Genomic DNA, 54,701 nt, shown 5'->3' with positions numbered 1-54,701 from the left:
CGCAACCCGTCTGGTGCCGTTGGGACAGACGGACAGTCAGCGCCTTGTGCATGAGATGACGCCGCTTTGCGCGCAGGTGGCTTCGGCTGCTCAAACTGCGGATTTGGATGAACTGAGCGCCACCAGTTTTCTGGCGGATATCGCTTCGATGAAACATGAAACACAATATTCAAGGATGTTCCGAACATGAACAACATGAACGGCCCGTTGCGCGTCGGTATCGGTGGTCCCGTTGGTGCGGGCAAGACCACGCTGACCGCCGCCCTGTCCGAGGCGCTGCGCGACAAGCTGTCGGTCGGGGTGATCACCAACGACATTTACACACAGGAAGACGCCGAAGCTCTGACGCGAATGCAGATCCTGCCACAAGACCGGATCATTGGCGTCGAAACCGGCGGCTGCCCGCATACGGCGATCCGCGAGGACGCCTCGATCAATCTTGCCGCAGTGGCCGAGATGCAGGCGCGCCATCCGGATGTCGATGTTGTTCTGATCGAAAGCGGGGGCGACAATCTTTCTGCGACGTTCAGCCCGGAACTGGCGGATGTCACCCTCTATGTGATCGATGTGGCCGCAGGAGAGGAAATCCCCCGCAAGGGGGGACCTGCGATCACCAAGTCCGATTTGCTGATCATCAACAAGACCGACCTTGCCCCGCATGTAGGTGCCTCGCTAGAGGTGATGCACGAGGATGCGACCAGAATGCGCAAGGGGCGCCCGTTCCTGTTTGCGTCACTGCGGCAGCGACAAGGTGTGTCCGATATCGTCCGTACTCTGGCCGGAATCGGCGGGCTTGAAGGACTTTGAAACCGTTGGCAGAAGCGTTGTTGCAGCGCGTATCAACCGCGCATCAGGGCGTGCGCGGGATCATAGGGTGATGGTGGAATGACTTCAGCCCGCACCAGATCTCCGCACAGGTCCAGCTGCATCGAGCTGCCCACAGCCGCCAGATCGGGGTTCACAAAAGCATAGGCCAGATTGAGGCGGGTGCGATGCCCCCAGTCGCCTGATGTGATGGTGCCGACGACGGTGTCGCCCAGCACCAGCGATGCGCCGCCATGGGCCGGGGCATGCGTAGCGTCGATCTTGAGCGAGACCAGCTTGCTCGTGGGGCCCTTGGCGTGGCGTTTCAGCAGTGCCTCCTTGCCGACGAAATCACTCTTGTCCAGCTTGACGAAGCGGTTCAACCCGGTTTCGAACGGGTCGAACTCGGTCAACAGATCGGCCTTCCAGTGCAGAAAGCCTTTCTCCATCCGCATTGAGTCCACTGCGCGCGCGCCGAACAGTTTCATTCCGTGGATGTCGCCCGCCCTGCGGAGCGCCAGATAGGCGGCATAGAGCGAGGCGTTGGGCACGTGAATCTCATAGGCCAATTCCCCCGAAAAGCTGACACCCATGACGGTGGCGGGGGCAAAACCGATGAAACATTCGCGGACCGACAGCCAGGGGAACGCCTCGTTCGACCAATCGTCGCGCGAACAGGCGGACAGCACGTCGCGCGACTTGGGACCAGCCAGAACCAGGATGGTCTGGTCGTTGGTCAGACTGCGGATCTGAACATCTTCGTCGTCGCGCAGATGCTGGCTCAGCCAGTCCATATCGTGGTATTCACTGGCCGCCGCCGAGCCATACCAGACCCGATCCGGGCCGCGATCGCTGGCGGGCAGGTTGGCCACGGTGGCTTCACCTTTGATCATGCCGTGATCATTCAACAGATAGCCCAGCCCCACGCGACCCGCGCGTTTGGTGACCGGGCCACAGAACATGCGATCCAGAAAGGTTTGGCGATCCGTGCCGGTGATTTCAAACCGATTGAAACCGTTGACTTCGCACAGGCCGACATTTTCCTGCAGGTTCCTGATCTCACTTGCGACGACATCAAAAGCTTCGTCAAAATTGAAGCCAAGCGTCGGTTGAAAGTCAGACGTCGGCTTGATGTAGTCGACTCTCTCCCACCCGTTCACGACGGTGAACTCGGCGCCTTCTGCGGCCAGAACCGGTGTCAGAGGCGTGGTCTTGGCAGGGCGGCCTGCAGGGCGGTGTTCATGGGGGAAGTGAAAGCGGAATTCGTTCTGGTAGTCCTCGATGGCTTTAAGCGAGGTCAGCTCTACATTTGTGTGCCCCGTAAAGCGGCGCGGGTCTAGGCACCACGTATCATAACACGCCTCGCCGTGTACGATCTGCTGCGCCAGCAGCCAGCCGTGGCCGCCGCCTTCGCCCAGTCCGGCGCGCAGGCCGATGATGCAGAAAGCATTGCGCTTGCCTGGGATCGGGCCGACCAGCGGTGCACCGTCTATTGTATAGGTGATCGGGCCATTCACGATGGAACGGATACCCGTCTCGCGCAAGGCGGGCATCCGCTCGAACGCGCCTTCCAGCACATCCATGACTCGGTCCAGATCGTCCGGGCAAAGCGCGTTGACAAAATTCGGATCGATCCCGTCCATGCCCCAGGGTTTGCAATCCTGCTCGTAGAAGCCCACCAGCAATCCGCCCTTTTCCTGTCGGCTGTAATAGTCCGAGATCGGGCATCGCAGCAGGGGCATTCGGTGCCCGGCTTCGGCGATGCCCGGGATATCCTCGGTCAGGAAGTACTGGTGTTCCATGGAAGCGACAGGATGGTGTACCCCCATCATCGCGCCCACTTCGTTGACGCGGTATCCGCCGGCGTTGACCACAATATCGCAGTCAATGTCGCCGTGTTCGGTATGCACGGTCCAGGTGTCGTCCCTGTGCTGGGTCAATGCGGTCACCGGAGTGTTGCGATAGACCTCGGCCCCCGCCTTGCGCGCATGATAGGCCAGGGCCTGACACAGTTGCGCCGGGTCGATATCGCCATCCAGCGGATCCCAAAGCCCGCCAAGCAGGTTCGTGGTTGAAATCAACGGGTGACGGCGGGCGCATTCCTGGGCATCGATCACCTCGAACTCGACCCCCATGCCTCGCGCCATCGAGGCAAAGTGGTGGTAGCCCTGCATCTGTTCTTGGGTATTGGCAAGCCGGATACCGCCATCTGCATGGTGATAGTTGATCGGGTATTCTGGGTTTTCGGACAGGTCTTTGTACAGGTTGATCGAATGCGTCTTCAGCCCGACCATAGTCTGGTTCATGCCAAAATTGGTCACTTGTGCGGCGGAATGCCATGTCGTGCCGCTGGTCAGTTCATTGCGTTCGACTAGAACGACGTCGCTCCAACTTTCCTGGGTCAGATGATACAGCGTCGAACATCCGGCAATACCGCCCCCAATGACGACAACCTTGGTACGGGATTTCATGTGACGCGCGCCTCCGACAGTCATTTGGACGGGATAGACCCCCAGATTGATGCAATTCGCAACATTGACGGTAGTTGTTCAAATAACTTCGAACTCTAAATTCGATTTTCTTGGTTTATACGCGGGATCGTTGAACTTGGGGCGGTGAAGGTTCTTCAATCCCGTTCGAACGACGACCGAAGGAGCGATGATGGTGGGGCAGCGTGGAAAGCGAGGGGGTCGCCGCGAACGATTGGCGCAACGCGCTGCCAAGCCCGCAATTGATCCCTGTCCGCCGGGTCAGATTGGCGGCGTCTACAAACCGCTCAGTGACGCGGACCTTCGCAGGATCTACGACACTGCGTTGGACCTGCTCGAAAAGCTGGGCGTGGGCGAGGTGCCGGAACGCCTGCAGGCGGATTTGGTGTCAATTGGTGCGATAGACAATGGCAAGGGGCGCATCCTGTTTCCCCCTGCCTTGGTGGAAGAGGCGATCGATCAGGCGGCCAAGACGTTTACGCTGTATGGGCGCGACCCTGCCAGGTCAATCGAGGTGGGTGGAAACAGGGTCTATTTTGGTACGGGCGGGGCGGCGGTGCAGACGCTGGACATGGGCAGCGGCATCTACCGGCCCTCGACCTTGAAAGACCTGCACGATTTCACGCGGCTTCAGGACACGCTGGCCAATGTCAGTTGGTTCACGCGGTGTTGTGTCGCAACGGATGTGCCGGACAATTTCGATCTGGACGTCAATACCGCTTTCGCGCTGCTCAAGAACACAACCAAGCCCACAGCCACCTCGTTCACTCTGGCCGAATACGTGGCCCCGATTGTCGAGATGCTGGACATCGCCGCAGGAGGTCCGGGCGCATTTGCCAAACGGCCCTTCATGAAGGCGCATATCAGCCCGATGATTTCCCCCATGCGTTACGGTGAGGACGCGGTGGATGTGGTCTATGAGTGCATCCGGTACAATATCCCCATCTCCTGCATCACCGCTGCGCAGGCCGGGGCAACTGCGCCCGCGACGCTGGCCGGATTCCTGGCGCAGTCTCTTGCGGAAACGCTGGCCAGTCTGTTGATGGTCCACGCGATCCAACCCGGATTCCCCATGGTCTTTTCCAACTGGCCGCTGGTCATCGATCTGCGAACCGGCGCGTTTTCAGGGGGCAGTGGCGAGACAGCCGTGCTGAACGCTGCATCGGCGCAGTTGTCGAACTGGCTGGGTCTGCCTTCGGGCGTGGCCTGCTCAATGACCGACGCCAAGGCGATAGATGCGCAATACGGCATGGAGAAGGGCATTACCTCGATGGCGGCCGCACTGGCCGGGGGGAACCTGATCTATGAAAGTTCGGGGATGACGGCCTCGTTGCTGGGCGCAAGCTTTGAAGCCTTCGTGTTGGATGATGAAATGCACTCAAACACCTATCGCGCGTTGCGGGGGATCGAGGTGACGGATGAAAATCTCGGCTTCGAGGCCATCTGTGACGCGGTTCTGGGTGAGGGTCACTTTCTGGGGGGACAGCATACCTATGCCGCGATGGAGCGGGACTATTTCTACCCGTCGCTGGCTGATCGGGATGAGCCGCGCACATGGGCCGAAAACGGGGCTCAGGACGCGTGGTCTCGGGCGAAAGACCGCGCCCGCACGATATTGCAAGAGCACAATCCATCCTATCTGACGCCTGAACAAGAGCGTGCGATACGCAGCCGGTTCAATATCCTGCACCCTTCAGGTGATTAGTCGGAAACTGTCGGCCAGCCAGGGATAGATGCGTATCTGCTGCGAGAGTGCGTGCTCATCAACCAACATACGCATCTTCCGGTCCACCAGTTCCAGAACAGAGCGCGAGCAATCCGGCGTCGCAACAAGGGCGAGACTGCGCGAGAAACTTTTGCCAGGGAACGGATGCATTTTCAGCTTGGACTGGAACCGTTTCGCGCGTGAGAACAGCAGCGGCGTTGTGATGGTCCACCCGGCCCCGGCTGCCACCATCGCCATCAGTGTCTGATTGTTGCTGCATTCGAAGTTGGACGGGGGCGTCAAACCCAGACGCCGCATCTGTGATTCGATCTGTCTGGCGATGATCAGATTGCCGGAAAACCGCAGAAACGGCAGGTCGCTGCGCCCTTCGACAATGTCGGACAACGGATGCGCGCAGTCCTGCGGCAGAACAACCACAAACGGGTCGCGCAACAAGGGCCGGTCCTGCAGATCGCGCATCCGTTCGCTTGGGGTGGTCGTGATCCCCAAGTCCAGATGCCGGCTGCGCAACAGGTCGATGATCGTGTGGCTAGATTCCGTCTGATAAATGAAATTGCAGCTCGGCATGTACGCCGACAGAAAAACGGCCAGTTCAGGAACAATGTCGCTGTCAAAGTCCTCGATTGTCCCGACGCGCAACAGGCTGGCCTCGGCGATACTCCCGGCCGAGGCCTCTGCCTTGGCCTTGCGAATGGCAAAAAGCGCGTCGTCGATGTTTCGCAGAAAAACCTGCCCTTTGGGTGTCAGCACCATGGGCCGGCGTGCATGATTGAAAAGCTCGACCCCAAGATGATCCTCGAGATTGCGCAGGTGATGTGAGACGGTGCTGATCGTCAGACCCGTTTCCTTGGCAGCCGCCTGAAGCGAGCCTTGGTGTGCACAGATCTGGAACAGCTCCAACCATCTGAGGCTCAGGTCTTTCGCAGTGGATTGGCGGGGCATGGAGCGGTTTCCGTCAATTGGAATTAATGATCAGATTAGTGTGACGTCTTCGGAAATTTAGTACACCTTTTTCGAAGTCATGCATTCTTCAGTCACGCGAGTTTCGCGTCCTGCTGAAGACACAATGGTCGGGTCCAGCAAAAGGAGCTGCAAAACGGACTTGCTTTGGCAGAAGGCACAAAGTGGTGGACGGGTGCGGGTTCCCGAGGGTTAATTTTGACGGATGAAGAAACTCACTCTGAAAGCGAAATGAGGGCCGACATAGTTGTAGCAACAAAGCCCCCCAATAGGGGGCGGCCTATTTCATTTCGGGTCATAGCTTCTGAGAAGAGATTGTCGGGATATCAATCGTAGGCGGCGTCTACAATGAACTCCACTTTCAACTCGGGACGTGCCAGTTTGGCCTCACCGCAGGCGCGTGCAGGGGCATGGCCCGTTGGAACCCAAGCGTTCCAAACCTCGTTCAACCCGGCAAAATCCTTCATATCAGCCAACCAGATTGTCACGCGCAGCATTTTTTCACGCGATGAACCGGCCTGTTCGAGCAATGTATCAATTTTCTCGAGACATATCCGGACTTGTTCCTGAATCGTCTCACCTTCGGCAACCTGCCCGGTCAGATAGACCACGCCGTTATGTTTTACGATTTTCGAGGACCGTTCACCGGTGTCGATGCGTTCAATCATGGGTATACTCTCGTTTTGCATGTTGGAATTGATTGTTCTTGGCCACAAGTTTACGGGCTTGGCAAACGAAATCCGATTGAGGGGGGTTCAGAGAATTTGCCGCCGCGGAGGATCGCAATGGTACTAAGGCGGGCCCCGCGAAAGCCACCACACCGTCGACATCGGCGTCGAGGCGCAGGTTCTCACAGTTTTTAGTGCTCTAGCTGAGAAATAGTCGCTGCACCAATTGCGTATTCTGGAATCGAGAGCACAACGCAATCTACCCCTTGCCAAACCCCACCAACCCCACTAAGACGCGCGAATTCTCAGTGAGAATATCAAGGCGGGGTGATTCCCGCCTTTTGGGTTCGAAGAGGGTTGGCGATGCGCGCTTGTCCTCCTCTCAACCTCAACGCCTGATAAAAGGCTGTTATTATGCAAAGCCAAAATATCCGTATTCGGCTGAAGGCATTTGACTATCGCGTTCTGGATGCCAGCACGCAAGAGATCGTCAACACTGCCAAGCGGACCGGCGCGAACGTGCGTGGCCCGATCCCGCTGCCGAACAAGATTGAGAAGTTCACGGTTCTCCGTGGCCCTCACGTTGACAAGAAATCCCGCGACCAGTTCGAGATCCGCACCCACAAGCGTCTCTTGGACATCGTTGATCCGACCCCCCAGACCGTTGACGCGCTGATGAAGCTCGACCTCGCTGCTGGTGTGGACGTCGAGATCAAGCTGCAGTCGTAAGATCGGAGGGTATAGATTATGCGCTCTGGTATTATCGCAAAAAAAGTTGGCATGACCCGCCTGTTCATGGAAGACGGCAAGCAGATCCCTGTGACCGTTCTCCACCTGGACAACCTGCAGGTCGTTGCACAGCGCACCGCTGACAAAGACGGCTACACCGCCGTTCAGCTGGGCGCCGGTGCTGCCAAGGCAAAACGCACCTCGAAGGCCATGCGCGGTCACTATGCCGCTGCCAAGGTTGAGCCCAAGCGTAAGCTGGCCGAGTTCCGCGTCTCCGAAGATGGCCTGATCGATGTGGGCGCCGAGATTTCGGCAGAACACTTCCTGGAAGGTCAGAAGGTTGACGTTTCGGGCACCTCGATCGGTAAAGGCTTTGCCGGTGCGATGAAGCGTTGGAACTTTGGTGGTCTTCGCGCCTCGCACGGTGTTTCGATCAGCCACCGTTCGCACGGTTCGACCGGTCAGTGTCAGGACCCGGGCAAGGTTTTCAAAGGCAAAAAGATGGCCGGTCACATGGGTGCTGCCCGTGTCACCACCCAGAACCTGGAAGTCGTCAAAACCGACGCCGACCGGAACCTGGTCTTCATCAAAGGCGCCGTTCCCGGACCGAAATCGGGCTGGGTCACCGTCAAGGACGCCGTGAAGAAGAAAGCACCGGAAGGCCTGCCTTTCCCGGCTGCTGTGAAATCGGCTGTGTCTGAAGCAACCGAAGCACCTGCGGAAGAAGCGCCCGCGGAAGGTGGTGAAGCATGAAACTTGATGTAATCAAACTGGACGGCGGCAAAGCCGGCAACATCGAGCTGGATGCAGACCTGTTCGGCCTCGAGCCGCGCGCGGACATCCTGCACCGTGTGGTCCGTTGGCAGCGCAACAACGCGCAGGCCGGCACCCACAAGGTCAAGACCCGCTCGGAAACCAGCTACTCGACCAAGAAGATCTACCGCCAGAAGGGCACCGGTGGCGCACGCCATGGTGACCGCAACGCGCCGATCTTCCGTGGTGGTGGTATCTACAAAGGCCCCGTCGTGCGCTCGCACGGCCACGACCTGCCGAAGAAGTTCCGCAAGCTTGGCCTGCGCCACGCTTTGTCGGCCAAAGCCAAGGCAGGTGAACTGGTTGTGATCGAGAACGCCGAAGCCGAAGGCAAGACTGCCGCTCTGGCCAAACAGGTTGCAAACCTGGGCTGGAAACGCGCTCTGGTCATCGACGGCGCGACCGTGAACGAAGGGTTCCTGAAAGCGTCCAAGAACATCGAAGGTCTGGATATCCTGCCGTCGATGGGCGCAAACGTCTATGACATCCTCAAACGTGACACTCTGGTGCTCACCAAAGCGGCTGTCGAAGCACTGGAGGCTCGTCTGAAATGAGCGCGAAGGCAGAACACTACGACGTGATCCGCAAACCGGTCATCACCGAAAAATCGACCATGGCATCTGAGAATGGCGCGGTTGTCTTTGAAGTGGCGATCGACAGCAACAAGCCGCAGATCAAAGAGGCCGTTGAGGCGCTGTTTGGTGTGAAGGTCAAAGCGGTGAACACCACCGTGACCAAAGGCAAGGTCAAGCGGTTCCGCGGCCAGCTGGGCCGTCGGAAAGACGTCAAAAAAGCATATGTGACCCTGGAAGAGGGGAACACCATCGACGTGTCCACCGGTCTCTGATCGGACCCGTCTTTGAAGAGAGATTAAGGCCCCCGCGAAAGCGGGGGTTTTTTGTTTTAGGGATCAAATTCAGGGATGCCGCGCTTGTTTTGAACGTTGGGCGTTTTGTTCGCTATAAGTGAACTTGTTTCTAGCACACTCGCAACAAGCGATTTTGTTGAGAGCAATTAAGGAAGTTGTAGATGCAAACTTGCTTGTTGCGAATGTGCGTACTACAAATTGCTTTATGACAAATGGACAGACGATTTCTATCAACAACACAACATATGACTGTTCTGGAGCAGCTACATACCACTATGGCGGCTTCCCACCGTCTAACATCGACCTTTCCCGAGTTTTTGGACCTCTCGCAGACGCCCTTCAACAACTCACCCGGTACGATGAAAAATTACAGCATATTCCCAATCCCGCGTTGTTATTGGCGCCACTAAGGCGCCGAGACGCTGTTGTCTCTTCAAGAATGGAAGGTACAATTTCGACCCTTGAAGAGGTGCTGAGGTTGGAAGCGAGTGAAAGCGCAAACCGGACCGAAGGAACGGCTCGAAATGACACAATCGAAGTGTCGTTATATGCGCGCGCGCTAACACAGGCAGAGATACAACTTTCTTCGGGGTACGGCCTCTCAGAGCATCTAATCAAGAACGCTCATCAGACACTGTTGAGTTTTGGGCGTGGCGCGGAAAAAGGACCGGGTCAATATAAGTCTCAACAGAACTATATTGGAGATCGAACGCACAGGCGTGTTGATTTTATCCCGATATCGCCGGATCAACTTAAGCAAGGCATGCAGGACTTAGTGAAATTTATCACTGATAACGAACAACACGTACTCCTAAAAACAGCAATAGCTCATGCGGAATTTGAAGCTCTGCATCCATTTGAAGACGGCAACGGTCGCGTAGGACGAATGCTGATCCCGTTGATGCTATGGGATCAGGGTATGCTCAGCGCACCGCATTTTTTTGTTAGCGACTATTTTGAGCGAAATAAAGGTGAGTACATTGATCGTATGCGAGCCGTCTCGCTTGATGGAGATTGGGATAGTTGGTGCGTATTCTTTCTTGAGGGATTAAGCGCTCAAGCTACAAAAAATATCGAAGTGGTTTCTCAAATCTTAGCTCATTATGACGAAATGAAGGAACGATTTAGAGAAGTACTCAGATCGCAGTACTTCGGCGCGGCTGTCGACTACATCTTTGCGAACCCTGTGTTCTGGAACAGCCATTTTGTTGAAAATGCACAAGCGCCGTCTTCCACCCTTCGGAATTTCACGCCGAGATTGGTTAATGATGGCCTTTTGCAGGTATTGGTGCCGCCGTCTGGGAGAGCTCCTGGGCTGTACGCACTTCCTTCCTTGCTCGGAATCATTGAGGCAGGTTGAATCTTGCTATTGACCTAAGGTGGTGAGCGGGCTACACGCTCCCAATCTTGCGGCCTCGGATTCGTTCCGGGGCCTCTGATATTTGTAACCGGGGACCTTCGGGGCCCTATACCCTTGGCACCTACGGGGGCCTATCACATAGCGGGGCAATGCCTCGCACTTGCTAAACGGAAGACAGAAAGCATGGCACTCAAGTCGTACAAGCCGACGACGCCGGGCCAGCGCGGGCTGGTGCTGATCGACCGTTCGGAGCTTTGGAAAGGACGTCCGGTCAAGTCTCTCACTGAGGGTTTGACCAAATCGGGCGGCCGGAACAACACCGGACGGATCACTTCACGCCGCCGCGGCGGTGGCGCAAAGCGTCTCTACCGGATCGTTGACTTCAAGCGGAATAAATTTGATGTCGCGGCAACCGTCGAGCGGATCGAATATGACCCGAACCGGACCGCATTCATCGCACTGGTAAAATACGAAGACGGCGAGCAGGCCTATATCCTGGCTCCGCAGCGTCTGGCTGTTGGTGACAAGGTTGTGGCTTCGGCCAAGGCCGACATCAAGCCGGGCAACGCAATGCCGTTCTCGGGTATGCCCATTGGTACCATCGTCCACAACATCGAGATGAAGCCTGGTAAAGGCGGTCAGATCGCACGTGCGGCCGGTACTTACGCGCAATTCGTGGGCCGCGATGGCGGCTACGCTCAGATCCGTCTGAGCTCGGGCGAGCTGCGTATGGTTCGTCAGGAATGCATGGCCACCGTTGGTGCCGTGTCCAACCCCGACAACTCCAACCAGAACCTCGGTAAAGCCGGCCGTATGCGCCACAAAGGCGTACGTCCGTCGGTTCGTGGTGTCGCAATGAACCCGATCGATCACCCGCACGGTGGTGGTGAAGGTCGTACCTCGGGTGGCCGTACACCGGTTACGCCTTGGGGTAAGGACACCAAGGGTAAGCGTACTCGCAACAAAAACAAAGCGTCCCAGAAGCTGATCATCCGCTCGCGGCACGCCAAGAAGAAGGGACGTTAATCCATGTCTCGCTCTGTTTGGAAGGGTCCTTTCGTCGATGCTTACGTGCTGAAAAAAGCCGAAGCAGCGCGCGAGTCGGGCCGCAACGAAGTCATCAAAATCTGGTCGCGTCGTTCCACCATTCTGCCCCAGTTCGTGGGTCTGACCTTTGGTGTGTACAACGGCCAGAAGCATATCCCCGTCAACGTCTCGGAAGACATGATCGGTCAGAAGTTCGGTGAGTATTCGCCGACTCGGACCTATTACGGTCACGCCGCTGACAAAAAAGCGAAGCGGAAGTAAGTCATGGGCAAGGAAAAGAACCCCCGCCGCGTGGCTGAAAACGAAGCAATGGCGAAAACCCGCATGCTCCGTACCAGCCCGCAGAAACTGAACCTGGTTGCGCAGATGATCCGCGGCAAGAAAGTTGAGAAGGCTCTGACCGACCTGACTTTCAGCAACAAGCGTGTCGCGCAGGACGTCAAAAAGTGCCTGCAGTCCGCAATCGCCAACGCCGAGAACAACCACAATCTGGACGTCGACGAGCTGATCGTTGCCGAAGCATGGGTTGGCAAGAACCTGGTCATGAAACGCGGTCGCCCTCGGGCCCGTGGCCGTTTCGGCAAGATCATGAAGCCGTTCTCGGAGATCACCATCAAGGTGCGTCAAGTTGAGGAGCAAGCCTAATGGGTCATAAAGTAAATCCGATCGGCATGCGCCTGCAGGTGAACCGCACCTGGGACAGCCGCTGGTACGCCGACACCAAGGACTACGGTGATCTTCTGCTGGAAGATCTGAAGATCCGTGAGTTCATCAACAAAGAGTGCAAGCAAGCCGGCATCGCCCGTGTGATTATCGAACGTCCGCACAAGAAGTGCCGCGTGACGATCCACACAGCACGTCCGGGTGTCATCATCGGCAAGAAAGGCGCGGACATTGAAGTTCTGCGCAAGAAAATCGCCCTGATGACAGACAGCGAACTGCACCTGAACATCGTCGAAGTGCGTAAGCCCGAGCTTGACGCACAGCTGGTTGCCGAGTCCATCGCTCAGCAGCTGGAGCGCCGGGTTTCGTTCCGTCGCGCGATGAAACGTTCGGTTCAGAACGCCATGCGCATGGGTGCCCTGGGTATCCGGGTGAACGTCGCTGGCCGTCTGGGCGGCGCCGAGATCGCACGGACCGAGTGGTACCGCGAAGGCCGCGTGCCTCTGCATACCCTGCGTGCCGACATCGATTACGCACATGCCGAAGCGATGACCCCCTACGGGATCATCGGGATCAAGGTCTGGATCTTCAAAGGTGAGATCATGGAGCACGATCCGCAGGCACGTGACCGTAAAGCACAGGAACTCCAGGACGGCCCTGCACCTCGTGGTGCTGGTGGCGGTCGTCGCTAAGGAGGGAAAGATATGCTTCAACCAAAGCGTACTAAATTCCGCAAGATGCACAAAGGCCGGATCAAGGGTGAAGCCAAGGGCGGCTCTGATCTGAACTTTGGCACCTATGGACTGAAAGCTCTTGAGCCTGAGCGTGTAACTGCACGCCAGATCGAAGCTGCACGTCGTGCCATGACGCGTCATATGAAGCGTCAGGGTCGCGTCTGGATCCGCATCTTCCCCGACACTCCGGTCACGGCTAAGCCGATCGAAGTTCGTATGGGTAAAGGTAAAGGTTCGGTCGACCGTTGGGCTTGCAAGGTCAAGCCTGGTCGCGTGATGTTCGAGATCGACGGCGTTAATGACGACATCGCCCGCGAGGCCCTGCGCCTGGCTGCGATGAAGCTGCCGATCAAGACCCGCGTTGTGGTCCGCGAAGACTGGTAAGCGATCCGGGGCAACCCCGTTCGTGACAAGATTAACCCCCGTCGGGAAACCGGCGGGGGTTTTTTGATGCCCAAACCTGTCTGCTTGGGTGTGCCGTGTCAAAATTCTATACCGGCTTTGCAAAAAATGCACATCCAAAGGGTGGCAATAGACTGCAGTAAGTGAAATGTAGCCGCAGCCAATGCCGGGTCCGTTCCGTTCAACCGTAGGTAACCGTCCGGCTCAAGCGACCCCGCGAACATACCGAGGATACCCATGGGTCTTACCTGTCGGGACGTGATGGTCCCACCCGAATATCAAAAGACGATCGATCCAAACGATACGGTTGCCAAAGCCTTTGACATCATCCGCGACAGTCGGGTTCGGTTTCTGCCTGTTGTGGAAGGGGATGGCACGTTTAAAGGCGTGTTCACCGCTCCGACGCTGATCAAGATGATCCTGCCAAAGGCCGCGCTGATCGGTATGGGTTCCGAGGCGGTCCGGGTGCCGATCAATAACCTCAGTTTCATGGATCTGACCAAGGAAGATTTCCGACAGCAGATCGAGCGGTTAAACGAAGAGCGCGTCGGCGATCACCTGTCCAACCCGGCCAACATTCCTATTGCCGCGCCCGATACCCCGGTGATGGAGGGCATCTTCCTGATCCACAAGTTCAAGCGCCATGTCTTTCTTGTCGAGCCTGACACAAAGCGGTTTGTGGGCACTGTCAGCCCGAACTCGCTGATGGATCACGCGCTGAGTTAACCCCAAAAGATACCGGATCAAAACTGTGACCGATCATTCCATTTCGCATGGAGAACACACGTTCTCCATCCCGCAACTGTTGGGGATCGATCCCCTGTGGATCGCCACGGGCATCCTGATCGCGGTCTATGCCGTTCTGATCACCGAAAAGGTGAACCGCGCCATTCTGGCGATGCTGGGTGCGTCGCTGATGGTTCTGTTCGGCATCCTAAATCAGGAACAGGCCGTGGCGGGTGTCGACGCCAACACGCTGGCTTTGCTGATCGGCATGATGGTGATCGTCGGCATCACCAGCAAATGCGGGTTGTTTCAATACGTCGCGATCAAGGCGTCCAAGGCCGTCAAGGCGAACCCGACAGGCATCCTGATCATGCTGACGCTGATCACCGCGGTTTTCTCAGCCCTGCTGGACAACGTCACCACGGTGCTGCTGATCGCTCCAATCACCTTGCTGATCACCGACGCGCTGGAAACGCCGGTTTTCCCGTTCTTTTTTGCCGAGATTCTTGCCTCGAACGTGGGAGGTACGGCGACGCTGATCGGTGATCCGCCGAATATCATCATCGGCTCGGCAGCTGGCCTCAGCTTTAACGAGTTCGTGGTCAATCTGGCCCCGATCTCGGCCATTTGTCTGGTGGTGCTGACTGGTATCATCTACCTGATGAACCGCCGAACACTGGCGGCCATCCCGAAATCGGCCAGCGAAAAGATCATGCGCTTCAACGAGACAGAAGCGATTACAGATATCCAGCTGATGATCAAATCCCTGTCGGTTCTGGCATTGGTCCTGCTGGGCTTCACCCTGGGCCACGGCTATGGCGTCCAGCCAGGTACCTCGGCCTTGGCTGGTGCGGCGCTGCTGATGCTACTGGCCTACGGACACCAGCACGGCGAAGAACAATCCGAATCCGTGCACCACATCTTTGGTGAGGTTGAATGGGTGACGATCTTTTTCTTCGGTGGTCTGTTCGTGATCGTCGCTGGTGTCGAACATGTCGGTCTGCTCGAGTTCTTCGGTCAGAAGGTTCTGGAACTGACCGAGGGCGACATGATGTGGACAGCGTTTTTTATCTTCTGGGCCTCGGGTATCCTGTCGGCCATTCTGGACAACATCCCCTTCGTGGCCACGATGATTCCGTTGATTGAATCCACTGCCGACACATTTGGAGGGCCCGATGCGATAGAACCTCTGTGGTGGTCACTGGCCTTGGGTGCATGCCTTGGCGGAAACGGCACTCTGTTGGGTGCAAGCGCCAATCTGACCGTCGCAGCCTTTGCCGAGAAAGCCAAACAGCCCATCGGCTTTGTCAAGTTCGCGATCATGGCCTTCCCGATCATGATCCTGACGCTTATGATCGCCAACGTCTATATCTGGCTGCGCTACTTCTACTAAGTCGCACCCAACCGACCGCTTTTCCGGTGCGGTCGGTCTCGCGCTTGTGTCCCGGCTGGGCTATAGCCGGGGCATGGCACAGATTGAATCACTCTTCGTTACCCGTCTCTACCGCGCCGCTTTGTCCGAGTTCGATCCCAAGATCGACGCGGGCGAGCTGGAAAACTCCTGCATTGTCATCGCCGAGGATGATGAGGCCGGGCAGGAATGGTGTGAAGAGAACGGCTATCCCGGTTATACCAGCTATGCGTCGCTGACCGATCTGCCCTGGCGATTCCCGATCTTCGCCGATCTGGTGAAGGTAATGGATCAGCATGTGGCGGCCTTTGCCAAGGATCTCGAGTTTGATCTGGGTGAAGGCGCATTGAAGCTGGAAGACATCTGGATCAACATCCTGCCCGAAGGCGGTATGCATTCCAGCCACCTGCATCCGCACAGCGTGATCTCGGGCACGACCTATGTGGCGATGCCCGAAGGGGCGAGCGCTTTGAAACTGGAAGATCCCCGCTCGGGCCGCATGATGGCTGCACCGACGCGGATTAAAGACGGACGGAGGGATTTGCAGCCGTTCATCTATATGAAGCCGCAAGTGGGGGATGTCCTGCTTTGGGAAAGCTGGCTGCGCCACGAAGTGCCGATGAATATGGCCGAAGATGAGCGGATTTCGGTGAGTTTCAATTACAAGTGGGAGTAGCGCCTGAGGTATCCTAGGTCTAACGTCCGATTCCTAAGCATTATGCAACTCAATCATATGTTCGGAGAACTCCATGGCTAGAACCGCACTTGTCACAGGCGCATCGTCCGGAATTGGCCGAGAACTTGCGCGCTACCATGCATCACAGGGTGGTAACGTAGTCATAACCGCGCGGCGTGGTGAATCCCTGGAGGCGTTAAAGACCGAGCTTGAGGCAGCCCACGGCGTCACCGTAACGCCAATTGCACTCGATTTAGGTGCCGAAGGTGGTGCGCAAAAGCTTTACGATGCGATTAAGGCGGAGAATTTGCAGGTAGACTACCTGATCAATAACGCGGGATTTGGCGGGCACGGAGCCTTTCTTGATCGCAACCTTTCGGATGATCTGAGTATGATCCGCTTGAATGTCGAAGCACTGGTATCTTTGTGCCACATGTTCGGCGGCGATATGATCGCCAGAGGCGGCGGAAAGATACTGAATGTGAGTTCTACGGCGGCGCATATGCCTGGCCCCCTGCAAGCGACCTACTTTGCAACGAAGGCCTATGTTTCAAGTTTCAGTCAGGCGTTGGCGGAAGAGTTGAAGGACAAGGGCATCACTGTTACCGCCTTGGAGCCCGGTTATGTCTCGACCGAATTTGCTGCTGCTGCAGATCTTGAGGGCACGAAACTGGTTTCTCAAAAGGGGGCGACAGCCGAGGCGGTGGCCAAAATCGGCTACGACGCCATGATCGACGGGAGGCTTACGGTGATTAACGATCGGTCGCTCGCGTTTCTGTTGGGCTGGGTTTTTCCGTTCTTGCCGCGCAAGACACGCCTGAGCATGGTTCGAAAGATGCAGGAAAAAGGCGCTTGAACGTTTTTCAGCGCCACTCTGACGTTTAACAAACGGCCAAAAATTAACGAATTCGAGGCGGAACCAATTGGCATTAGATTACGGGTGTAGTCATTCATCGACAGCGGTCCAAACTTTCCCTTGCCACCCATCCCTCAAACCCTTATACGGCGGCATCTTGCGATCTCCCGGCTGTGTCGGGCGATTCGTATGTCTATCATTCATCCACCAGGTCCAAGGTGACCCTGTAAGGGGGCCTTCTGGTGTTTTGAGCAAAGGAAAAAGGCGATGAACGCCCAAGAACTGCGTGACAAGACCCCGGACCAGCTCCGCGAGGAACTGGCCAACCTGAAGAAAGAAAGCTTTAACCTGCGCTTTCAACAGGCAACCGGTCAGCTGGAAAGCACCGCCGGCATCAAGGCGGCCCGCCGCAACGCTGCCCGCGTCAAAACCATTCTGAACGAAAAGGCCGCTGCTGCGGCATCCGAGGAGTAATCAGATGCCCAAGCGTATCCTGTCCGGCACCGTAACCAGCGACGCCAACGAACAGACCGTAACCGTATCCGTCGAGCGTCGCTTTACGCATCCGGTTCTGAAGAAAACCATCCGTAAGTCCAAGAAATACCGGGCTCACGATGAAAAGAACGCCTTCAAGGTCGGTGACACCGTTCGCATCATCGAATGCGCGCCGAAATCGAAGACGAAACGTTGGGAGGTTCTGGAGGCGTAAGCCCCCAGGACTTTTCATTTATCGAAACCCTGGGGGATTTAACGAGACCAGCCCCCACAGGTCGGGAGAAACCACATGATCCAGATGCAGACCAATCTGGATGTCGCTGACAACTCCGGCGCACGCCGAGTTCAGTGCATCAAGGTCCTGGGTGGTTCCAAGCGTAAATACGCCTCCGTCGGCGACATCATTGTCGTCTCGGTGAAGGAAGCCATCCCACGCGGCCGCGTGAAGAAAGGTGACGTCCGTAAGGCCGTCGTTGTACGCACCGCCAAGGAAGTCCGTCGCGAAGACGGCACCGCGATCCGTTTCGATCGCAACGCCGCCGTCATCCTGAACAACAACAACGAGCCAGTCGGTACCCGTATCTTTGGCCCCGTTGTTCGCGAACTGCGTGGCAAGAACTTCATGAAAATCATCTCGCTCGCTCCGGAGGTGCTGTAATCATGGCTGCTAAACTCCGCAAAGGCGACAAGGTCGTCGTGCTGGCCGGCAAGGACAAGGGTAAAGAGGGAACCATTTCCTCGGTTGACCCGAAAGCCGGCAAAGCTGTTGTAGACGGCATCAACATCGCCATCCGCCACACCCGCCAGACCCAGAACAGCCAGGGCGGCCGTTTGCCTCAGGCAAACCCGATTGAGCTGTCGAACCTGGCTCTGCTGGACGCAAACGGCAAGGCAACCCGCGTCGGCTTCCGCATGGAAGGTGACAAGAAGGTCCGCTTCGCCAAGACCACGGGGGACGTGATCGATGCTTGATACCGCAAACTATACCCCGCGTCTGAAAGCTCAGTACGCTGAAACCATCCGTGCCGCTCTGAAAGAAGAGTTCGGCTACAAGAACGACATGCAGCTGCCCAAGCTGGAAAAAATCGTTCTGAACATCGGCTGTGGTGCAGAAGCTGTCAAAGACTCCAAGAAGGCCAAAGCGGCTGTTGCGGATCTGACGGCGATTGCTGGCCAACAGGCTGTTGCGACACTGGCGAAAAAGTCGATCGCGGGCTTCCGCGTCCGGGAAGACATGCCGCTGGGTGCAAAAGTGACCCTGCGCGGTGACCGGATGTACGAATTCCTGGATCGTCTGATCACAATTGCGATGCCGCGTATTCGTGACTTCCGCGGCGTGAAGCCGTCTTTCGATGGTCGTGGCAACTTTGCCATGGGCATGAAAGAGCACATCGTGTTCCCGGAAATCGACTTCGACAAGGTCGACGAGGTCTGGGGCCTGGATATCGTAATCACCACCACAGCGAAAACCGACGCTGAAGGTAAGGCATTGTTGAAAGCATTCAACATGCCCTTCAACGCCTAAGCGCCGGGAGGACTAAGACATGGCTAAAAAAGCAATGATCGAACGCGAGAAGAAGCGCGAACGCCTGGTGGCCAAATATGCCGCAAAGCGTGCCGAGCTGAAAGAAATCGCGAATGACGAGAGCAAGCCGATGGAAGAGCGTTTCAAAGCGCGTCTGAAACTGGCGAAACTGCCGCGCAACAGCTCGGCTACCCGTCTTCACAACCGTTGTCAGCTGACCGGTCGTCCCCACGCTTACTACCGTAAGCTGAAGGTCAGCCGTATCGCGCTGCGCGAGCTGGGTTCTGCAGGTCAGATCCCCGGCATGGTGAAATCGAGCTGGTAAGGGAGACATAGATATGAACGATCCTATCGGCGATATGCTCACCCGTATCCGCAACGCGCAAATGCGCGGCAAGTCCACCGTTTCCACCCCGGCTTCCAAGCTGCGCGGTTGGGTTCTGGACGTGCTGGCGGACGAAGGTTACATCCGTGGCTATGAAAAGACGACCGGCGAAAACGGTCATCCGGCCATCGAAATCAGCCTGAAATACTACGAAGGCACTCCTGTTATTCGCGAGCTGAAGCGGGTTTCCAAGCCCGGTCGTCGCGTATACATGGGCGTCAATGACATCCCGCAGGTCCGTCAGGGTCTGGGCGTGTCGATTGTCAGCACTCCGAAAGGTGTGATGTCGGACCAGAATGCACGCTCCAACAATGTTGGTGGCGAAGTGCTCTGCACCGTCTTCTAAGGAGGTCTGTCAATGTCTCGTATTGGTAAAAAACCGGTCGAGCTGCCCAGCGGCGTTTCCGCCTCTGTGTCGGGTCAGACCATCGAAGTCAAAGGTCCGAAAGGCACCCGCAGCTTCACCGCGACTGATGACGTTACGCTGTCGGTCGAAGACAATGTTGTGCAGATCAACCCTCGTGGGATGTCCAAGCGCGCGCGCCAGCAGTGGGGCATGAGCCGCACGATGGTCGCCAATCTGGTGACCGGTGTGACCGAAGGCTTCAAAAAAGAGCTGGAGATCCAGGGTGTTGGTTACCGGGCGCAGATGCAGGGCAACACCCTGAAACTGAACCTGGGCTACAGTCACGACGTTGATTTCGTTGCTCCGGAAGGTGTTACCATCACCGCACCGAAGCAGACCGTGATCATTGTGGAAGGTAACGACCAGCAGCAGGTGGGCGAAGTCGCGGCGAAAATCCGCGAATGGCGCCGTCCCGAGCCCTATAAGGGCAAAGGTATCCGCTATAAGGGCGAGTTCATCTTCCGCAAGGAAGGCAAGAAGAAGTAAGGACGCAAACAATGGCAAACAGCAAAAGAACCCTGTTTCTGAAGCGCCGCCTGCGCGTTCGGAACAAACTTCGCAAGGTCAACGCAGGTCGTGTACGCCTGTCAGTTCACCGCTCGAACAAGAACATCAGCGTTCAACTGATCGACGACGTTCGTGGCGTGACCCTGGCCTCGGCCTCGACCCTGGAAAAAGATCTGGGTGTAGTTGGCAAGAACAACGTCGAAGCGGCCACGAAAGTGGGCGCGGCCATCGCCGAGCGTGCCAAGAAGGCAGGCGTCGAAGAGGCCTATTTCGATCGTGGCGGCTTCCTGTTCCACGGCAAGGTGAAGGCAGTTGCCGACGCTGCGCGTGAAGGTGGCCTGAAGATCTAAGACTTGCGGGCAGCTTTGCGGCTGCCCCGATGATCCGGGGGCCCTGACATCAGTTGGGGCTCACCAGGATTGAAACAACGGCGCCGCAATGCGCCACATGAGAAAAGGGATGCCAAATGGCAGAACGTGAAAACCGTCGGGGCCGTGGCCGCGACCGTGAAGAAGCACCGGAATTTGCAGATCGCCTGGTCGCAATCAACCGCGTGTCGAAAACCGTAAAAGGTGGTAAGCGCTTTGGCTTCGCCGCTCTGGTGGTTGTCGGCGATCAGAAAGGCCGCGTCGGCTTTGGCAAGGGTAAAGCGAAAGAAGTACCCGAGGCCATCCGTAAGGCAACTGAACAAGCCAAGCGTCAGATGATCCGCGTGCAGCTGCGCGAAGGTCGGACCCTGCACCACGATATCGAAGGCCGTCACGGCGCCGGTAAAGTGGTTATGCGCTCGGCACCTGAAGGTACTGGTATCATCGCCGGTGGTCCGATGCGTGCCGTGTTCGAAATGCTGGGTGTCAAGGACGTTGTGTCCAAGTCGCTGGGCTCGCAGAACCCGTACAACATGATCCGCGCCACCATCAACGGCCTGCAAAAAGAGCAGAGCCCGCGTTCGGTTGCACAGCGTCGTGGCAAAAAAGTTGCTGACATCCTGCCCAAGCGGGACGAAGCGCCTGTTGCTGCTGAAGCAGAAGCATAAGGAGAGCGACCCATGGCAAAAACCATCGTCGTCAAGCAGATCGGTTCCCCGATCCGCCGCCCCGCCGAACAGCGCGCGACCCTGATCGGTCTGGGCCTGAACAAGATGCACAAAACCCGTGAGCTGGAGGATACTCCTTCGGTCCGCGGCATGGTCAACAAGATCCCGCATCTGGTTGAGATCATCGAAGAGCGCGGCTAAGCGCGCGACCTTTGAAGAGTTTGGAACGCCCTCGATTTTGTCGGGGGCGTTTTTTGTTTCTGCAGTGACCCTACTATCGGTCCAACGATATAGATATCTGGATCCCCATACTCTGATTGACTTGCATCAACGACCGTTTGGATCTCGTTGGATTACCGATCAATCATTGCGTGGGAGGTTCTTGAAATGAATGCGGACAAGATAGGGCGGATCGTTTGGCACGACCTTTTTACGTCTGATCTGGACAGCTCAATAAATTTTTATGGCCGTGTTGCGTCATGGGCTTTTAGTAAGGAAAGAACGAATAATTTTGTTTGGGGCCAGGGAAAAGGCGAGTTTACCCTTGCTCATTTGAATGGGGAAGCTGGAACAGGGCTGACAAAAACTCCGCAAAATCTCGGCGTTGGTTGGTTCCCTTATGTCGAGGTTCCGAACGCAGACGTTATTTCGAAGCGGGCCGAAAAAATGGGCGCGCAGATAATAAGACCTCCCTTTGACGTGGCCGGAGTTGGCCGACACTGTCTTTTGTTGGACCCGTTGGGCGCAAGATTTGGTATTTCCGTTTCGCAACACGATTACCCAATACCCACACAACAGTTTGCAGCTGAGATTTACCTGACTGAAGGTTCAGAGTTTCCAGCCGAGTTCTACCAAGTGTTGTTTGATTGGGACTGCTCTAGGACGGTTGATCGTGAAGTGGGTGTGCCAACTTTGGAGGACTCACATACTCTTTTGGAGCTGGTTGTTCCATCGGAAGTCGAGATGTGTGGGCGAGGCGTCTGGATACCGGCGATCAAGGTTGCAGCGATCGAGAACGCAGCGAGCGAAGCTTTGAGACTTGGAGCGTCGGAAATATCTGTCCGACCCCAGCAAGTTGCTGACCAAGCGCCCCGCGTGTTTTGCGATCCACTAGGGTGTCTTTTTGCAGTTCAGTAGGCGTGTCCAATTCATGTGACACACCAAAGGCAAAGCATTGCGCGGGTGCCCGTTGCGGGACATTGGCTGGATGAAATGCAATTGCCCGGACAATTGGAATGGGACCTGCGCTTTGAAGCAACCAACCACGGTTAGTTATTCACTTAACGCATACCGGCCAGACCAAAACATCCGTTGTTAGCGATATCAGACGATCCTATCTGAGCATTGTCCACAAAGGAACAAACGGAAACGCCCGGGGAATGCGCCCCGGTACAGAAAGGAACATAGATATGGCACATACAGCTACATTGACACATGGCGGTTTCAACCTGAGCGCTCGTTTTGCGAACCTGGTTGAGCGTATTAAAGAAAACCGTGCGCGGGGTGCAGAATACAATCGCACCTACCGCGAATTGCAGAGCCTGAGCGACCGTGAACTCAACGATATCGGTGTGCGTCGCTGCGACATCGCCGATATCGCGCGTGAACACGCATACTGCGCCTAAGGCAAAACTTGCTCACCGCTCCCCAGGGACTTGGGGAAACGCCTCCGACGATGTCGGGGGCGTTTTTTGTTATCTCGGTACAGAAGGCTAGGGGCGCTCCGGTGTGGCCAGAGACTGACGCTTTACGATAGTGGTCTGCAACTGCTGGGACTGGCCTTGTGTGTTGTTTTCGATCATCGAGACGAGTTCGATAGCGGCCTTGCGGCCCATTTCGCGATGCGGAACATGTACCGTGGTCAATCCGGGTTGGACAATCCGGGCCAGTTCGATGTCGTCAAAACCAGTGATCGACACGTCCTGAGGAACCCGCAGCCCCATTTCCAGGGCCTGCCGCACCGCCCCTACGGCCAATACATCGTTGCCGCAAAGAACTGCGGTTGGACGCTCAGGTCCGGTCATCAGCCGCAGGAACGCATCAGCGCCGTTTTCTATGTCATACGGTGTTTCGATGATTGAAAGCGTCTCGGGCGAAAGCCCGTGTGCCTGAAACGCATCCTTGATCCCTTCGATCCGCAACCGCGCGCGATCGTTGCCCTTGCTGATCCCTGAAATCACAGCGACATGACGGTGCCCAAGGCGCAGCGCCTCATCTGTCAGGGCATGCATCGACTGCCGGTTGTCGAACCCGATGGACGGGCAGCGTCCGCCGTCCAAATATGACCAGGCGACCAGTGCCGGGGTCTTTTGCCGGTCAAGATAGTTATAAATCTCGCTGTCACGGTCATGGCCAATCAACAAAAGCCCATCCGCACCACGGGCCACAAGCGTTCTGATCTGCTCTTCCTCAATATCCGTCTGATAGGCCGAACTTGAAACCAGTAACGTGTATCCACGCCGGTGAATCTCTTCCTGAAAGGCCTGTAGGCCCCGTGCAAAAATGGCGTTGTCCATCGTTGGAATGATTGCGCCGATGGTGAAGGAACGTTTCGCCGCCATCACGCGCGCGGCAAAATTCGGCGTATAGCCCAGCGTATCAACCGCCGACAAGACCCGTTTGCGTGTGGCTTCGACAACACGTTCTGGATCATTCAGGCAACGCGAGACGGTCGCAGTCGAAACGCCTGCCATTTTGGCCACATCGTTCAATGTCGGAACTGACCGGAGTTTTGGCATTCCTGATCCTGCGATTTGCTTTTTCTAAGATTAGTAGGTTTCAGGTGATAGGGAAAGGCAAATGTAAGCGCTTGCATTATTGATGTAAGCGCTTACAAATAGAGTTGGGCCGATTCTATAAGGAGTCCCAGACATGTTTCTTGCAGCTTCGATTGTTGTGTTCGTCATCTATTTTGCGAACGTTGCCTTGGGAGCTTTTGCAAATGCTGCGTTTCTTGGGGATGTCGGAGAAATGTTGGTCCTGTTCGCGGCGTCGATCTTGTTCGTTGTCGCAATTCTGAAAAAGGAGGCCGACCGGAACTCCGAAAATGGCGGCTGAATTTTTTGCTTGGGAGGGCAATCTATGAACAACGACAAGAACGAGCTTGCGTCTGCAGAGCGTCGCAATTTTCTGAAGCTCAGCGCCAGCGGGGCGTTCACGGCGGCTTTGGTTGCCGGGGCCGGTGGGGTCCTGTGGTCGTCTGAGGCCGCAGCGCAGACCGCGAAAGAAGAGAGCGAGCGGGAAAAGGCGGCCGATCATGTGATGACTGTTGCAACTGCCTATGTGCTGGGTGCATCGCGCAGCTATCCGATCATGCAACTGGATCTGAAGGAAAACATTCAGAACGCGACAAATGGCAAGGTCTACGTCAAGCTTGCCCCGGGCGGTCAGTTGGGTGCAGGTGGTTCGTTGGTTCAAAAGGTTCAGGGCGGCACCATTCAGGCGGCCCAGCATTCGCTGTCGAACTTCGCCCCCTTTGCGTCGACCGTCGATCTGATCAACATGCCGTATTTGTGCGGCTCGAACCAGCGGTTCACCAATCTTGTGCATTCGGACACCTGGAAAAGCGAGGTCCATCCCAAGGTCGAGGCTGCGGGCTTTAAGGCCCTGTTCTATGTCGTGATCGATCCACGCGTGGTTGCGGTGCGTCAGGGTGGCAATGCAGTGATCACGCCGGGCGACATGAGCGGGATCAAGTTCCGGGTGCCGGGCTCGAAAATGCTGCAACAGTATTACCGCATGGTCGGCGCGAACCCGACGCCCGTTGCTTGGGGTGAGACCCCCTCGGCCATCAAGCAGGGTGTCGCGGATGCGCTTGACCCATCTGTGGGCGCGCTGTTTGTCTTTGGCTTCAAGGACATCCTCAGCCACGTGACATTCACGCAGGCGGTGCCGGATAGCCAAGTCTATTCCTGTAACCTGGAATGGTTCAACTCGATGCCGGCCGATGTGCAGGAAGGCATCATGTGGGGCTCGGAAATGACCAGCCACCAGAACCTGTCCAAAGTGCCCTCGGCGCGGGCCTATGCAATGGCTGAACTGAACAAGGCCGGGGTCGAGTTCCACTCGCTCAGCAGCGATCAGTTGGCGGAATGGCAGGATGCAGGCGGTTATCAGAACGCCGATTGGGATCCGTTCAAGACCGAACTGGCCGGGTCGATGGACGCCTTCGAGAAACTGGTCGAAGCGGCCGGTACGCAGGGCAAGTACTACGTCCACGACGCGTAATGCGCATCGAACGGGTGCGCCCCTTCGCACCCGTTCACTTCACGATATGCAACCTTTGGCAGCGGTCTTTGCGACCGCCGTCTGAAGTGTTGCCAGGTTTTTGGGGCCGGACATGACTGTACTTCAGAAAATAGACCGGGATGCCGAGCGCTGGCTGTTGTTGGTGTTCTACGTGATGCTTGTCATCACCATGGCCATCGAGGTTCTGCGGCGTGAGATTTTCGCCTATTCCTCGATCTGGGGCGAAGAGATCGTCCGGTATTCTTTTATCTACCTCGCCTGGATCGGGGCAGCGGCCGCCGTGAAAGAGCGCGCCCATATCCGGATCGATGTGATCATGCACTACCTTGGGCCACGGCCCAAAGCGCTGCTGTATATCTTCGGCGATCTGGTCATGTTCGTGGTGGCGATCATCGCCCTTTACTGGTCCTACGAGGCAGTACACGTCTCGGCCAAATTCGGATCGGTGACGGACGGTCTGCGGGTCTCGAAAGTCTGGTTCCTGATGGCAGTGCCAACCGGATTTGCACTGATGATCTGGCGTCTGATCCAATCCTTGATGCGCGATTTGAAATGTCTGCGAGACGGCACGCCCGTCTTCGAAGGCGACAAGCTGTTTGACTGAGGAGATTTACAATGCTTTGGAATTCCCTCAATCAAACCGTTGAACTCGGATGGGATTTCTATCTGCCGGTGATCCTGTTCGTGGGCCTGATCGCCATGGCGGTCCCGGTCTGGGCGGCTATCGGATCGGCTGCGATCCTGATGCTGGTCATGTCCGGCGACTTGCCGCTGAGCCTTGTGGGCGAGAGCCTGTTTACCGGCATCGACGCCTTCGCCCTGACCGCCGTGCCGCTGTTCATCCTGACCGGGGACGTGCTGGTCCGCACCGGGCTGTCGCGAAAATTCCTGGATGTGGCCGAGGCGTTGACCTGCTTTGCCAAAGGCGGGTTCGGGTCGGCCACCGTGCTGGTCTGCGGCATGTTCGCGGCCATCTCGGGTTCGGACGCGGCAGGGGCTGCCGCTGTGGGCCGGATGACGATCAACCGACTGGTCGAAAGCGGCTATCCGCGTCCCTATGCCTGTGCGCTGGTGGCGGCGGGGGCCTGTACCGGCATCCTGATCCCGCCCTCGATTGCCTATATCATCATCGGCCTTGTGTTGGGCATTTCCGCCTCGACCCTGTTCCTGGCGGCCTTGATCCCCGGCCTTGCCATTCTGGTGTCGATCCTGATTACCAACATCATCATGAACCGCCTGTATGCCTACGAGGGCGGCGGCATGATGACCATGGGGGAATGGCTGGCAAATCTGGGCAAGGCGCTGAAGTCCGGCTGGTACGCCTTTATCGTGCCGGGCATCATCTTCTACGGTATCTTCTCGGGCCGCCTGACCCCGACCGAGGCCGGGGCAACCGCTGTTGTTGTCACCATCGCCATGGGCTTTATCCTGCGCACACTGACACTGGCCGACTTTCCCTCGATGCTGGTCAGTTCGGCCAAGGTGAACGGGGTGATCCTGCCGATCATCGCCTTCTCGGCCCCCTTGGCCGAGGCTCTGGCAATCATGGGGGTGCCGCAGGGTTTTGTGACCTCGGTCACGGCGATGACAGATGATCCATACGTGTTGATCCTGCTGATGATCGGTATCCTGATCGCTGCGGGCTGCGTCATGGAGACGACACCGAATATTGTGATCCTGGCTCCGATCCTGAAACCGCTGGCGGACAATATCGGCATGAACGAAATTCAGTTCTGCATCATGATGATCACCGCGTTGGGTGTGGGTTTCATCACTCCGCCGCTGGGTCTGAACCTGTTCGTCGTATCTGGTATTACTGGCGAGTCCATTCTGAAGATTGCCGCCCGGGCTGTGCCTTTTGTATTAACCATGCTGATCGTGGTGCTGCTGATCGCCTACGTGCCAGCCGTTTCGACCACCTTGCTACCTGAAATCTACCAATAGGACCTGTTGAACATGCCGCGTGACTATTTGAAAAAGGCAACTCTGACGGCGCAGTCTCATGCGACCGAAGTGCACGATACGGTCAAGACCATTCTGGCCGATATCGAGGTGGGTGGCGACGCCAAGGCGCTGGAGTATGCCGCCAAGTTCGACAAGTTCGAAGGCAATGTCCTGATGACGCAGGACGAGATCGACGCCGCCATCGCGCTGGTGCCCGAGAAACTGAAGGCCGATATCCGGTTTGCCCATGACAACGTGCGTCGCTTTGCCGAAACGCAAAAGGCTACGGTGTCGGATGTTCAGACAGAAATCGTGCCGGGCGTCGTTGCAGGTCAAAAGGCCATTCCTGTAGATGCGGCAGGCTGCTATGTGCCGGGTGGTCGCTACAGTCATATCGCCAGCGCGATCATGACGGTGACCACGGCAAAGGTGGCCGGGTGTCGCCATATAACTGCGTGCTCTCCACCTCGTCCGGGCGACGGCGTGGCGCCTGCGATTGTCTACGCGGCGCATATCTGCGGTGCCGACAGTATTCTGGCAATGGGCGGCGTTCAGGGTGTGGCTGCGATGACCTATGGACTGTTCGGTCTGCCGCGCGCGAATATTCTTGTGGGGCCCGGCAACCAGTTCGTGGCCGAGGCCAAGCGTATTCTCTATGGCAAAGTCGGCATCGATATGATCGCGGGGCCGACGGACAGCCTGGTTCTGGCGGACAAGAGTGCCGATGCGCATGTTGTTGCGACCGATTTGGTCAGTCAGGCCGAACACGGGTATAACTCGCCCGTCTGGCTGGTGACGGATGATCGTGATCTGGCCGAGAAAGTGATGGAGCTTGTGCCCGCGCTGATCGAAGACCTGCCCGAACTGAACCGTGAGAACGCCTACGCCGCGTGGCGCGACTATGCCGAGGTGATTGTTTGTGCGGATCGTGAAGAGATGGCCGCCTGTTCCGACGACTACGCACCAGAACACCTGACCGTACAGGCCGAAGATCTGGATTGGTGGCTGGATCGGCTGACCTGCTATGGCTCGCTGTTTCTGGGTGAGGAAACCACCGTTTCTTACGGCGACAAAGCCACCGGCACCAACCACGTTCTGCCGACCTCGGGTGCCGCCAGCTATACGGGTGGGCTGAGCGTCCACAAATACATGAAAATCGTGACGTGGCAGCGGGCCACCCGCGAAGGGTCCAAGCCCATCGCGGTGGCAACGGCCCGCATTTCGCGTCTTGAAGGGATGGAGGGTCACGCCCGCGCCGCCGATGTGCGTCTGGCCAAGTATTTCCCCGATGAGCAATTCGACCTGACCGCAGATGGATGACCCACGCGCGCTCTTTGACCTGACAGGGCGCGTGGCCTGCGTCACCGGCGCAAGCTCGGGGCTGGGGCGGCGGGTTGCGTTGGTGTTGGCGCAAGCCGGGGCCAAAGTTGTCGGCGTTGCGCGGCGGGCAGATGCCCTGTCGCAGTTGTGCACTGAGATTGGATCAAATGCAGCGGTCGTGACTGGTGATGTCGCGGATCGCCAGAACGTCAGGGCTCTGGTGAATGCGGTATCTTCCAACTTTGGTCCGCCCGACATCGTCGTCCATGCCGCAGGCGTAAACACGCGCGAGGCGGCGGATGATGTGACCGGGCCGGGGTGGGATGCGACTCTGGCCCTGAACCTGAGCGCGCCGTTTTTCCTCAGCCAAGCGATGGTGCCCGCGATGAAGGAAAAAGGCTGGGGAAGGATTGTGAACTTCGCCTCGCTTCAAACCACACGCGCTTTTCCCGGTGGTATCGCCTATGGCGCGACCAAAGCGGGGATCGGGCAACTGACCCGCGCGATGGCCGAGGCGTGGTCACCATACGGCATCACCGCGAATGCGATTGGGCCGGGTTTTTTCCCAACCGAGCTGACACAGGCGGTCTTCGACGATCCAGAGCGCGCGGCGCGAAACGCGGATCAAACCTGCATCAAGCGCAATGGAAGGATGGAGGACATGGACGGGCCGATCCTGTTTCTCTGCTCGAAAGCCTCGGACTATGTTACCGGGCAGGTCCTCATGGTCGATGGGGGGTTCACCGCGAAATGAAAGCGCTTGTGTATGAGGGGGTTGAGGAAGTGGTGCATCGGGATGTGCCAGATGCGGTGCCCGCGGCTGGTGAGCATCTGATCCGCGTCGAGGCGGTTGGCATCTGCGGCTCGGACATGCACGCCTATCTGGGGCATGATGCCCGACGTCCCGCGCCGCTGATCCTGGGCCACGAAGCGGCAGGGCTGATCGTCGGTGGTCCGCGCGATGGAACACGGGTGACGGTGAACCCACTGGTGACCTGTGGGACGTGTCTGGCCTGCACCTCGGGCCGGGAAAACCTGTGTCCGCAGCGCCAGATCATCTCGATGCCTCCGCGCGAAGGGGCCTTTGCACAATATGTATCGATGCCTGACGGCAATCTGGTTGAGGTGCCGGACGATATCCCATTGAACAAAGCCGCTTTGGCAGAACCCCTTGCGGTCAGTTGGCATGCAATACGGCTGGCCCTTGCGGCGCTGCATCCTGCCAGTGAGAAACGCGCTTTGGTTCTGGGCGGCGGCGCAATCGGCCTTGCCGCTGCATTGGCGTTGACCGCGATGGGGGTTGAGAATGTCGTTTTGGCTGAGCCAAGCCCAGGACGGCGCGAGTTCCTTCTTGGGCTTGGCCTTCGCGTATTGGATAGAGCCGCCGGAACCTGTCCGATCGTGATCGATGCGGTGGGCTATGCGGCAACACGCGCCACGGCCTCGGCCTGTGCGGAACCGGGTGGCGTCATCACCCATGTTGGTTTGGGTGAGGACACTGGCGGGTTGGATATCCGCCGGATGACCTTGCAGGAAATCACCTTCATTGGAACCTACACCTACACCGCCGAGGATTTCCGACAAACGGCGCAGGCGATTTTTGACGGGCGTCTGGGTGCACTGGACTGGACCGAAGCACGTCCTCTGTCCGGGGGGGCGCAGGCATTTCGTGATTTGCGCTCTGGCGCAGTGGCAGCACCAAAGATTATCCTGGATCCGTGGGAATAAGCCGGGCTGAAAAGGAGTTTGATATGTATAAGAAAGTTCTTGTCCCGATGGCGTTGGATCACGGCATATCGCAGCACACCCTCGAGATTGCCCGCGCCCTGTCGGACGACGGGAGCGAGATCATTGCCTTGCACGTATACGAGATGCCTCAGGGTTCTGTCAGTGCTTACCTCGACAAGGCGGCGGTGTCCGAAGGATTTCAGCGCGCGCGCCTTGAGTTGCTGAAAAAGGTCGAAGGTCTGGACGGTGTAACCTCTGAGATCGTTAAGGGGCATACCGCCCGAACCATCATCGACTATGCAAGCGGCAATGATGTGGATTGCATCGTCATCGGCTCGCACAAACCGGACCTCAGCGACTATTTTTTGGGATCGACCGCGTCTCGGGTCGTCCGCCATGCCCCCTGTGCCGTGCACGTGCACCGCAGGGCCTGAATTCGTCAATCGCGCAGATTGCGCCCCAAACAGGATCAACATCTGGATCATGAGCATAGACAAGAAGATCACCGACGATCTGGTGGCGAACGATATCTCGTTCGTGACCACCGTCCCCTGCAAGCAATTGGCCGGGGTGATAGATGAGATCGACAGGCACGATGGCATCTACCACATCCCGTCGAACAAAGAAGACGAAGGCATGGGCCTGTGCGCCGGTGCCTGGATGGGCGGCAAGCGCCCGGCTATCATCATGCAAAACACCGCCATTGGCGTGACGATCAACACGCTGGCAACGCTGATCCAGTATTACCGGATGCCACTGCCCATGCTGATCTCTTATCGAGGAGAGCTGCGTGAGCCGATTGCCTGTCAGGTGGAAATGGCAGTTCATACCAAGGCCTTGTTGACGCAGTTGAATATCCCGACCTACCACTTCCACAATCAGGAAGACGTGGCCGAACTGGACGCGATCCTGAAATACACCTTCATGTGCAACAAGCCGGTTGCCATTCTGACCGATGCAAACTTTTGGGGAGGCTATGGCGACCAATGATCCGTTCCGAAATTCTGAAAGAAATCGCCCCGATCCTGCGGGATCAACTTGTGGTCTGCAACATCGGCATTCCAAGTCAGGAACTGCACGCCATCGATGATCAGCCCACGAATTTCTACATGCTGGGCACCATGGGGCTGGCCTCTTCCATTGGTCTCGGGCTTGCCCTTGCGCAGCCGAAACCGGTGATCGTGATCGACGGGGACGGCTCGGTCCTGACCAATCTGGGCACCCTTCCGACCATCGCCAACAACGTCGCCGACAACTACATCCTGCTGATCGTCGACAATGGCTCTTACGGTTCGACCGGGGATCAGCCGACCTATGCGGGCCAAAAGACCTCGCTGACGAAAATGGCGCAGGCGGCTGGGTGCGAGCGTGTGATCGAATGTGCTGCCGAAGATACCGGTCGCGTGCTGCAAGAGGCGCTGGACGCCAAGGAAATGACCATCATCGTCAGCAAGTGTGAAAGCGGCAATGCCAAGATGCCACCAATCACGATGGACCCGGTGGTGATCCGCGACCGCTTTATGAAAGCTGTCGAGGCCTGATGGCCGCAAGCGCCATTCACTGCTCCGAAGACGCCCGCCGCCTTGCGCGGCGGCGTTTGCCGTGGATGGTGTTCGACTATATCGACGGCGCGGCCGGGTCCGAGGTCGGCGCCGCACGCAACCGTGACGCGCTGGATCAGGTAACGCTCAGCCCACGCATCCTGCGCGATGTCAGCAACAGATCGCTTTCCACTTCGCTGTTCGACCGCCCCGCGCAGCGCCCGTTCGGGGTTGCGCCGATGGGCTTGTGCAATCTGTCCGCGCCCGGAGCCGACCTGATGTTGGCACGCCTGGCGGCGCGGTATTCGATTCCTCTTGGCGTCTCGACCGTGGCCTCGACCGCTATGGAAGAAATTCTGGAGGCCGCAGAGGGCAACGCCTGGTTTCAGCTGTATTTCAGCGGTGACGGATCAGGCACGTTCAAGCTGGTCGAGCGGGCTTGGGCGGCGGGTTATGAGACCTTGGTTCTGACCGTGGACGTCCCCGAAGTCGGTCGCCGTCCGCGCGAATTGCGACGCGGCTTCAAGATGCCCTTCCGGATCGGCCCCAGGCAATTTGTCGACTTCGCCCTGCACCCGCGCTGGTCGCTGGAAACCTTGTTTCGCGGCAGGCCACAGATGGCCAACTTTCTGATGGAGGGCTACGATTTTGACCGCACCGAGAGCAGAGCCAGGGCCACATGGGACACACTTGCAAGGCTGAGGGATCAATGGCCGGGAAAACTGGTTGTCAAGGGTGTTCTGAACGCCGAGGACGCAATTGCGTTGAAACAGGCTGGCGTCGATGCGCTGCAGGTCTCCAGTCACGGTGCGCGACAACTTGAAAGCGCCCCGAGCCCAATTCAGATGCTACCGGACATTCGACAGGCCGTCGGGGATGGGTTCCCTGTGTTCTACGACAGCGGCCTGCGATCCGGTGAAGACGCGTTGAAAGCGCTCATTCAGGGTGCGGATTTTGTTTTCTTTGGACGGATCATGCAGTTCGCGATCGCAGCCGAGGGGGAAGCGGGTCTGCATCAGCTCTGGTCTGTACTCAGTGACGAGATGAGCATTGCGATGGCGCAGATTGGCCTGAACGCGTTGAAGTAATGGCGGTAAAGCGTGCCGCGCGTTTGTACCCTATGGTCAGCGCGACAGTATGCGCCGTTTTTCAGCCATGGCTTCGCGGCGCTGTTGCTCGATGCCCAGTTTGAACGATTCCTCGACGAAGTCGATATGGTCAAAGGCGGCCTTTTCGGCACGATCTTCATCGCCGTCAATGACAGCTTGACCCAGTTCAAGGTGCTGTTCCAGCAGCTTTTTCCCCGACCCATCGATCGATTTCAGAAAGCTGCGGTTGTAGAAGACACCTTGCTTGGTCAATTCGTAGATTGACGCCATCATGTGGATCAAAGTTGCGTTTTGGCTGGCATCTACGATGGCCGAATGCAGTGCGAAATCCGCTTCTCGCGAGGCTTTGGCATCGTTTTCTTCCCAGGCGCGTTCATTCTCGGCCAGAATCTCGGAAATCCGCTCTTTGTCTGCCTTTGTGGCCCGGCGGGCGGCCAGACGGGCGGCAAAACCCTCCTGTTCACGACGGTATTCGAGATAGTCGAAGAAGGCGGGTTCGTGCCGTTCATACAGCGCCAGCAATGCGGGCAGCATGGCTTGCCCGGTCAAGGCAGCCACAAACGTGCCTTCGCCATGCTGGGTGGTCACCAGACCCCGTTCTTCAAGGACGGCCAGCGCCTCACGCAGTTTCGGACGCGACACACGCAGCATTTCGGCCAGATCCCGTTCAGACGGCAGTTTGCGCCCCTGTTTCAGGATGCCCGAGGCGATCAGGTCTTCGATTTGCGAGACCACCGCATCCGCCAGCGATTCGTGTCCAACGGGTTCGAAGATCGCCTTGGTGTTCATGGGAATCGCCTTGTCCAAGATGTGAAGATCAAATCTGCTGGTAAATAAATATAACCACAAATACGGAAAATTCAAGAAAACACGGCTTCTCTGTCTGTGAGGCGTAAAATTCAGAAGTAAAAAGGTTTTTTGCTTAAACCGGTGTCCTTTTGTGAATATCGCGTCACCTGTCTCGTCTGTTGCTTTTCAGGATAATCTACACCGAGCGGTATACAGTGGTAAACAAAGTTGTTGACTGGAAACTCGTGGTAAAGTTAGTTTACCACCGGAGCGGCGCTGGAAGAGCCTGCGCCACTGATCGAGGCACATGCCCGACTACCCTGGAGGAGAATTCATGAAGAAGACCCTGACGAGCCTGGCAGTAACTGCCAGCCTGCTGGCCGCACCTGCGGTTGCCGCCGACAAACTGTTGCTGAAAACCCCGATTGCGTTCTCGACCGAGCTGCCGGGCCTTGGATCGCCGATCCCGCGTGTTGCCGAACAGTTGGATGTGATGTCGGGCGGCACGTTGAAGATGAAAGTGTACGAGCCGGGCAAACTGGTGCCGCCGTTTGAAATTCTGGATGCGGTATCTACGGGCAAGATCAACTCGGGCTACACCACCGCCGGGTATTGGGCGGGCAAGATCCCTGCTGCGCCGCTGTTCTCGGCTGTTCCGTTCGGCCCTGAAGCGGGTGAATACATGGCGTGGCTGTATTACGGCAACGGCATGAGCCTGTATCAGGAGATGTATGATCAGGCGGGCTACAACGTCCATGTCATCCCCTGCGCTGTGATCGCGCCGGAGACTTCGGGCTGGTTTGCAACCGAGATCAACTCGCCCGAAGACCTGAACGGTCTGAAGATGCGTTTCTTCGGTCTGGGCGGCAAGGTCATGCAGAAACTGGGTGTTGCAACCTCGTTGCTGCCGGGTGGCGAGATTTTCCCGGCGTTGGAAAAAGGCGCGATTGACGCAACCGAATTCTCGATGCCTGCCATCGACGCACGTTTGGGCTTTCACAAGCTGGTCAAGTTCAACTACTTCCCCGGCTGGCACCAGCAGGCGACCGTGTTCGAGTTGATGATCAACAAGGACGTTTGGAACGAAACCAGTGATCAGCACAAGGCGATCATCGAAACCGCTTGCAAGGCGTCGATGGCCGACAGCTTTGCCGAAGGTGAAGCCATCCAGCACGCAGCTCTGATCGACAATGTGGAAAACAACGGCGTCACCATCAAACAGTGGTCGCCGGAAATGCTCGACACGTTCCGCGCGACCTGGGAAGAGGTTGCCGCTGAAGAAGCTGCAAACGACGCCTTCTTTGCAAAAGTTCTGACCGACATGAATGAATTCCGTGACGGCTATCAGCTCTGGAAAACCAACGCTTTCCTCCCGCGTCAGTAACCTCCCGAACTGACGGTTTCGGGGCGGCCTTTCCTGCCGCCCCGATCTTTTACCAAATCCGGAATTTCTAACTATTCACAGCCCGCGCGCCGGGTTGCTGAGCGAGGAATGACCATGGCCAACGAACACTACACCAATGATCCGGTCGAAGCCTACGAAGGCATCCTGGAACATCCCGAAACCGACCGCCAGAAGATTGCCGTGGCCATTGACACGAGCGTCAAAGCGGTAGGTCACGTGGTCATGTGGGCAAATGTCCTGCTGATGGCGGCGATCTTCAGCCAGGTTTCGCTGCGCTACTTGTTCAGCCAGAACTATCCCAAACTTGACGAGATTCAGTGGCATTTCTACGGCATCGTGACGATGATCGGCATTTCCTATGCCTTGATCACCGACAGCCACGTGCGTGTGGACGTCCTGCATATGCAGCTGTCGCGCCGGGCGCAGCGGATCGTCGAGGTAATCGGTATCCTGACCCTGTTGACCCCGTTCATCTATCTGATGATTGATCAGGGCTACGACTATTTCTACGAAAGTTTCCGGGTCAGCGAACGCTCAGATAGCCCCACCGGCCTGCCTGCGCGCTGGGCGTTCAAGGCGGTCATCCCGATCAGCTTTGTCCTGCTGGCGTTGGCCGCGCTTGCGCGGCTGATCCACGACGGCCACGCGCTGTTGTACGGACCGGCCTCGGAACGCGAAGGCGCACCGCTGCGCCGTATTCTTCTGGTTCTGGCCGTATTCGGCGCCGTTTGTGTGGGCCTGACCTTCCTGGTCGAAACGACCGAAGAAAAGCTGGTCATCGCGATGTTCCTGACCTTCATCGCGCTGCTGTTCACCGGCTACCCGGTGGCCTGGGTTTTGGCAGGGGTTGGCGTAGCCTATTGCGGTCTGGCCTATCTGTTCGACAACGATCTGATGCTATGGACCGGGCTTGAGAGCACTTTCACCGGGCTAGACTATCTGACCCTGGGTGCCGTAGTGAACCGTGTCTATGCAACCATGTCGAACGCGGTTTTGGTCGCGCTGCCGATGTTCATCTTCATGGGGTTGATGCTGGACGAATCCGGTGTGGCTGAGCGTCTGATGTCTTCGATGCAACGGCTGTTCGGCACTGTGCGGGGCGGTCTGGCGATCACCGTGACCCTCATCGGGATCATTCTGGCGGCCTCGACCGGAATTATTGGGGCCTCCGTAGTGCTGCTGGGCGTGCTGTCTTTGCCGTCGATGATGCAGCAGAAATATCAGCCGACGCTGGCAGCGGGTGTGGTTTCGGCGTCGGGGACGCTGGGCATCCTGATTCCACCTTCGATCATGCTGGTAATCATGGCCGACCAGATGGCTCTGTCCGTCGGGGACCTGTTCATGGCCGCTGTTTTCCCGGGCGTTATCATCGGTGGTCTGTACCTGACCTATATCTTTATCCTAGCATTGGTAAAACGCGACGCAGCTCCCGTGCCCGAAGGGGCAAAAGCCCCGGACTGGGACGCCGTCAAGGACGTACTAATCGCTGTCATCCCGACGCTGATGCTGATCCTGGCCGTGTTGGGTTCGATCTTTGCGGGCCTGACCACGCCGACCGAAGCCTCGGGTATCGGTGCGCTGGGTGCGACCCTGCTGGCACTGGGCTATCGGAAATTGACCTTGGCCAAGCTTTGGAATGTGCTGGTGTCGACCTTCAATACCACCGCCTATATCTTTGCGATCTTTTTGGGCGCGACCGTCTTTTCATATGTCCTGCGTGAGCTGGGCGGGGATGAGCTGATCGAACATGTGGTGCAATCGACCGGATTTGGTGCCAATGGCACCGTCCTTTTCATCCTGTTCATCGTCTTCCTGCTGGGTTTCGTGCTGGACTGGATTGAGATCACACTGATCGTTCTGCCCTTGATGCGCCCGATCGTGAACGGTCTTGGCATCGATATCCCTGGTTTCGGTGTTCTGGATGAACCGGCATTGGTATGGTTCGTGATCCTGGTTGCGGTGACGCTGCAAACCAGCTTCCTGACCCCTCCTGTAGGCTTTGCTTTGTTCTATCTCAAAGGCGTTTGCCCGCCAGAGATTAAACTGACGCATATCTACAAGGGCATCATCCCCTTCGTGCTGTTGCAGCTGACCGGTCTGGCGCTAGTCTTCCTGTGGCCGACCCTTGCCACGTGGTTGCCGTCGGTCGCCTACTAAGGAGTTCTACCGATGCGTCTGAGCCAATGCCACAATTTCCACGATTTCCGGCGGCTGGCCAAACAGCGGCTGCCGGGACCCATCTTCAACTATATCGACGGTGGCGCGGATGATGAGGTGACGTATCGGGAGAATACCAACGCATTCGACCGCTGCGACCTGCTGCCTTCTGTCCTGCGCGGTGTGTCTGACGTGGACATGTCGGTGACGGTGATGGGTCAAAAGCTGGACATGCCGTTCTACTGCTCGCCCACCGCTCTGCAGCGACTGTTCCACCATCAGGGCGAACGGGCTGTGGCGGCAGCGGCCGAGAAATATGGCACCATGTTCGGTGTCTCATCTCTGGGCACCGTCTCGCTTGAAGAGCTACGCAAGAAGCACAAGAACCCGCAGGTCTATCAGTTCTATTTCCACAAGGATCGTGGTCTGAACTCGGCCATGATGCAACGCGCGAAAGAGGCCGGTGTCGAGGTCATGATGCTGACCGTGGACAGCATCACCGGCGGCAATCGCGAGCGTGACCTGCGCACCGGTTTCTCGATCCCATTCCGCCTGACATTGGGCGGCATGATCCAGTTTGCGATCAAGCCGATGTGGGGGATCAACTATGTCACCCACGAAAAATTCCGTCTGCCGCAATTGGAAGAGCATGTGGATATGGGCGGCGGCGCCAGCTCGATCGGCGGTTACTTCACAGACATGTTGGACCCGTCGATGAACTGGGAGGATGTGGCGCAGATGGTACGCGATTGGGACGGTCAGTTCTGTCTCAAGGGGATCATGACCGCCGAAGATGCAAAACGCGCAGCCGAGATCGGATGCACCGGCATCATCCTGTCCAACCACGGTGGCCGTCAGCTTGACGGCTCGCGCACCCCGTTTGACCAATTGGCCGAGATTGTCGATGCCGTCGGCGACAAGCTGGATGTGATGATGGACAGCGGCATCCAGCGCGGCACCCATGTGCTCAAGGCGCTGTCGCTTGGGGCCAAGGCGGTCGGCGTCGGGCGGCACTATCTTTACCCGCTGGCGGCCGCAGGGCAGGCGGGGGTCGAACGCGCGCTTGGTTTGATGCGCTCTGAGATCGAACGCGACATGAAATTGATGGGTGTCACAAGCCTCGACCAACTGAGCCGGGACAATATCCGTTTCCGCAATGCCTAACCCGAATTGGGGGCCGACATGACCAATGATGAGTTGATCAAACATTTCCGCTCTGTCGTCGGGACGCGTCACGTTCTGACCGGCGCGCGCGCGACCGAGCGGTTCCGGCGTGGGTTTCGCTCGGGCGAGGGCGAGGCGCTTTGCGTGATTCAGCCGGGTACTTTGATAGAGCAGTGGAAAGTCCTGCAAGCCTGCGTAGCCTCGGGTAAGATCATCATCATGCAGGCGGCCAATACCGGACTGACCGAAGGCTCGACCCCGTCGGGCAGCTATGACCGCGATGTGGTCCTGATCAATACCCGTCGGATGGATACTCTGGTGCCGCTGAACGACGGCGAACAGATCGTCAGTTTTCCCGGTGCGACGCTCTTTGCGTTGGAAAAACTGTTGGCCCCGCTTGGGCGAGAGCCACACTCGGTGATCGGCTCGTCCTGCATCGGGGCATCGATAGTAGGCGGGGTCTGCAACAATTCGGGCGGGTCGTTGGTTGAACGCGGCCCTGTCTATACCGAACTGTCTGTGCATGCCCGGATCTCTAAGCAGGGTGAGTTGGAACTGGTCAATAATCTGGGCATTGATCTTGGTGCCACGCCCGAGGAGGTTCTGGCGAACCTTGATGCGGGAACTTTCGACCGGAATCCGGGTGCCACGAACAAACGCGCCTCGGCCAGTGATTATTCGCAGATCGTGCGAGATGTAGACGCGGAAACGCCCGCCAGATTCAATGCCGACAAGGCCAAGCTGTTCGAATCCGCGGGGTCAGCGGGCAAGCTGGCCGTGTTTGCCGTGCGGTTGGATACGTTCCGGAAAAACGAGGCCGAAAAGGTGTTTTATATCGGAACAAACAACCCCAATGACCTGGCCGTTTTGCGCCGCCATATCCTGTCCACGTTCTCATCATTGCCCGTCTCGGCAGAATACATGCAGCGCGAGGTATTCGACATCACTGCGAAATACGGCAAGGACACTGTGGTGATGATCGACAAGCTGGGCACTGACCGGTTGCCGATGTTCTTTGCATTGAAAGGGGCGGTGGATTCCCGATTGCGCCGCATCCCGTTCCTGCGCAATTTCACGGATCGGTTCATGCAGATGGCGGTGTCGCTTTGGCCTCGGGTGCTACCTAAGCGAATGATGGAGTTCCGCGACAGGTACGAACACCACCTGATCCTGAAAATGAAGGATGAGGGTATCGCCGAGGCTGCTGAGTGGTTGCCCGAATTCCTTGAAGACCGAGACGGGGATTTCTTCGAATGTACCGCGCGCGAGGCCAAGATTGCGGGTCTGCATCGTTTCGCTGCCGCAGGGGCCGCCGTCCGCTATATGGCGCTGCACGCCAATGACGTCGAAGACATCATTGCATTGGATGTTGCGTTGCGCCGCAACGATCAGGATTGGTTGGAGACACTACCGCCCGAGATCGAAACCCAACTGGTGCATAAACTCTACTACGGGCACTTCATGTGCCACGTGATGCATCAGGACTATGTGGTCAGAAAAGGGGCGGACCCCAAGGCTCTGAAAGCCGCGATGCTGGAATTGTTTGATCAACGCGGGGCAGAGTACCCGGCCGAACACAATGTCGGGCACCTTTACAAAGCCAAACCCGATCTGGCCGCGCATTACAAATGCTGCGACCCGACCAATTCGTTCAATCCGGGCATCGGTAAGATGTCCAAGCTGCGCAACTATGCAGACGACACCCAGCGGGCACCGTCTCAGAACCCGTAGAACCGGTTGGTCGCAGACCTGATCGGCAAGAAAGTCGTCAATGCGGTTCTGAACGCGCGTGATGTGGGATTTCAGGGGGTAGAACGCGCTCGGTCATGAAAGGCTTCAAGCAATTCGGCTCCGGTTTCGAAATAGGCCTGTGTGCTGATCAGGTCCGTCAGCCCATAGCGATCAAGTTCCGTGCGGACATCGGGATCAAGCAATACAAAGACCAGATGCACGCCTTTGGTTTTGAGGTCCCGCGCCATCGCGCACAGAGTGTATCCGGCGGTGTAGTCGATCTGATCTATGGCCGAGGCATCGATGCAGAACCACTCGACCTCCTGGCTGTCTTTCAGGATCAGTGTCACTTCATCGGTGAACCGCTGGGCATTGGCGTAGTACATCCCATGCGAAAACCGGTAGATCACCAGTCCCGGGTCGAACTGGTTCGGTACGCTCAGTGCTTTCGAATGCCAGCCTCCGGTTTGGGCCCGAACAATGACCGAGTTCTTGGGGCGATACCCTCGTCGCGTATGGTCTATCAAAGACAGGACCATGGCAAAGATGATGCCCTGTTCCACGCCGACCGCAACCACAACAGCTGCCGTCGCAGCCGCAACCCAGAATTCCGATCGGGCCTGACGATAAATTCTTGTCAATCCGCGCAAGTCGATCAGTTTGAGGCCGATCATGAAAACCACTGCAGATAGGGCCGCAGTGGGCATGAAGGCCAAGGGACCGGTCAGAAACAGGATCACCACCAGAACGATCCCGACCGTTGTCAGCTGCGCGATCTGGCTTCGACCCCCGGCACTTGCGACCATCTCGGTCTTGGTCGGGCTGCCATTGACCACGAATGTGCCCGTGACGGCGGCACCCAGATTGGCGACCCCAAGGCCAACAAGATCGGTGTCTTCGCTGAACCGATCATCATATCGGGCGGCATAGGCACGCGAGGTTGCAGCGCTTTGCGCCAGAATGACCACAAAGATCGAAAGCGCGGTGGGCAGCAATTGTTTGAACAAGGCCCAGCTCCACTGAACGTCAGGCAGAGAGAGCGACGGCAGTCCGCCGGGTATGGGACCCAGCAGCGCAACAGTGCCAGAGTCCAACTGCAAGGCCCAACTGCACAGGATCACGCCAAGGATGGCGATCAGCGGGCCGGGAACCTTGGGCGAGATGAAGCGGCAGCCCACAACCACCCCAAGCACGCTCGCCGAGATCGCAAGTGTCGGCCAATTGACCTGCGCGATGGATTGCGCAGTTCCCAGCAGCTTGGCATAGGTTCCGTGTCCCTCAACAGAAAGACCCAACATACCCGGTATCTCTCCGACGGCGACCTGAATACCAACCCCCGTCAGAAAACCGATCAAAACGGTTCTCGAGAGGAAATCGGCCAGAAACCCCAATCCGATGAGGCGGGCCGCAATCAGCAGACAGCCGGCCATCAGAGCCAGCAAGGACGCCAAGGCTAGATATTCGGATGAACCCGTGACCGCCAGCCCGGCCAGGGCCGAGGCGGTGATGGCCGCAGTTGCCGAATCCGCGCCGACCACAAGATGCCGGGACGATCCGAACAGCGCAAACAAGGCCATCGGCACTAGAATCGTATAAAGACCGGTGACAACCGGCGTGCCAGCTATTTTGGTGTAGCCCATGACCTCGGGTATGGCGAGGCAGGCAAAGCTGAGACCGGCCAATATCTCGGTGGGTATGGATGCCCGGTTCAACGGCAAGATGCCCTGTAAAACGGGTATGCGTTGTCTTGCCGTGCCATCCCCCGAACCGGACATGTCCAACCCTTTCATCCCGCTTGCCCTTGCCACCATAGCCAACCGATTCAAACGCGCGCAATTGCGTTATTTGCCTGCGGTTTTTTCGGAAAACCTGCGTATCTACGGGAAACCCCCAATTTCGCCGCCCCGTTTGACACGGTAGACAAGGGACAACCACTTGGTCCCTCCTGACCAAACAACAGTTTTCCCCGATGAGGGGCTGGTCACTACCCCCTCGGCCGGCCCCTCAATAATTTTTGGGGTCCAGTTTTCCTGACCTACTTCAGCTGATCCGACGCTTGCAGCATTCGTTGCACAAGCGCAGGCAACTCGGCTGCTCTGTCATATACGGCGGTGTGGGGGATCTCTGTCACAGGTGTTTTGCGATAGCCTTGCGAGAACAGCAGGAACGGGATGTCAGCGCGCACCGCCGTTTCCGCGTCGACCTCGCTGTCGCCGACAAACAGGCGAGGCCCTTGCGATTGCAGCGCCTCAAAGCTGGCAAACAGATGCTGTGGGTCTGGCTTGCGGGTGTTCAGGCTGTCACCGCCCAAAACAGCGTCGAAGAACTCTGACAGGTTCAGGGCCTTCAGCACATGGCGGGCAGGGGCCTCGGGTTTGTTGGTACACACACCCAGAGCAAAACCCTGGCTTTGAAGGTCGGCCAATGCCTGGGGGATGCCGGGGTAGGGGACAGTCGTTTCGCTGGCGCCAGCCGTATAGTGCGCGAGAGTTCGTTGTGTCAGTTCGCCATGGCGATCCATTGGCAATTGGCAATGCAGCATCATGCGCTCGACCAGTTTAGGCAGCCCGTTTCCAACGAATCGCCCAATCTCCTCCCGGGTCAGGGGGGGCAATCCGACATCATCCAGGGTTCGATTGGCCGCGTTTGCGATGTCGCCTAAGCTGTCGACAAGCGTTCCGTCCAGATCAAATACAATCGCTGCGTGCATGGAACCATTGCCTTTTTTACCTCTGTGCACAGACCTAGCGTGCACCGCGCGGGCCTGCAATCGCGCTTTTTTCCGAACAGTCCAAAGCACTGCTTGACAATCCTTACAAAAATAATCAGGTTAAAGGCAGAGCACGACAGCCAACCCAGATTGGGTCAGCCAGGTCTTTGAAAACGCAAACAGTTAGGGCCGTTGCCTGAGAAACCCTGGAGTTGTCAAATGAATGCGCAGACCCCCACCGCCACTCAATCCTTTGCCGTATCCATGCTTCCTGCACACAAGGCCGAAGACCTGACCAAGGGCGGAAATCTGGCTCATATCGAACTGGGTGATCAGCTGTACACGCTGCGGATCACCCGCGCTGGCAAGCTGATCCTGACAAAATGAGCGGGCCTTCGTCTCGGGGCGGCGCAGCCGTTGGCCGCCTGACGGATCTTGATCCGGTCGAGGCGGGCGCGGTGCTTTACCTGCGTCTTTGGAGCGATGGCCCCAACGGTCGGGCGGATGCGGCCAGCGATTTTGACATAGCGTTGGGCCAGGATCATGGGCGCGCCGCGATGCTGACGCTGGATCGCCTGTGTTCACTGTGTACCAGTCACGGCCGCCGTCCGCTGATACGTCACGGTTTGGGATGCACCTGTCTGGGGGCGGATGAAAACTGTTTCGCCCAGATGATCGCGGCGGCCGCAGAAGGTGCACGCGAAGATGCGATGATGATGGCCTCGCTGATCGTGCGCCCGGATTTTGCGCCTGCTCTGGCCTCATTGTCCGAAGAGCTGGGGCTGGCCTTGCGCCGCATGACCTCCGCCATGCCTTTGCCAACAACCGGGCACCTGACCCCCTCGTCCGTCTTCCATTGATCGGCAATACAAAAACCCCGGCGCATTGGCCGGGATTTTTTGTCAGCAGCACCCACATCCCGCGTGGTGATGGTCGTGGTCGCAGACCGGGGTGGGGGCGTAGTTGCCCACCTCGGACAACACGTCGCGCAAGGCCCATAGGATCATGTCGATATCGTCGGCTTCGATGGTCAGAGGCGGACGGATTTTGAGGATGTTGTCCTTCGGCCCTTCGCTGCCGATCAGAATACGGTGATCGCGCATGCGATTCTTGACGTATTTGCAGATCTCGGTGGCTTCTGACCCGTCCGGATTGACAAGTTCGACCCCGACAAACAAACCCATACCTCGTACGTCGCCAACGCAGCCAAAATCAGCTTCGATCTGACGCAGGCCCGCCATCAACCGCGCACCCATCTTTTGAGCGTTGTCCTGCAAACCCTCGTCGTCCACGATGTCCAGAACCTCTTTGCCGATCCGGCAGGACAGGGTCGATCCGCCGAAGGTCGAGAAGAACTCGATCCCGTTGTCAAAGCTCCTCGCGATTTCCCTTGTCGTCACCACAACGCCCAAAGGGTGGCCGTTGCCAATCGGTTTGCCCATCACAACGATATCAGGCTGCGCCCCCTGATGCTCAAATCCGAAATAGTGATCGCCCAGCCGACCCAACCCGGTCTGCACCTCATCTGCGATGCACACCCCACCTGCGGCGCGGATTTTCTTGTAAACCGCAGGCAGGTAGCCTTTGGGCGGAATGATTTGCCCGCCCACCGAGGGGAAGGTTTCGGCAATGAAACCGGCAACACCCTGACCTTTGTTCTGCAACGTCGCAATTGCCGGATCGACGAGATCGGCATATTTCTGAGCACGGTCGGGATCATCCCGTTTGAACGAGCCGCGATAGTCATCGGCAACCTCAACCAGTTCCACCCAATCGGCCTGACCAACGCCGCCCGGTCTGTTGAACTTGTAAGCGGAAATCGCCACCGCCGCATTGGTGTTTCCGTGATAACCGTGATCCGGCGTCACGATGCCTTTGAACCCGGTATGCGCGCGCGCCAGCCGTAGGGCCAGTTCGTTCGCTTCGGTGCCAGAGTTGACGAAGAAGCAGACCTCGAAACCATCGGGCAACTTAGACAACACCTTCTCGGCGAACGCAGTCTGCGCAGGATGCAGATACCGCGTGTTCGAGTTCATGCGTTTCAGTTGATCTGCCGCCACGGCCTGAATCCGCGGATGCGCGTGCCCCACATGGGGAACGTTGTTGTAAGCGTCCAGATAGGGGCGCCCCCATTCGTCGAACAGGTGGTGTTTCCAGCCGCGCATCAGCATGACCGGATCATCGTAAGTCAGCGACAGGTTGCCACCAAAATGATCAAGACGGCCTTGCAAAATCGCCTGCTTGTCGATTGGTTGATAGCATACCTTGTCATCCGACAGGTTCAGCAATGCCGCCGGGTTGGGGCAAACCGCGTTCCACAGGAACATCTCATCCGGGTCGCCCACACCGGGCCAATCTGCCTCCATGCCCTCGGTTGTCAGTGCCAGCTGGAAATGCACATGCGGCGACCACCCGCCGTTCCGGCTGGCGTCCCCCAGCTGGGCAAACGCCGCGCCCTGAGCCACTGGATCGCCCGGTTTCAATCGGTCGTACACTTCAGGGTCAAGATGACCGTAGAGCGTATAGAACGGATCACCTTCGGGCGTTTCATGATGCAGGATCACCACGCCGCCATAATCCAGATGGGCGTCCCGGTTCGCGACCGCTTCGACCCGGCCGCTCAATGGCGCATGTAAAATCGTTCCCGCTGGTGCAAAAACGTCAACGGCCAGATGAACGGTGCGCCGGTCCGATGCTTTCCATGGCCCTTTGCGAAAACCGGGTTCAGTATAAATCAGACGAGGCTCGTTGTAATAGCCCAGCCAGATTCGATCCCCGAATTCCTCACCTACGCGTGCAGCTTCGTTCGGCGTCATATGGAACGGATTCTGAGGCCAAACCGAGTTTTCGACCGACAGTGAACCCATGGGCGCCTCGTCTAAGTCCCGATCGAAGATCGGCGCAAACTGTCCGCAGTGACTGGCCAGATAGGCGTGGATACGGTCAGCCCCATCCGTGACAGGCACCCCACATGCGGCTCGCAACCGCGCAGGCATCAGGCCACCATTGACCGATCCGTCTTCCAGAAACCGCCAGGCCGGGGCCTGACTGATCGTGACATAAGGGTCGTCGGGGTTTTCGGCGGCCATCAGTGTCGAGTTCACGACGGATACCGCCAGACGCATGCGCAACAAAGGCCAGATCAGATCGATTTCATCCGGGCGCAGTGGGTTGGCCGCATGGTAGCCCCGGACCAAAGCCGCCAAAGCGCGTTCGGGTTTGGGATGATCCAGAACAACATACGCGCCCGCGATGGCCAGATCACAGATGCGCGGCCCCGCGCACATGTCACCCAGATCAATCAGGCCCGACACGGATTGCCTTTGACCGGGCTCTCCTTCGACCAATACGTTGTAGTCGTTGACGTCGTTGTGGATGGCCTGTTTTGGAAGATTGGCAAGCTGATCTAATACTGCGTCAAATTCGGCAACGATTTCTCGCAAAATACCGCGCCGGGCAGGATCAGAGACCACGTCCAGTTGATCACCAACCCAACCGGCCTGCATCAGGTCCCATTTGAAATCTGTACGGTAAAGGCCGTGATGCTGAAATGAGTCGAGCGCCCGATCCGTCGCGCCCAGAACGCGGCCCAGTTTCAGGATCAGCGCCTCGCTTTTCGGCGCGGCGTGGGCGTAGCATTCTCCTGGTAGCCGTTCGAGCAGCCATGCAATTCGGGGCTGGCCCAAAGAATCCTCGATTTCCGGTAAAACAGTCCCATTCAGATCCGGAAAGACTTTTGGAAAAGGCAGACCCGGCGCTTGTGCGGCGATGTGTTCCAACGCTCTGACCTGAAGATCAACCAGCCCCTTGTCACATCCCGGGCGCATCACTTTCAATACATAGTCCTGCCCGTTGGTGGCCCGGGCCAGGAAATTCAAGTCGTATTCCCCGTCCAGACGATCCAGTCTGGCATCCAGCCCCCATTGCGCGCGCAGGGCACCCGCCCAGAATGAATTCAAGTCGCTCATTCGCTTCCCTGTCCTTGTACCACCGGGATCTACTTCATCTGGCCGAAAATATCCTCAGGGGTGAATTGGCCTAAGGGCCAAGAGGGGGCAGACAGCCCCCTTTTCCATCAGCCCAGCGCACGCAACCGCTTGATCAGCGACGATGTATCCCATCTGCTGCCACCCAGCTTCTGAACATCTTTGTAGAACTGATCGACCAGTGCGGTCACAGGCAGCGAGGCTCCGTTTTCATTTGCCTCATCCAGACAGATGCCAAGGTCTTTGCGCATCCAGTCCACCGCGAACCCATGGTCGAATTGATCATCCAGCATCGTTTCGTGGCGATTTGCCATTTGCCAACTGCCGGCGGCGCCCTGGCTGATGACCTCGACGACGGCCCGCCCGTCCAGCCCGGCTTTCTCGGCAAAATGCAAGGCTTCGCTGAGGCCCTGAACCAATCCGGCAATGGCAATCTGATTGCTCATCTTCGTCAATTGTCCAGCACCGCTGTCGCCAATCAGGCGGCAGATTTTGGAATAGACCTTCATCACCGGCTCTGCGGTCGCATAAGCGGTCTGATCCCCACCGCACATGATCGACAGCACGCCATTTTCAGCGCCGGCTTGACCACCGGAAATAGGTGCGTCGACAAAGGCGATCCCATGGTCAGACGCGGCCTGGCAAAGTTCACGAGTTACCTTTGCGGATACGGTTGTGTGGTCCACAAAGATCGCGCCGCTGGACATGCTGCCAAACGCGCCGTCCGCTCCGGTACAAACCCCGCGCAAGTCATCATCATTGCCGACACAGGCAAAAACGAATTCGGCACCCTGTACAGCCTCGGCCGGTGTCTGGCCCATTGCGCCACCATGCGCGGCCACCCAGGCCTCGGCTTTCGAGGTGGTGCGGTTGTATACTGTGACCTCATGGCCTGCAGCCTGAAGATGTCCGGCCATGGGATAGCCCATGACGCCCAGGCCAAGGAATGCGACTTTTGCCATATAGTGATCCTCTCCGCTGTCCGGTACGGGCCGCGTCCCACGCGGCGTGCCAGAATGTCTAGCAGAGACAAAGCAAAGCCGGGCGAAAAGGGCAACCCCGCGTTAGGGTTTGCCACCCAAATCTTGCAGGATCGGGCAGTCCGGTCTGTCATCGCCTGCGCACGCGTCGACAAGGTGACTCAGTGTATCTCGCATGGCCTTGAGGTCCGCGATTTTTGCCTCGATCTGCGCCAGATGGTCCTGCGCCACCTGCTTTACATCTGCGCTGGCACGGGTTTCGTCCTCGTATAGTTGCAGCAAGGTGCGGCAGTCATCAATCGTGAAGCCCAAAGCACGGGCGCGACCCAGAAAGGTCAGCTTGTGGATATCCTGCTCGCGAAATCGGCGATACCCGTTTTCATCGCGCTGCGGTTTGATCAGGTCGATGTCTTCGTAGTAGCGGATCGTTTTGGCTGGAAGACCGGTCCGGGTAGCGGCATCGCCGATATTCATGCGTGTATCTCCTTGCCAAGTCCGTCACCAATAGTTGCTGCGCTGGAGCGCGCCCGCCGCAGCCGCAATGCGTTTGTGACCACGAAAACGCTCGACAAAGCCATTGCGCCCGCCGCAAGCGCAGGCGACAGCAACGGGCCGCCGAGCGGGTACAGAACACCTGCGGCCACCGGGATCAGAAGTGTATTGTAGCCAAAGGCCCAGCCGAGGTTTTGACGGATATTGCGTATTGTTCGGCGGCTGATGTCGACCGCATTGACAACACCGCGCAGATCTCCGGACATCAAAACCACATCCGCGGCTTCGATTGCCACATCCGTACCGGTCCCGATGGCCACGCCGATATCAGCAGCGGCCAGTGCGGGCGCATCGTTGATACCGTCTCCGACAAAGGCAAGGGTCCCGAATTCATCCCGCAAGCTCTGAAGTGCTTGTTGTTTGTCTCCGGGCAACAGGTCGGCAGACACATGCTCAATGCCCAGACTTCCGGCCAGTGCCTGTGCGGTTTGGGCGTTGTCCCCGGTTAGCATTGCAAGGGTCACACCCATGTCTTGCAATCGCGCCAGAGCCTCGACAGTGCCGGGTTTCACAGCGTCTGAAACGGCCAGGCTTGCCGCCGCCACGCCGTCGATGGCCAGAAACAGAGGCGTGGCCCCCTGCGCGGCCCGGGCGTCTGCCTCGGGTTTTAGATCGGCTATGTCGATGCTGTGTTGCTGCATCAGCTTGTATGATCCGATCAGCAGCGCCCGTCCTTCGGCACGGCCTTTCAGGCCAAGTCCGGTCAGGGACTGAACCTCTGACACCTCTGGCAAATCGGATGGCCCCGCGCGCGCAATCGCCGTGGCAATCGGATGTTCAGAGCGCGCTTCCAGAGCTGCGGCCAGCCGCAAGACCTCGGCCCGCTCAAACCCGTTCGTCATGGCCACGTGGTCCAACTCAGGGCGGCCGAGGGTCAAGGTTCCGGTTTTGTCGAATGCGATGACCTTGGCCTGTTGCAGCTGTTGCAGCGCATCGCCTTTGCGGAAGAGAACACCCAGCTCAGCAGCGCGCCCTGTGCCCACCATGATTGATGTCGGCGTCGCCAGACCCATGGCACATGGACAGGCGATGATCAGGACCGAAACCCCCGCGACCAGAGCCATCGGCAGGGCAGGTGGCGGTCCGAGGATCAGCCACGTGCCAATGGTCAAAGCGGCAATTGCCATCACCGCCGGAACAAAACGATAGGTTAGCCGATCCACGAGACTTTGAATGGGCAATTTGCTCCCTTGGGCCTGTTCGACCATCTGTATGACTTGCGCCAGAACCGTATCCGCGCCGACCCGCGTCGCCTGTACGCGCAGCGCGCCAGTGCCGTTCACTGTGCCACCGACCACAGCGTCACTGACGGATTTCCCAACTGGAACGGGCTCTCCGGTGATCATGCTTTCGTCGACATAGGAAGTTCCGTCAAGAACGTCGCCGTCCACAGGAACCCGTTCACCCGGACGGATTTGCAAAACATCACCCACGCGGATCTCGGAGATAGGGCGGTCCAGAGTTTTCCCGTCGTGTTCAACACGCGCTGTCTTGGGCTGCAATCCGATCAGCGCGCGAATGGCCGAACCGGTTTTGCCTTTGGCCCGCGCTTCCATCACGCGGCCCAGAAGGATCAGAACAACGATCACCGCTGCGGCTTCGTAGTAGACGTTCGCCGTTCCCTGCGGCAGCAGGCCCGGCGCGAAGGTGGCAATGATCGAAAAAAGATACGCCGCGCCCGTGCCCAATGCGACCAGCGCGTTCATATCCGGTGCACCCCGCAGTAGCGCGGGAATGCCCTTGGCATAGAAAACGCGCCCGGGACCGATCAGCAGTGCAGTTGTCAGCGCAAACTGGATCAGGTGGCTGGTTTGATGACCGAGAGTCGCGTGAACCCACTGGTGGAAGGCAGGGATCATGTGTCCGCCCATTTCCAGAATAAAAACGGGTAGCGCCAGCACAGCCGCAACAAATGTAGACTGGGTCAGTTGGCGTGCCTCGTTGGTCTTTTCCTCAGAAGACATGGAATTGCCGCTTGACGCCTTGGGTTCGGTGGGAAACCCAAGCTGCGTTAGGATGCCGGCCAGTGTCTGCGCATCGGTTGCGCCCTCGGCATAGGTGACTGTCGCGCTTTCGTTTGCAAGGTTGACCGTTGCCGTCAAAACTCCGGCGCTTGATTGCAATCCGTGTTCGATCTTGGCAACGCAGGACGCACAGGTCATGCCTGAAATTTGCAGAACAGCCTGTTGGCTCGCAATCGGATAGCCCGCTGTCTGCAAAGCGTCGCCCAAAACTGCCACCGGTCCGTCAAAATCGACATTTGCCGTTTCGGTGGCAAAGTTTACCGAGGCGTCCTGCACACCGGGAACCGCCTGCAAGGCGGCCTCGGCGCGGGCGACGCACGAGGCGCAATTCAGGCCCGTAATCTTCAGTTGTGTACTGTGCGCCATGCGACTCATCCTGACAGGTCGTTTACCGTCCAAATGGGGCTTCCAGTGACGGGAAGGTCAAGGGGTCGGCAGGGATTCCTGTAAGTTTTCTTTGCTATCGCTGCAAAAGGCGTTCGAGCAGCAAAGAGGCGTTGAGGCTGTCCGGCGTTGTTCTGACGGCGCTGGGCGAAACGAAAAACCCAAACAGGATCACAAGAAACACGGTCAAGGAACCGATGGCCAGAGCTGAAACAATTCTTAGGGCTGGGCGTATCATGGGGGCTTCTGATGCCTGTTTCATATGTGACGAACCCGTTTGTTGATGTCAGGTTGCAGCTGCCAGTTGCTGCTTGAGCCGTTCGTTTTCGTGTTGCAGCTGGGCCAACTGTTGACCCAGCGTGTTGAGATGCGGGCGCAACTCGTCTTCGGTAAAGCGCGGGGTGATGTGTTGCGGGCAATTCCAGTCCAGACCTTCGACCTGAATGATCACGGCGCGCTCTGACGTAGCTTCGGTGCCTTCGGGATATAGGCTGGCGGCAGCACTTGCCCCTTCGGTGAACGTGACCCGACCCAATATCTTCAAACGCCGCTGATTGGCGTAGTCCATCAGGATCATCGCGACTCGGTCATTTCCATCCAGATTCCCGCGCGAGGTGTATTGTCTGTTTCCTGAAAAATCGGCGTATCCGATGCTGTGGGGCCCAAGGACCTTGAGGAAACCGGCTGGTCCACCGCGATACTGGACATAAGGCCAGCCGGTTTCGGACACGGTGGCCTGGTAAAAACCATCGCGGGCTTCGATAAACGCCTTTTCGGCGTCCCCGATCACATGGCCTTGCTGCGGGCCTGCATCCAGAAACTTGGCATAAGTTCTGGCCGATCCCATCCGCGTTTGATGAGCACGAACGGCTGGGGTGAAAGTCAGTTGTGAAAACGCGCGAGGCATGGAATGTCCTTTCAAAGACCCAGTTCGGACAAACCGGGGTGATCATCGGGGCGTTCCCCCAAAGGCCAATGGAACAGACGGGTGTCTTCGTCTATGGGCAAATCGTTCAGCGAGGCATGGCGTTGTGACATGCGCCCATCCTCGGCAAACTCCCAGTTTTCGTTGCCATACGATCGGAACCACTGACCGCTGTCGTCCCGCCATTCATAGGCGTAGCGTACGGCAATGCGATGTCCGGCAAAGGCCCAAATCTCCTTGATCAGGCGATAGTCCAGTTCCTTCCACCACTTGCGGGTCAGAAAGGCATGGATGTCGGAATGCCCGGACAGGAATTCGGCCCGGTTCCGCCATTGACTGTCTTCGGTATAGGCGGCGGTCACGCGGTCAGGGTCGCGGCTGTTCCAGGCGTTTTCGGCCATCCGCACTTTTTGAGCGGCGGTTTCGCAATTGAAAGGGGGCAAGGGAGGACAAGGCATGGTGCAGCAACTTTCAGTTCAGTGTGGCCGCAAGAAGGGCCAGGGTCAGCAGGAATGGAATGTACTGAGGTGGAACAATGCTGGCGCGACGTCTCATCGGAGAATCCTTAGGTGTACAGATCGGTAAACTCTTAACCAAAAGGTGTACCGATCTGTTAACTTTTGCAAGTGGAAATCCGAGAAAATTTGGTGTGAGATTGTGAGGTTTGAAAAAGGATATAATAACAATGGCTTGGTTGGCGCCATTGTACATCACGCTTCAGGTCAATATGTACAGAACGGTACACCATGGAGCCGAATCATGCGCCCAAACAAACGGGATGAACTGGTCAGCAAGGCCTTGAAGGTCTTTTATCGCGACGGGTTTCACGCGACCGGTATGGACAAGCTGGTGATGGAAACGGGTGTCTCAAAGACGTCGATGTACAAGCACTTCCGCACCAAGGAAGACCTGATCGTAGCGGCGCTGCGACTGCGAGACGAGAACTTTCGCGCCTGGTTCTATCAGCGCATTGGCGAACTGGCGGATACACCGGCCGAGCAACTCGTCGCCAGCTTCGATGCGCTGAAGGAATGGTTTGAGGAAGACGGCTTTCGCGGCTGCATGTTCATCAAGGCCGGGGCTGAATATCAGGAGGCAGATCACCCGATCCATGTGCAGGCGGCAGAGCACAAGCAGCTGTTGCTAGTGCATTTCACGTCCGTGGCCGAACGGGCCGGCGTACATGACGCTGAAAAACTCGCCCGTCAGATCGTATTGTTGCAAGAAGGGGCCATCGTATCCGCCGTTCTTCTAAAAAACTGCGACCCAGCTGAACATGCCAAAGATGCGGCCCGGCATCTGCTGGCGACGGCACTTACGTAAGCCGTTTCAAACAAACAGGTTCTTAGGTCAGCTTGGGCCGAAGAACGTTGCGTAGTTCAACGGTGGGACGCGGCGTCACGAGGATTGGCGTGAAGCAAACGGACCGTTAGCCTTTCAGGAAAGACTGATTGGAGAGCGTAGGATGTCACTTTTCACTTCGACCGCGGCATGGGTCACCGACGAACACCGCATGTTTGCGGATATGGCGGGCCGGTTTCTGGATGATGAACTGGCACCCAACGTTGATGCATGGATCGACAATGGCGTTGTGGATCGTGAGTTCTGGCGCAAAGCTGGCGAGACCGGGCTGATGGCCGGAGCGATCCCCGAGGAATATGGCGGTGTCGGCGGCGGCATGGGCTTTGACTCGGTCACTCTCTACGAACAGACGGCGCGTGGGGATGCAGGATGGGGGTATGGCATTCAGTCCATCGTGACGCACTACATCACCGCCTACGGCAGTGAGGACCAAAAACAAAGGTGGCTGCCCAAACTGGCATCGGGCGAAATGGTCGGGGCCCTGGCGATGACCGAACCGGGCACCGGCTCGGACGTGCAGGCTGTGAAGACATCGGCGGAGAAGGACGGCAATTCCTACCGCCTCAACGGGTCGAAGATATTTATCACCAATGGACAGAGCGCGGACCTGATCATTGTCGCCGCCAAAACGGACAAGTCGTTGGGTGCCAAGGGGGTATCGCTGATTGCGGTTGAAACAGATGGGGCAGAGGGATTCCGTCGGGGTCGCAATCTCAAGAAACTGGGCATGAAGGGCAACGATACGGCCGAGCTGTTCTTTGAAGATGTCAAAGTGCCGATGACCAACCTGTTGGGCCCGGAAGAGGGGCAGGGCTTTTATCAGTTGATGAGACAGCTCCCGTGGGAGCGGTTGACCATCGGGATAATGGCGCTGGGCGCGATTGATTTTGCCATCGGTGAGACGGTCAAATACGTGCAGGATCGCAAGGCTTTTGGCCAGCGCGTGATGGATTTCCAGAACACGCGGTTCAAGTTGGCGGAATGCAAGACCAAGGCGGAGGTCCTGCGCAGTTTTGTCAACGATTGCATTGGCAAACTTGAGGCGGGCGAGCTTGATGCGGCGACTGCATCGATGGTCAAATACTGGGGGTCGGAGGTGCAGAATGAAATCATGCACGAATGCCTGCAGCTGTTCGGTGGCTACGGCTTTATGATGGAATACCCGATCGCGCGTCTTTACGCCGATGCCCGTGTGCAAATGATTTATGGCGGCACCAACGAAGTGATGAAGGAACTGATCGCTCGGTCGATTGATGTGTAAGGCGGGGGGTCTCCCGCCCGTCGTCGAAGTTCCTGACGGAACATCTCCTCCCGTTGGGCCAGGCAAGCGCGGACAGAGCCCGCGCTTGCCTGGCC

General features: G+C 57.6%; 62 protein-coding genes and 1 pseudogene (1 of these 63 running past the window's edge). 49 read left to right on the top strand and 14 right to left on the bottom strand.

The annotated features are described in order from the left end of the window. Both ACR0L4_RS12405 and ureG read left to right on the top strand, forming a co-directional pair. Positions 1-190, top strand: the 3' end of a protein-coding gene (locus ACR0L4_RS12405; protein WP_480513307.1) for an urease accessory protein UreF. The gene continues 464 nt to the left of window position 1, outside the view; 190 of the gene's 654 nt are visible here — the last part of the coding sequence; the start codon falls outside the window, past its left edge; it ends in the stop codon at positions 188-190. Then, positions 187-807 carry an urease accessory protein UreG gene (ureG, locus tag ACR0L4_RS12400; RefSeq protein WP_480513305.1) on the top strand — a complete coding sequence of 207 codons (621 nt, stop codon included), beginning with the start codon at positions 187-189 and terminating at the stop codon, positions 805-807. The genes ACR0L4_RS12405 and ureG overlap by 4 nt, the downstream gene beginning before the upstream one ends. Before the next feature lie 32 nt (positions 808-839). Here ureG and ACR0L4_RS12395 read toward each other — a convergent pair whose 3' ends face one another. Beyond that, positions 840-3,275: a GcvT family protein gene (locus ACR0L4_RS12395; RefSeq protein WP_480513303.1), complete on the bottom strand. Its 2,436-nt coding sequence runs from the start codon at positions 3,273-3,275 to the stop codon at positions 840-842. A gap of 190 nt (positions 3,276-3,465) precedes the next feature. Between ACR0L4_RS12395 and ACR0L4_RS12390 the strand changes: the two genes are divergently transcribed. Beyond that, positions 3,466-4,998: a trimethylamine methyltransferase family protein gene (locus tag ACR0L4_RS12390; RefSeq protein ID WP_480513301.1), complete on the top strand. Its 1,533-nt coding sequence runs from the start codon at positions 3,466-3,468 to the stop codon at positions 4,996-4,998. Here ACR0L4_RS12390 and ACR0L4_RS12385 read toward each other — a convergent pair. Next, a complete protein-coding gene (locus ACR0L4_RS12385; RefSeq protein WP_480513299.1) occupies positions 4,987-5,961 on the bottom strand; it encodes a LysR family transcriptional regulator in 975 nt (324 codons plus the stop codon). The genes ACR0L4_RS12390 and ACR0L4_RS12385 overlap by 12 nt on opposite strands. A 344-nt stretch (positions 5,962-6,305) precedes the next feature. Beyond that, the gene (locus ACR0L4_RS12380) at positions 6,306-6,647 is read right to left on the bottom strand and encodes a RidA family protein (protein WP_170749565.1); all 342 of its coding nucleotides are present in this window, start codon (positions 6,645-6,647) and stop codon (positions 6,306-6,308) included. 414 nt (positions 6,648-7,061) lie between these two features. Here ACR0L4_RS12380 and rpsJ point away from each other — a divergent pair, with 414 nt between their 5' ends. The 27 genes from rpsJ (at position 7,062) to ACR0L4_RS12245 (ending at position 22,911) form a co-directional block, all read left to right on the top strand. Further along, complete coding sequence (gene rpsJ, locus ACR0L4_RS12375) at positions 7,062-7,376, top strand: 30S ribosomal protein S10 (protein ID WP_008756422.1); 315 nt, start codon at positions 7,062-7,064, stop codon at positions 7,374-7,376. 18 nt (positions 7,377-7,394) lie between these two features. Beyond that, positions 7,395-8,129, top strand: a complete 735-nt coding sequence (rplC, locus tag ACR0L4_RS12370; protein WP_170749564.1) for a 50S ribosomal protein L3 — start codon at positions 7,395-7,397, stop codon at positions 8,127-8,129. Further along, entirely contained in the window at positions 8,126-8,743 is a 618-nt protein-coding gene (gene rplD / locus ACR0L4_RS12365) for a 50S ribosomal protein L4 (protein WP_010437039.1), read from the top strand. The genes rplC and rplD overlap by 4 nt, the downstream gene beginning before the upstream one ends. Beyond that, complete coding sequence (locus ACR0L4_RS12360) at positions 8,740-9,036, top strand: 50S ribosomal protein L23 (protein ID WP_010437040.1); 297 nt, start codon at positions 8,740-8,742, stop codon at positions 9,034-9,036. The genes rplD and ACR0L4_RS12360 overlap by 4 nt, the downstream gene beginning before the upstream one ends. Positions 9,037-9,193: 157 nt before the next feature. Further along, the gene (locus ACR0L4_RS12355; protein ID WP_480513297.1) at positions 9,194-10,417 is read left to right on the top strand and encodes a Fic family protein; all 1,224 of its coding nucleotides are present in this window, start codon (positions 9,194-9,196) and stop codon (positions 10,415-10,417) included. A 183-nt stretch (positions 10,418-10,600) separates the two neighbouring features. Then, positions 10,601-11,443: a 50S ribosomal protein L2 gene (gene rplB, locus ACR0L4_RS12350; protein ID WP_008757664.1), complete on the top strand. Its 843-nt coding sequence runs from the start codon at positions 10,601-10,603 to the stop codon at positions 11,441-11,443. A 3-nt stretch (positions 11,444-11,446) separates the two neighbouring features. Further along, positions 11,447-11,725: a 30S ribosomal protein S19 gene (rpsS, locus tag ACR0L4_RS12345; RefSeq protein ID WP_005980699.1), complete on the top strand. Its 279-nt coding sequence runs from the start codon at positions 11,447-11,449 to the stop codon at positions 11,723-11,725. Positions 11,726-11,728: 3 nt separating this feature from the next. Then, on the top strand, positions 11,729-12,109 hold the full coding sequence (rplV, locus tag ACR0L4_RS12340) for a 50S ribosomal protein L22 (protein ID WP_039538267.1): 381 nt from the start codon (positions 11,729-11,731) through the stop codon (positions 12,107-12,109). Continuing rightward, positions 12,109-12,819, top strand: a complete 711-nt coding sequence (gene rpsC, locus ACR0L4_RS12335) for a 30S ribosomal protein S3 (RefSeq protein ID WP_170356687.1) — start codon at positions 12,109-12,111, stop codon at positions 12,817-12,819. The genes rplV and rpsC overlap by 1 nt, the downstream gene beginning before the upstream one ends. Before the next feature lie 12 nt (positions 12,820-12,831). Beyond that, positions 12,832-13,245 carry a 50S ribosomal protein L16 gene (gene rplP / locus ACR0L4_RS12330; RefSeq protein WP_085823145.1) on the top strand — a complete coding sequence of 138 codons (414 nt, stop codon included), beginning with the start codon at positions 12,832-12,834 and terminating at the stop codon, positions 13,243-13,245. Between the two features lie 255 nt (positions 13,246-13,500). After that, entirely contained in the window at positions 13,501-13,989 is a 489-nt protein-coding gene (locus ACR0L4_RS12325) for a CBS domain-containing protein (protein ID WP_480513294.1), read from the top strand. 25 nt (positions 13,990-14,014) lie between these two features. After that, entirely contained in the window at positions 14,015-15,382 is a 1,368-nt protein-coding gene (locus ACR0L4_RS12320) for an ArsB/NhaD family transporter (protein ID WP_480513292.1), read from the top strand. 73 nt (positions 15,383-15,455) lie between these two features. Continuing rightward, a complete protein-coding gene (locus ACR0L4_RS12315) occupies positions 15,456-16,076 on the top strand; it encodes a 2OG-Fe(II) oxygenase family protein (protein ID WP_480513290.1) in 621 nt (206 codons plus the stop codon). Positions 16,077-16,149: 73 nt separating this feature from the next. Beyond that, positions 16,150-16,932 (top strand): SDR family NAD(P)-dependent oxidoreductase, encoded by a 783-nt coding sequence (locus tag ACR0L4_RS12310; RefSeq protein ID WP_480513288.1) that lies wholly within the window; start codon positions 16,150-16,152, stop codon positions 16,930-16,932. 267 nt (positions 16,933-17,199) lie between these two features. Further along, positions 17,200-17,406, top strand: a complete 207-nt coding sequence (rpmC, locus tag ACR0L4_RS12305) for a 50S ribosomal protein L29 (protein ID WP_037311745.1) — start codon at positions 17,200-17,202, stop codon at positions 17,404-17,406. 4 nt (positions 17,407-17,410) lie between these two features. After that, positions 17,411-17,641 carry a 30S ribosomal protein S17 gene (rpsQ, locus tag ACR0L4_RS12300; protein ID WP_008757253.1) on the top strand — a complete coding sequence of 77 codons (231 nt, stop codon included), beginning with the start codon at positions 17,411-17,413 and terminating at the stop codon, positions 17,639-17,641. A gap of 75 nt (positions 17,642-17,716) precedes the next feature. Beyond that, positions 17,717-18,085 carry a 50S ribosomal protein L14 gene (gene rplN, locus ACR0L4_RS12295; protein WP_008757934.1) on the top strand — a complete coding sequence of 123 codons (369 nt, stop codon included), beginning with the start codon at positions 17,717-17,719 and terminating at the stop codon, positions 18,083-18,085. 2 nt (positions 18,086-18,087) lie between these two features. After that, positions 18,088-18,399 carry a 50S ribosomal protein L24 gene (rplX, locus tag ACR0L4_RS12290; protein WP_170749559.1) on the top strand — a complete coding sequence of 104 codons (312 nt, stop codon included), beginning with the start codon at positions 18,088-18,090 and terminating at the stop codon, positions 18,397-18,399. Further along, entirely contained in the window at positions 18,392-18,952 is a 561-nt protein-coding gene (gene rplE / locus ACR0L4_RS12285) for a 50S ribosomal protein L5 (protein ID WP_480513286.1), read from the top strand. The genes rplX and rplE overlap by 8 nt, the downstream gene beginning before the upstream one ends. 19 nt (positions 18,953-18,971) lie before the next feature. After that, the gene (rpsN, locus tag ACR0L4_RS12280; RefSeq protein ID WP_010437098.1) at positions 18,972-19,277 is read left to right on the top strand and encodes a 30S ribosomal protein S14; all 306 of its coding nucleotides are present in this window, start codon (positions 18,972-18,974) and stop codon (positions 19,275-19,277) included. Positions 19,278-19,290: 13 nt separating this feature from the next. Further along, on the top strand, positions 19,291-19,683 hold the full coding sequence (gene rpsH, locus ACR0L4_RS12275) for a 30S ribosomal protein S8 (RefSeq protein WP_039523381.1): 393 nt from the start codon (positions 19,291-19,293) through the stop codon (positions 19,681-19,683). Positions 19,684-19,695: 12 nt separating this feature from the next. Next, the gene (gene rplF / locus ACR0L4_RS12270; RefSeq protein ID WP_170749557.1) at positions 19,696-20,229 is read left to right on the top strand and encodes a 50S ribosomal protein L6; all 534 of its coding nucleotides are present in this window, start codon (positions 19,696-19,698) and stop codon (positions 20,227-20,229) included. An 11-nt stretch (positions 20,230-20,240) separates the two neighbouring features. After that, complete coding sequence (gene rplR / locus ACR0L4_RS12265) at positions 20,241-20,600, top strand: 50S ribosomal protein L18 (protein ID WP_039523386.1); 360 nt, start codon at positions 20,241-20,243, stop codon at positions 20,598-20,600. 116 nt (positions 20,601-20,716) lie between these two features. Continuing rightward, entirely contained in the window at positions 20,717-21,286 is a 570-nt protein-coding gene (gene rpsE, locus ACR0L4_RS12260) for a 30S ribosomal protein S5 (protein WP_170749556.1), read from the top strand. A 12-nt stretch (positions 21,287-21,298) separates the two neighbouring features. Next, positions 21,299-21,487 carry a 50S ribosomal protein L30 gene (gene rpmD / locus ACR0L4_RS12255; RefSeq protein ID WP_008757946.1) on the top strand — a complete coding sequence of 63 codons (189 nt, stop codon included), beginning with the start codon at positions 21,299-21,301 and terminating at the stop codon, positions 21,485-21,487. A gap of 186 nt (positions 21,488-21,673) precedes the next feature. After that, the gene (locus tag ACR0L4_RS12250; protein WP_480513283.1) at positions 21,674-22,423 is read left to right on the top strand and encodes a VOC family protein; all 750 of its coding nucleotides are present in this window, start codon (positions 21,674-21,676) and stop codon (positions 22,421-22,423) included. Positions 22,424-22,695: 272 nt separating this feature from the next. Beyond that, entirely contained in the window at positions 22,696-22,911 is a 216-nt protein-coding gene (locus ACR0L4_RS12245; protein ID WP_170749781.1) for a YjiS-like domain-containing protein, read from the top strand. Between the two features lie 87 nt (positions 22,912-22,998). Here the strand turns inward: ACR0L4_RS12245 and ACR0L4_RS12240 are convergent, their stop codons facing one another. After that, the gene (locus ACR0L4_RS12240) at positions 22,999-24,024 is read right to left on the bottom strand and encodes a LacI family DNA-binding transcriptional regulator (protein ID WP_480513281.1); all 1,026 of its coding nucleotides are present in this window, start codon (positions 24,022-24,024) and stop codon (positions 22,999-23,001) included. Positions 24,025-24,157: 133 nt separating this feature from the next. On the opposite strand from ACR0L4_RS12240, the gene ACR0L4_RS12235 reads away from it, so the two are divergent. The 11 genes from ACR0L4_RS12235 (at position 24,158) to ACR0L4_RS12185 (ending at position 33,155) form a co-directional block, all read left to right on the top strand. Beyond that, positions 24,158-24,343 carry a hypothetical protein gene (locus ACR0L4_RS12235; RefSeq protein ID WP_170749553.1) on the top strand — a complete coding sequence of 62 codons (186 nt, stop codon included), beginning with the start codon at positions 24,158-24,160 and terminating at the stop codon, positions 24,341-24,343. A 24-nt stretch (positions 24,344-24,367) separates the two neighbouring features. Further along, positions 24,368-25,513, top strand: a complete 1,146-nt coding sequence (locus ACR0L4_RS12230) for a TRAP transporter substrate-binding protein (RefSeq protein WP_170749552.1) — start codon at positions 24,368-24,370, stop codon at positions 25,511-25,513. A gap of 112 nt (positions 25,514-25,625) precedes the next feature. Further along, entirely contained in the window at positions 25,626-26,138 is a 513-nt protein-coding gene (locus ACR0L4_RS12225) for a TRAP transporter small permease (RefSeq protein WP_170749551.1), read from the top strand. A gap of 11 nt (positions 26,139-26,149) precedes the next feature. Beyond that, positions 26,150-27,478: a TRAP transporter large permease gene (locus ACR0L4_RS12220; protein ID WP_170749550.1), complete on the top strand. Its 1,329-nt coding sequence runs from the start codon at positions 26,150-26,152 to the stop codon at positions 27,476-27,478. A gap of 12 nt (positions 27,479-27,490) precedes the next feature. After that, positions 27,491-28,798 carry a histidinol dehydrogenase gene (hisD, locus tag ACR0L4_RS12215; protein ID WP_480513278.1) on the top strand — a complete coding sequence of 436 codons (1,308 nt, stop codon included), beginning with the start codon at positions 27,491-27,493 and terminating at the stop codon, positions 28,796-28,798. After that, positions 28,791-29,552, top strand: a complete 762-nt coding sequence (locus ACR0L4_RS12210; protein WP_480513276.1) for an SDR family NAD(P)-dependent oxidoreductase — start codon at positions 28,791-28,793, stop codon at positions 29,550-29,552. The genes hisD and ACR0L4_RS12210 overlap by 8 nt, the downstream gene beginning before the upstream one ends. Then, on the top strand, positions 29,549-30,526 hold the full coding sequence (locus ACR0L4_RS12205) for an alcohol dehydrogenase catalytic domain-containing protein (RefSeq protein ID WP_480513274.1): 978 nt from the start codon (positions 29,549-29,551) through the stop codon (positions 30,524-30,526). The genes ACR0L4_RS12210 and ACR0L4_RS12205 overlap by 4 nt, the downstream gene beginning before the upstream one ends. A gap of 23 nt (positions 30,527-30,549) precedes the next feature. Then, a complete protein-coding gene (locus tag ACR0L4_RS12200; RefSeq protein WP_480513272.1) occupies positions 30,550-30,960 on the top strand; it encodes a universal stress protein in 411 nt (136 codons plus the stop codon). Between the two features lie 49 nt (positions 30,961-31,009). Further along, positions 31,010-31,516 (top strand): sulfopyruvate decarboxylase subunit alpha, encoded by a 507-nt coding sequence (gene comD, locus ACR0L4_RS12195; protein ID WP_480513270.1) that lies wholly within the window; start codon positions 31,010-31,012, stop codon positions 31,514-31,516. Further along, on the top strand, positions 31,513-32,067 hold the full coding sequence (comE, locus tag ACR0L4_RS12190; protein WP_170749544.1) for a sulfopyruvate decarboxylase subunit beta: 555 nt from the start codon (positions 31,513-31,515) through the stop codon (positions 32,065-32,067). Before comD ends, comE begins: the two co-directional genes overlap by 4 nt. Then, complete coding sequence (locus ACR0L4_RS12185; RefSeq protein ID WP_480513268.1) at positions 32,067-33,155, top strand: alpha-hydroxy acid oxidase; 1,089 nt, start codon at positions 32,067-32,069, stop codon at positions 33,153-33,155. The genes comE and ACR0L4_RS12185 overlap by 1 nt, the downstream gene beginning before the upstream one ends. A 36-nt stretch (positions 33,156-33,191) precedes the next feature. Here ACR0L4_RS12185 and ACR0L4_RS12180 read toward each other — a convergent pair whose 3' ends face one another. Then, the gene (locus ACR0L4_RS12180; protein WP_480513266.1) at positions 33,192-33,965 is read right to left on the bottom strand and encodes a FadR/GntR family transcriptional regulator; all 774 of its coding nucleotides are present in this window, start codon (positions 33,963-33,965) and stop codon (positions 33,192-33,194) included. Positions 33,966-34,299: 334 nt separating this feature from the next. On the opposite strand from ACR0L4_RS12180, the gene ACR0L4_RS12175 reads away from it, so the two are divergent. From ACR0L4_RS12175 to dld, 4 genes are all read left to right on the top strand, one after another. After that, complete coding sequence (locus ACR0L4_RS12175; protein ID WP_480513264.1) at positions 34,300-35,349, top strand: TRAP transporter substrate-binding protein; 1,050 nt, start codon at positions 34,300-34,302, stop codon at positions 35,347-35,349. Positions 35,350-35,457: 108 nt separating this feature from the next. Continuing rightward, positions 35,458-37,527: a TRAP transporter large permease subunit gene (locus ACR0L4_RS12170; protein WP_480513262.1), complete on the top strand. Its 2,070-nt coding sequence runs from the start codon at positions 35,458-35,460 to the stop codon at positions 37,525-37,527. Between the two features lie 12 nt (positions 37,528-37,539). Next, positions 37,540-38,691 (top strand): alpha-hydroxy acid oxidase, encoded by a 1,152-nt coding sequence (locus tag ACR0L4_RS12165; protein ID WP_480513260.1) that lies wholly within the window; start codon positions 37,540-37,542, stop codon positions 38,689-38,691. 18 nt (positions 38,692-38,709) lie between these two features. Next, a complete protein-coding gene (gene dld / locus ACR0L4_RS12160) occupies positions 38,710-40,422 on the top strand; it encodes a D-lactate dehydrogenase (protein WP_480513258.1) in 1,713 nt (570 codons plus the stop codon). Between the two features lie 71 nt (positions 40,423-40,493). Here the strand turns inward: dld and ACR0L4_RS12155 are convergent, their stop codons facing one another. Both ACR0L4_RS12155 and gph read right to left on the bottom strand, forming a co-directional pair. Then, positions 40,494-42,212 carry a SulP family inorganic anion transporter gene (locus ACR0L4_RS12155; RefSeq protein WP_480513256.1) on the bottom strand — a complete coding sequence of 573 codons (1,719 nt, stop codon included), beginning with the start codon at positions 42,210-42,212 and terminating at the stop codon, positions 40,494-40,496. A gap of 245 nt (positions 42,213-42,457) precedes the next feature. After that, entirely contained in the window at positions 42,458-43,132 is a 675-nt protein-coding gene (gph, locus tag ACR0L4_RS12150; protein WP_480513255.1) for a phosphoglycolate phosphatase, read from the bottom strand. A gap of 219 nt (positions 43,133-43,351) precedes the next feature. Here gph and hemP point away from each other — a divergent pair, with 219 nt between their 5' ends. Beyond that, the gene (hemP, locus tag ACR0L4_RS12145; RefSeq protein WP_170749537.1) at positions 43,352-43,519 is read left to right on the top strand and encodes a hemin uptake protein HemP; all 168 of its coding nucleotides are present in this window, start codon (positions 43,352-43,354) and stop codon (positions 43,517-43,519) included. After that, positions 43,516-43,992, top strand: a complete 477-nt coding sequence (locus tag ACR0L4_RS12140) for a hypothetical protein (RefSeq protein ID WP_170749536.1) — start codon at positions 43,516-43,518, stop codon at positions 43,990-43,992. The genes hemP and ACR0L4_RS12140 overlap by 4 nt, the downstream gene beginning before the upstream one ends. 42 nt (positions 43,993-44,034) lie before the next feature. Here the strand turns inward: ACR0L4_RS12140 and ACR0L4_RS12135 are convergent, their stop codons facing one another. The 7 genes and pseudogenes from ACR0L4_RS12135 to ACR0L4_RS12105 all read right to left on the bottom strand — a co-directional run bounded on the left by ACR0L4_RS12135 (position 44,035) and on the right by ACR0L4_RS12105 (position 52,441). Then, the gene (locus tag ACR0L4_RS12135; protein WP_480513252.1) at positions 44,035-47,100 is read right to left on the bottom strand and encodes an aminotransferase class III-fold pyridoxal phosphate-dependent enzyme; all 3,066 of its coding nucleotides are present in this window, start codon (positions 47,098-47,100) and stop codon (positions 44,035-44,037) included. 107 nt (positions 47,101-47,207) lie between these two features. Then, a pseudogene (locus ACR0L4_RS12130) lies at positions 47,208-48,182 on the bottom strand (NAD(P)-dependent oxidoreductase); the annotation flags it as partial. After that, positions 48,183-48,572 (bottom strand): Cu(I)-responsive transcriptional regulator, encoded by a 390-nt coding sequence (cueR, locus tag ACR0L4_RS12125; protein ID WP_170749533.1) that lies wholly within the window; start codon positions 48,570-48,572, stop codon positions 48,183-48,185. It abuts the pseudogene before it with no gap. After that, positions 48,569-51,049 carry a heavy metal translocating P-type ATPase gene (locus tag ACR0L4_RS12120; protein ID WP_480513249.1) on the bottom strand — a complete coding sequence of 827 codons (2,481 nt, stop codon included), beginning with the start codon at positions 51,047-51,049 and terminating at the stop codon, positions 48,569-48,571. The genes cueR and ACR0L4_RS12120 overlap by 4 nt, the downstream gene beginning before the upstream one ends. A gap of 85 nt (positions 51,050-51,134) precedes the next feature. Beyond that, a complete protein-coding gene (locus ACR0L4_RS12115) occupies positions 51,135-51,296 on the bottom strand; it encodes a hypothetical protein (RefSeq protein WP_480513248.1) in 162 nt (53 codons plus the stop codon). 48 nt (positions 51,297-51,344) lie between these two features. Next, positions 51,345-51,965: a pyridoxamine 5'-phosphate oxidase family protein gene (locus tag ACR0L4_RS12110; RefSeq protein ID WP_480513246.1), complete on the bottom strand. Its 621-nt coding sequence runs from the start codon at positions 51,963-51,965 to the stop codon at positions 51,345-51,347. Positions 51,966-51,976: 11 nt separating this feature from the next. After that, the gene (locus ACR0L4_RS12105; protein WP_480513244.1) at positions 51,977-52,441 is read right to left on the bottom strand and encodes a nuclear transport factor 2 family protein; all 465 of its coding nucleotides are present in this window, start codon (positions 52,439-52,441) and stop codon (positions 51,977-51,979) included. 301 nt (positions 52,442-52,742) lie between these two features. On the opposite strand from ACR0L4_RS12105, the gene ACR0L4_RS12100 reads away from it, so the two are divergent. Next, entirely contained in the window at positions 52,743-53,306 is a 564-nt protein-coding gene (locus ACR0L4_RS12100) for a TetR/AcrR family transcriptional regulator (protein WP_480513243.1), read from the top strand. Positions 53,307-53,448: 142 nt separating this feature from the next. Continuing rightward, positions 53,449-54,606: an acyl-CoA dehydrogenase family protein gene (locus tag ACR0L4_RS12095; protein WP_480513241.1), complete on the top strand. Its 1,158-nt coding sequence runs from the start codon at positions 53,449-53,451 to the stop codon at positions 54,604-54,606. Positions 54,607-54,701: the final 95 nt, after the last annotated feature.

It is taken from the genome of Ruegeria sp. AB5, assembly GCF_056542645.1.
This window is presented reverse-complemented; position numbering and strand designations above follow the sequence as displayed.

Excerpts from the sequence above, each read along its gene's own strand:
- ACR0L4_RS12110 (WP_480513246.1), bottom strand. The coding sequence starts at position 51,965 with ATGCCTCGCGCGTTTTCACAACTGACTTTCACCCCAGCCGTTCGTGCT.
- ACR0L4_RS12205 (WP_480513274.1), top strand. The coding sequence starts at position 29,549 with ATGAAAGCGCTTGTGTATGAGGGGGTTGAGGAAGTGGTGCATCGGGAT.
- ACR0L4_RS12165 (WP_480513260.1), top strand. The coding sequence starts at position 37,540 with ATGCGTCTGAGCCAATGCCACAATTTCCACGATTTCCGGCGGCTGGCC.
- rplF (WP_170749557.1), top strand. The coding sequence starts at position 19,696 with ATGTCTCGTATTGGTAAAAAACCGGTCGAGCTGCCCAGCGGCGTTTCC.
- rpsJ (WP_008756422.1), top strand. The coding sequence starts at position 7,062 with ATGCAAAGCCAAAATATCCGTATTCGGCTGAAGGCATTTGACTATCGC.
- ACR0L4_RS12170 (WP_480513262.1), top strand. The coding sequence starts at position 35,458 with ATGACCATGGCCAACGAACACTACACCAATGATCCGGTCGAAGCCTAC.
- rpsN (WP_010437098.1), top strand. The coding sequence starts at position 18,972 with ATGGCTAAAAAAGCAATGATCGAACGCGAGAAGAAGCGCGAACGCCTG.
- rplB (WP_008757664.1), top strand. The coding sequence starts at position 10,601 with ATGGCACTCAAGTCGTACAAGCCGACGACGCCGGGCCAGCGCGGGCTG.
- rpsQ (WP_008757253.1), top strand. The coding sequence starts at position 17,411 with ATGCCCAAGCGTATCCTGTCCGGCACCGTAACCAGCGACGCCAACGAA.
- gph (WP_480513255.1), bottom strand. The coding sequence starts at position 43,132 with ATGCACGCAGCGATTGTATTTGATCTGGACGGAACGCTTGTCGACAGC.
- ACR0L4_RS12095 (WP_480513241.1), top strand. The coding sequence starts at position 53,449 with ATGTCACTTTTCACTTCGACCGCGGCATGGGTCACCGACGAACACCGC.
- ACR0L4_RS12100 (WP_480513243.1), top strand. The coding sequence starts at position 52,743 with ATGCGCCCAAACAAACGGGATGAACTGGTCAGCAAGGCCTTGAAGGTC.
- ACR0L4_RS12310 (WP_480513288.1), top strand. The coding sequence starts at position 16,150 with ATGGCTAGAACCGCACTTGTCACAGGCGCATCGTCCGGAATTGGCCGA.
- cueR (WP_170749533.1), bottom strand. The coding sequence starts at position 48,572 with ATGAATATCGGCGATGCCGCTACCCGGACCGGTCTTCCAGCCAAAACG.
- rpmC (WP_037311745.1), top strand. The coding sequence starts at position 17,200 with ATGAACGCCCAAGAACTGCGTGACAAGACCCCGGACCAGCTCCGCGAG.
- ACR0L4_RS12115 (WP_480513248.1), bottom strand. The coding sequence starts at position 51,296 with ATGATACGCCCAGCCCTAAGAATTGTTTCAGCTCTGGCCATCGGTTCC.
- rplR (WP_039523386.1), top strand. The coding sequence starts at position 20,241 with ATGGCAAACAGCAAAAGAACCCTGTTTCTGAAGCGCCGCCTGCGCGTT.
- ACR0L4_RS12155 (WP_480513256.1), bottom strand. The coding sequence starts at position 42,212 with ATGAAAGGGTTGGACATGTCCGGTTCGGGGGATGGCACGGCAAGACAA.
- hemP (WP_170749537.1), top strand. The coding sequence starts at position 43,352 with ATGAATGCGCAGACCCCCACCGCCACTCAATCCTTTGCCGTATCCATG.
- ACR0L4_RS12140 (WP_170749536.1), top strand. The coding sequence starts at position 43,516 with ATGAGCGGGCCTTCGTCTCGGGGCGGCGCAGCCGTTGGCCGCCTGACG.
- ACR0L4_RS12225 (WP_170749551.1), top strand. The coding sequence starts at position 25,626 with ATGACTGTACTTCAGAAAATAGACCGGGATGCCGAGCGCTGGCTGTTG.
- ureG (WP_480513305.1), top strand. The coding sequence starts at position 187 with ATGAACAACATGAACGGCCCGTTGCGCGTCGGTATCGGTGGTCCCGTT.
- ACR0L4_RS12360 (WP_010437040.1), top strand. The coding sequence starts at position 8,740 with ATGAGCGCGAAGGCAGAACACTACGACGTGATCCGCAAACCGGTCATC.
- ACR0L4_RS12240 (WP_480513281.1), bottom strand. The coding sequence starts at position 24,024 with ATGCCAAAACTCCGGTCAGTTCCGACATTGAACGATGTGGCCAAAATG.
- ACR0L4_RS12250 (WP_480513283.1), top strand. The coding sequence starts at position 21,674 with ATGAATGCGGACAAGATAGGGCGGATCGTTTGGCACGACCTTTTTACG.
- hisD (WP_480513278.1), top strand. The coding sequence starts at position 27,491 with ATGCCGCGTGACTATTTGAAAAAGGCAACTCTGACGGCGCAGTCTCAT.
- rpmD (WP_008757946.1), top strand. The coding sequence starts at position 21,299 with ATGGCAAAAACCATCGTCGTCAAGCAGATCGGTTCCCCGATCCGCCGC.
- comE (WP_170749544.1), top strand. The coding sequence starts at position 31,513 with ATGATCCGTTCCGAAATTCTGAAAGAAATCGCCCCGATCCTGCGGGAT.
- rplE (WP_480513286.1), top strand. The coding sequence starts at position 18,392 with ATGCTTGATACCGCAAACTATACCCCGCGTCTGAAAGCTCAGTACGCT.
- ACR0L4_RS12185 (WP_480513268.1), top strand. The coding sequence starts at position 32,067 with ATGGCCGCAAGCGCCATTCACTGCTCCGAAGACGCCCGCCGCCTTGCG.
- rplX (WP_170749559.1), top strand. The coding sequence starts at position 18,088 with ATGGCTGCTAAACTCCGCAAAGGCGACAAGGTCGTCGTGCTGGCCGGC.
- rpsC (WP_170356687.1), top strand. The coding sequence starts at position 12,109 with ATGGGTCATAAAGTAAATCCGATCGGCATGCGCCTGCAGGTGAACCGC.
- ACR0L4_RS12230 (WP_170749552.1), top strand. The coding sequence starts at position 24,368 with ATGAACAACGACAAGAACGAGCTTGCGTCTGCAGAGCGTCGCAATTTT.
- ACR0L4_RS12220 (WP_170749550.1), top strand. The coding sequence starts at position 26,150 with ATGCTTTGGAATTCCCTCAATCAAACCGTTGAACTCGGATGGGATTTC.
- dld (WP_480513258.1), top strand. The coding sequence starts at position 38,710 with ATGACCAATGATGAGTTGATCAAACATTTCCGCTCTGTCGTCGGGACG.
- rplN (WP_008757934.1), top strand. The coding sequence starts at position 17,717 with ATGATCCAGATGCAGACCAATCTGGATGTCGCTGACAACTCCGGCGCA.
- ACR0L4_RS12395 (WP_480513303.1), bottom strand. The coding sequence starts at position 3,275 with ATGAAATCCCGTACCAAGGTTGTCGTCATTGGGGGCGGTATTGCCGGA.
- ACR0L4_RS12135 (WP_480513252.1), bottom strand. The coding sequence starts at position 47,100 with ATGAGCGACTTGAATTCATTCTGGGCGGGTGCCCTGCGCGCGCAATGG.
- ACR0L4_RS12210 (WP_480513276.1), top strand. The coding sequence starts at position 28,791 with ATGGATGACCCACGCGCGCTCTTTGACCTGACAGGGCGCGTGGCCTGC.
- rplD (WP_010437039.1), top strand. The coding sequence starts at position 8,126 with ATGAAACTTGATGTAATCAAACTGGACGGCGGCAAAGCCGGCAACATC.
- rplV (WP_039538267.1), top strand. The coding sequence starts at position 11,729 with ATGGGCAAGGAAAAGAACCCCCGCCGCGTGGCTGAAAACGAAGCAATG.
- ACR0L4_RS12235 (WP_170749553.1), top strand. The coding sequence starts at position 24,158 with ATGTTTCTTGCAGCTTCGATTGTTGTGTTCGTCATCTATTTTGCGAAC.
- ACR0L4_RS12380 (WP_170749565.1), bottom strand. The coding sequence starts at position 6,647 with ATGATTGAACGCATCGACACCGGTGAACGGTCCTCGAAAATCGTAAAA.
- rplP (WP_085823145.1), top strand. The coding sequence starts at position 12,832 with ATGCTTCAACCAAAGCGTACTAAATTCCGCAAGATGCACAAAGGCCGG.
- ACR0L4_RS12325 (WP_480513294.1), top strand. The coding sequence starts at position 13,501 with ATGGGTCTTACCTGTCGGGACGTGATGGTCCCACCCGAATATCAAAAG.
- rpsE (WP_170749556.1), top strand. The coding sequence starts at position 20,717 with ATGGCAGAACGTGAAAACCGTCGGGGCCGTGGCCGCGACCGTGAAGAA.
- ACR0L4_RS12120 (WP_480513249.1), bottom strand. The coding sequence starts at position 51,049 with ATGAGTCGCATGGCGCACAGTACACAACTGAAGATTACGGGCCTGAAT.
- ACR0L4_RS12180 (WP_480513266.1), bottom strand. The coding sequence starts at position 33,965 with ATGAACACCAAGGCGATCTTCGAACCCGTTGGACACGAATCGCTGGCG.
- ACR0L4_RS12390 (WP_480513301.1), top strand. The coding sequence starts at position 3,466 with ATGGTGGGGCAGCGTGGAAAGCGAGGGGGTCGCCGCGAACGATTGGCG.
- ACR0L4_RS12200 (WP_480513272.1), top strand. The coding sequence starts at position 30,550 with ATGTATAAGAAAGTTCTTGTCCCGATGGCGTTGGATCACGGCATATCG.
- comD (WP_480513270.1), top strand. The coding sequence starts at position 31,010 with ATGAGCATAGACAAGAAGATCACCGACGATCTGGTGGCGAACGATATC.
- ACR0L4_RS12315 (WP_480513290.1), top strand. The coding sequence starts at position 15,456 with ATGGCACAGATTGAATCACTCTTCGTTACCCGTCTCTACCGCGCCGCT.
- ACR0L4_RS12175 (WP_480513264.1), top strand. The coding sequence starts at position 34,300 with ATGAAGAAGACCCTGACGAGCCTGGCAGTAACTGCCAGCCTGCTGGCC.
- rpsS (WP_005980699.1), top strand. The coding sequence starts at position 11,447 with ATGTCTCGCTCTGTTTGGAAGGGTCCTTTCGTCGATGCTTACGTGCTG.
- rplC (WP_170749564.1), top strand. The coding sequence starts at position 7,395 with ATGCGCTCTGGTATTATCGCAAAAAAAGTTGGCATGACCCGCCTGTTC.
- ACR0L4_RS12105 (WP_480513244.1), bottom strand. The coding sequence starts at position 52,441 with ATGCCTTGTCCTCCCTTGCCCCCTTTCAATTGCGAAACCGCCGCTCAA.
- ACR0L4_RS12245 (WP_170749781.1), top strand. The coding sequence starts at position 22,696 with ATGGCACATACAGCTACATTGACACATGGCGGTTTCAACCTGAGCGCT.
- ACR0L4_RS12385 (WP_480513299.1), bottom strand. The coding sequence starts at position 5,961 with ATGCCCCGCCAATCCACTGCGAAAGACCTGAGCCTCAGATGGTTGGAG.
- rpsH (WP_039523381.1), top strand. The coding sequence starts at position 19,291 with ATGAACGATCCTATCGGCGATATGCTCACCCGTATCCGCAACGCGCAA.